Source organism: Gulosibacter sediminis (assembly GCF_030011715.1).
GTDB classification, from domain to species: domain Bacteria; phylum Actinomycetota; class Actinomycetes; order Actinomycetales; family Microbacteriaceae; genus Gulosibacter; species Gulosibacter sediminis.
In genome coordinates, this window is record NZ_JASCYH010000012.1 from 1 (window position 1) to 57671 (window position 57671).

Annotated in this window: 51 protein-coding genes and 3 tRNA genes (1 of these 54 running past the window's edge); 36 read left to right on the forward strand and 18 right to left on the reverse strand. The window is 66.2% G+C overall.

Annotated features, from left to right (window positions below; translation table 11 throughout):
- Positions 1–2256 precede the first annotated feature (2256 nt).
- The 5 genes from QM019_RS05730 to rpmH all read right to left on the reverse strand — a co-directional run bounded on the left by QM019_RS05730 (position 2257) and on the right by rpmH (position 4820).
- Positions 2257–2841, reverse strand: a complete 585-nt coding sequence (locus tag QM019_RS05730; protein WP_282852231.1) for a Jag family protein — start codon at positions 2839–2841, stop codon at positions 2257–2259.
- A gap of 113 nt (positions 2842–2954) precedes the next feature.
- Complete coding sequence (yidC, locus tag QM019_RS05735) at positions 2955–3932, reverse strand: membrane protein insertase YidC (protein WP_282825070.1); 978 nt, start codon at positions 3930–3932, stop codon at positions 2955–2957.
- Positions 3929–4351, reverse strand: a complete 423-nt coding sequence (gene yidD / locus QM019_RS05740; RefSeq protein WP_345957143.1) for a membrane protein insertion efficiency factor YidD — start codon at positions 4349–4351, stop codon at positions 3929–3931. The genes yidC and yidD overlap by 4 nt, the downstream gene beginning before the upstream one ends.
- The gene (locus QM019_RS05745) at positions 4269–4676 is read right to left on the reverse strand and encodes a ribonuclease P protein component (RefSeq protein WP_282825073.1); all 408 of its coding nucleotides are present in this window, start codon (positions 4674–4676) and stop codon (positions 4269–4271) included. Before QM019_RS05745 ends, yidD begins: the two co-directional genes overlap by 83 nt.
- A gap of 6 nt (positions 4677–4682) precedes the next feature.
- Positions 4683–4820 (reverse strand): 50S ribosomal protein L34, encoded by a 138-nt coding sequence (gene rpmH / locus QM019_RS05750; RefSeq protein ID WP_125106538.1) that lies wholly within the window; start codon positions 4818–4820, stop codon positions 4683–4685.
- Between the two features lie 415 nt (positions 4821–5235).
- Between rpmH and dnaA the strand changes: the two genes are divergently transcribed.
- The 9 genes from dnaA to QM019_RS05795 all read left to right on the forward strand — a co-directional run bounded on the left by dnaA (position 5236) and on the right by QM019_RS05795 (position 15628).
- Positions 5236–6774, forward strand: coding sequence for a chromosomal replication initiator protein DnaA (gene dnaA / locus QM019_RS05755; protein ID WP_428831903.1), 1539 nt, complete (start codon positions 5236–5238; stop codon positions 6772–6774).
- Positions 6775–7258: 484 nt separating this feature from the next.
- A complete protein-coding gene (dnaN, locus tag QM019_RS05760; protein WP_193128474.1) occupies positions 7259–8401 on the forward strand; it encodes a DNA polymerase III subunit beta in 1143 nt (380 codons plus the stop codon).
- A 9-nt stretch (positions 8402–8410) separates the two neighbouring features.
- Positions 8411–9586, forward strand: a complete 1176-nt coding sequence (gene recF / locus QM019_RS05765; protein WP_282852232.1) for a DNA replication/repair protein RecF — start codon at positions 8411–8413, stop codon at positions 9584–9586.
- A complete protein-coding gene (locus tag QM019_RS05770; RefSeq protein ID WP_282852233.1) occupies positions 9579–10085 on the forward strand; it encodes a DciA family protein in 507 nt (168 codons plus the stop codon). Before recF ends, QM019_RS05770 begins: the two co-directional genes overlap by 8 nt.
- A 107-nt stretch (positions 10086–10192) precedes the next feature.
- Positions 10193–12316: a DNA topoisomerase (ATP-hydrolyzing) subunit B gene (gene gyrB / locus QM019_RS05775; RefSeq protein WP_282852234.1), complete on the forward strand. Its 2124-nt coding sequence runs from the start codon at positions 10193–10195 to the stop codon at positions 12314–12316.
- A gap of 44 nt (positions 12317–12360) precedes the next feature.
- The gene (gene gyrA, locus QM019_RS05780) at positions 12361–14976 is read left to right on the forward strand and encodes a DNA gyrase subunit A (RefSeq protein ID WP_282852235.1); all 2616 of its coding nucleotides are present in this window, start codon (positions 12361–12363) and stop codon (positions 14974–14976) included.
- An 11-nt stretch (positions 14977–14987) separates the two neighbouring features.
- Entirely contained in the window at positions 14988–15395 is a 408-nt protein-coding gene (locus QM019_RS05785) for a DUF3566 domain-containing protein (protein WP_193128472.1), read from the forward strand.
- Positions 15396–15452: 57 nt separating this feature from the next.
- Positions 15453–15526, forward strand: a tRNA-Ile gene (locus QM019_RS05790).
- 29 nt (positions 15527–15555) lie between these two features.
- Positions 15556–15628: transfer RNA gene (locus tag QM019_RS05795), tRNA-Ala, on the forward strand.
- Positions 15629–16100: 472 nt separating this feature from the next.
- On the opposite strand, the gene QM019_RS05800 is transcribed toward QM019_RS05795, so the two are convergent.
- On the reverse strand, positions 16101–16643 hold the full coding sequence (locus QM019_RS05800) for a DUF937 domain-containing protein (protein WP_282852236.1): 543 nt from the start codon (positions 16641–16643) through the stop codon (positions 16101–16103).
- Positions 16644–16765: 122 nt separating this feature from the next.
- Here QM019_RS05800 and QM019_RS05805 point away from each other — a divergent pair, with 122 nt between their 5' ends.
- From QM019_RS05805 to QM019_RS05850, 10 genes are all read left to right on the forward strand, one after another.
- Complete coding sequence (locus QM019_RS05805) at positions 16766–18493, forward strand: glycerol-3-phosphate dehydrogenase/oxidase (RefSeq protein ID WP_282852237.1); 1728 nt, start codon at positions 16766–16768, stop codon at positions 18491–18493.
- A gap of 246 nt (positions 18494–18739) precedes the next feature.
- Entirely contained in the window at positions 18740–19648 is a 909-nt protein-coding gene (locus QM019_RS05810) for a MetQ/NlpA family ABC transporter substrate-binding protein (protein WP_282825125.1), read from the forward strand.
- A 92-nt stretch (positions 19649–19740) separates the two neighbouring features.
- Entirely contained in the window at positions 19741–20802 is a 1062-nt protein-coding gene (locus tag QM019_RS05815) for a methionine ABC transporter ATP-binding protein (protein ID WP_282852238.1), read from the forward strand.
- A 2-nt stretch (positions 20803–20804) separates the two neighbouring features.
- A complete protein-coding gene (locus QM019_RS05820; RefSeq protein ID WP_282852239.1) occupies positions 20805–21485 on the forward strand; it encodes a methionine ABC transporter permease in 681 nt (226 codons plus the stop codon).
- A gap of 22 nt (positions 21486–21507) precedes the next feature.
- Complete coding sequence (locus QM019_RS05825) at positions 21508–22395, forward strand: aldo/keto reductase (protein ID WP_282852240.1); 888 nt, start codon at positions 21508–21510, stop codon at positions 22393–22395.
- A gap of 154 nt (positions 22396–22549) precedes the next feature.
- Positions 22550–23626, forward strand: a complete 1077-nt coding sequence (locus QM019_RS05830; RefSeq protein ID WP_282852241.1) for a C45 family autoproteolytic acyltransferase/hydrolase — start codon at positions 22550–22552, stop codon at positions 23624–23626.
- A gap of 121 nt (positions 23627–23747) precedes the next feature.
- Positions 23748–24989, forward strand: coding sequence for a styrene monooxygenase/indole monooxygenase family protein (locus QM019_RS05835; RefSeq protein ID WP_282852243.1), 1242 nt, complete (start codon positions 23748–23750; stop codon positions 24987–24989).
- A gap of 11 nt (positions 24990–25000) precedes the next feature.
- Positions 25001–25321, forward strand: a complete 321-nt coding sequence (locus QM019_RS05840; RefSeq protein ID WP_282852244.1) for an EthD family reductase — start codon at positions 25001–25003, stop codon at positions 25319–25321.
- Positions 25318–25818: a flavin reductase gene (locus tag QM019_RS05845; RefSeq protein ID WP_282852245.1), complete on the forward strand. Its 501-nt coding sequence runs from the start codon at positions 25318–25320 to the stop codon at positions 25816–25818. Before QM019_RS05840 ends, QM019_RS05845 begins: the two co-directional genes overlap by 4 nt.
- A 12-nt stretch (positions 25819–25830) precedes the next feature.
- Complete coding sequence (locus tag QM019_RS05850; RefSeq protein ID WP_282852246.1) at positions 25831–26814, forward strand: AraC family transcriptional regulator; 984 nt, start codon at positions 25831–25833, stop codon at positions 26812–26814.
- Here QM019_RS05850 and QM019_RS05855 read toward each other — a convergent pair.
- Positions 26811–27650 (reverse strand): SDR family oxidoreductase, encoded by an 840-nt coding sequence (locus tag QM019_RS05855; RefSeq protein WP_282852247.1) that lies wholly within the window; start codon positions 27648–27650, stop codon positions 26811–26813. The genes QM019_RS05850 and QM019_RS05855 overlap by 4 nt on opposite strands.
- Positions 27651–27834: 184 nt before the next feature.
- Here QM019_RS05855 and QM019_RS05860 point away from each other — a divergent pair, with 184 nt between their 5' ends.
- Positions 27835–28362 (forward strand): NUDIX domain-containing protein, encoded by a 528-nt coding sequence (locus tag QM019_RS05860; protein ID WP_125106518.1) that lies wholly within the window; start codon positions 27835–27837, stop codon positions 28360–28362.
- 61 nt (positions 28363–28423) lie between these two features.
- On the opposite strand, the gene QM019_RS05865 is transcribed toward QM019_RS05860, so the two are convergent.
- Entirely contained in the window at positions 28424–29047 is a 624-nt protein-coding gene (locus tag QM019_RS05865) for a hypothetical protein (RefSeq protein ID WP_282852248.1), read from the reverse strand.
- A gap of 139 nt (positions 29048–29186) precedes the next feature.
- Between QM019_RS05865 and QM019_RS05870 the strand changes: the two genes are divergently transcribed.
- Positions 29187–29726: a peptidylprolyl isomerase gene (locus tag QM019_RS05870; protein WP_125106516.1), complete on the forward strand. Its 540-nt coding sequence runs from the start codon at positions 29187–29189 to the stop codon at positions 29724–29726.
- 32 nt (positions 29727–29758) lie between these two features.
- Complete coding sequence (locus tag QM019_RS05875; RefSeq protein ID WP_428831960.1) at positions 29759–30721, forward strand: rhomboid family intramembrane serine protease; 963 nt, start codon at positions 29759–29761, stop codon at positions 30719–30721.
- 124 nt (positions 30722–30845) lie between these two features.
- Here QM019_RS05875 and QM019_RS05880 read toward each other — a convergent pair whose 3' ends face one another.
- On the reverse strand, positions 30846–31451 hold the full coding sequence (locus tag QM019_RS05880; protein WP_282852251.1) for a cell division protein CrgA: 606 nt from the start codon (positions 31449–31451) through the stop codon (positions 30846–30848).
- 31 nt (positions 31452–31482) lie between these two features.
- Here QM019_RS05880 and QM019_RS05885 point away from each other — a divergent pair, with 31 nt between their 5' ends.
- Positions 31483–32283, forward strand: coding sequence for a class E sortase (locus QM019_RS05885; protein WP_282852252.1), 801 nt, complete (start codon positions 31483–31485; stop codon positions 32281–32283).
- Positions 32284–32349: 66 nt separating this feature from the next.
- A complete protein-coding gene (locus QM019_RS05890; RefSeq protein ID WP_345961017.1) occupies positions 32350–32472 on the forward strand; it encodes a hypothetical protein in 123 nt (40 codons plus the stop codon).
- A gap of 7 nt (positions 32473–32479) precedes the next feature.
- Here QM019_RS05890 and pknB read toward each other — a convergent pair whose 3' ends face one another.
- From pknB to QM019_RS05925, 7 genes are all read right to left on the reverse strand, one after another.
- Positions 32480–34312 carry a Stk1 family PASTA domain-containing Ser/Thr kinase gene (gene pknB, locus QM019_RS05895; RefSeq protein ID WP_282852254.1) on the reverse strand — a complete coding sequence of 611 codons (1833 nt, stop codon included), beginning with the start codon at positions 34310–34312 and terminating at the stop codon, positions 32480–32482.
- 123 nt (positions 34313–34435) lie between these two features.
- Positions 34436–36271 carry a serine/threonine protein kinase gene (locus QM019_RS05900; protein WP_282852255.1) on the reverse strand — a complete coding sequence of 612 codons (1836 nt, stop codon included), beginning with the start codon at positions 36269–36271 and terminating at the stop codon, positions 34436–34438.
- A complete protein-coding gene (locus tag QM019_RS05905; protein WP_282826005.1) occupies positions 36268–37728 on the reverse strand; it encodes a peptidoglycan D,D-transpeptidase FtsI family protein in 1461 nt (486 codons plus the stop codon). The genes QM019_RS05900 and QM019_RS05905 overlap by 4 nt, the downstream gene beginning before the upstream one ends.
- Entirely contained in the window at positions 37725–39137 is a 1413-nt protein-coding gene (locus QM019_RS05910; protein WP_282852256.1) for an FtsW/RodA/SpoVE family cell cycle protein, read from the reverse strand. Before QM019_RS05910 ends, QM019_RS05905 begins: the two co-directional genes overlap by 4 nt.
- A 2-nt stretch (positions 39138–39139) precedes the next feature.
- On the reverse strand, positions 39140–40486 hold the full coding sequence (locus QM019_RS05915) for a PP2C family protein-serine/threonine phosphatase (RefSeq protein WP_282852257.1): 1347 nt from the start codon (positions 40484–40486) through the stop codon (positions 39140–39142).
- The gene (locus QM019_RS05920) at positions 40486–41055 is read right to left on the reverse strand and encodes an FHA domain-containing protein FhaB/FipA (protein ID WP_282852258.1); all 570 of its coding nucleotides are present in this window, start codon (positions 41053–41055) and stop codon (positions 40486–40488) included. Before QM019_RS05920 ends, QM019_RS05915 begins: the two co-directional genes overlap by 1 nt.
- Positions 41052–41765: an FHA domain-containing protein gene (locus tag QM019_RS05925; RefSeq protein ID WP_282852259.1), complete on the reverse strand. Its 714-nt coding sequence runs from the start codon at positions 41763–41765 to the stop codon at positions 41052–41054. Before QM019_RS05925 ends, QM019_RS05920 begins: the two co-directional genes overlap by 4 nt.
- A gap of 118 nt (positions 41766–41883) precedes the next feature.
- Between QM019_RS05925 and QM019_RS05930 the strand changes: the two genes are divergently transcribed.
- A tRNA-Leu gene (locus tag QM019_RS05930) sits at positions 41884–41970 on the forward strand.
- 152 nt (positions 41971–42122) lie between these two features.
- Here the strand turns inward: QM019_RS05930 and QM019_RS05935 are convergent.
- A complete protein-coding gene (locus QM019_RS05935; RefSeq protein WP_282826015.1) occupies positions 42123–43595 on the reverse strand; it encodes an HNH endonuclease signature motif containing protein in 1473 nt (490 codons plus the stop codon).
- A 764-nt stretch (positions 43596–44359) separates the two neighbouring features.
- On the opposite strand from QM019_RS05935, the gene QM019_RS05940 reads away from it, so the two are divergent.
- From QM019_RS05940 to QM019_RS05970, 7 genes are all read left to right on the forward strand, one after another.
- Complete coding sequence (locus tag QM019_RS05940) at positions 44360–45628, forward strand: aspartate aminotransferase family protein (protein WP_282852260.1); 1269 nt, start codon at positions 44360–44362, stop codon at positions 45626–45628.
- Between the two features lie 8 nt (positions 45629–45636).
- Positions 45637–48570, forward strand: a complete 2934-nt coding sequence (locus QM019_RS05945; RefSeq protein WP_282852261.1) for an FAD-binding and (Fe-S)-binding domain-containing protein — start codon at positions 45637–45639, stop codon at positions 48568–48570.
- Positions 48571–48641: 71 nt separating this feature from the next.
- On the forward strand, positions 48642–49310 hold the full coding sequence (locus QM019_RS05950; RefSeq protein WP_282852263.1) for a GntR family transcriptional regulator: 669 nt from the start codon (positions 48642–48644) through the stop codon (positions 49308–49310).
- Positions 49311–49411: 101 nt separating this feature from the next.
- Positions 49412–50143, forward strand: a complete 732-nt coding sequence (locus tag QM019_RS05955; RefSeq protein ID WP_282852264.1) for a haloacid dehalogenase type II — start codon at positions 49412–49414, stop codon at positions 50141–50143.
- 4 nt (positions 50144–50147) lie between these two features.
- Complete coding sequence (locus tag QM019_RS05960; RefSeq protein WP_282852265.1) at positions 50148–51602, forward strand: NAD-dependent succinate-semialdehyde dehydrogenase; 1455 nt, start codon at positions 50148–50150, stop codon at positions 51600–51602.
- A 41-nt stretch (positions 51603–51643) separates the two neighbouring features.
- Positions 51644–52447 carry an AzlC family ABC transporter permease gene (locus tag QM019_RS05965; RefSeq protein ID WP_282852266.1) on the forward strand — a complete coding sequence of 268 codons (804 nt, stop codon included), beginning with the start codon at positions 51644–51646 and terminating at the stop codon, positions 52445–52447.
- The gene (locus QM019_RS05970) at positions 52444–52764 is read left to right on the forward strand and encodes a branched-chain amino acid transporter permease (protein WP_125107487.1); all 321 of its coding nucleotides are present in this window, start codon (positions 52444–52446) and stop codon (positions 52762–52764) included. The genes QM019_RS05965 and QM019_RS05970 overlap by 4 nt, the downstream gene beginning before the upstream one ends.
- 24 nt (positions 52765–52788) lie before the next feature.
- Here QM019_RS05970 and QM019_RS05975 read toward each other — a convergent pair whose 3' ends face one another.
- Positions 52789–54207, reverse strand: a complete 1419-nt coding sequence (locus tag QM019_RS05975) for a glutamyl-tRNA reductase (RefSeq protein WP_345961018.1) — start codon at positions 54205–54207, stop codon at positions 52789–52791.
- Between QM019_RS05975 and hemE the strand changes: the two genes are divergently transcribed.
- The 4 genes in view from hemE to QM019_RS05995 are tightly spaced (at most 5 nt apart) and all read left to right on the forward strand, a layout consistent with a single transcriptional unit that may run on beyond the window.
- The gene (gene hemE / locus QM019_RS05980) at positions 54181–55314 is read left to right on the forward strand and encodes a uroporphyrinogen decarboxylase (RefSeq protein ID WP_282852268.1); all 1134 of its coding nucleotides are present in this window, start codon (positions 54181–54183) and stop codon (positions 55312–55314) included. The genes QM019_RS05975 and hemE overlap by 27 nt on opposite strands.
- 2 nt (positions 55315–55316) lie before the next feature.
- Positions 55317–56621, forward strand: coding sequence for a protoporphyrinogen/coproporphyrinogen oxidase (locus QM019_RS05985; RefSeq protein WP_282852269.1), 1305 nt, complete (start codon positions 55317–55319; stop codon positions 56619–56621).
- Between the two features lie 5 nt (positions 56622–56626).
- On the forward strand, positions 56627–57343 hold the full coding sequence (gene hemQ, locus QM019_RS05990) for a hydrogen peroxide-dependent heme synthase (RefSeq protein WP_125107491.1): 717 nt from the start codon (positions 56627–56629) through the stop codon (positions 57341–57343).
- On the forward strand, positions 57340–57671 hold the 5' end (the start) of the coding sequence (locus QM019_RS05995; protein ID WP_282826048.1) for a ferrochelatase. It continues 925 nt past the right edge of the window; only the first 332 of its 1257 coding nucleotides appear in the window; the start codon lies at positions 57340–57342; the stop codon falls past the right edge of the window. Before hemQ ends, QM019_RS05995 begins: the two co-directional genes overlap by 4 nt.

Sequence of the window (57671 nt, forward strand, 5' to 3'; positions counted from 1 at the left end):
AGAGCCGCCTCACCCTTCTCACCGACGCAGGAAGCGAGGTGAACACCGACATCGTCCTCGAACTCAGCGCCTAACCATCAACAAATCGAAGGAACCCGAGCTACACCACTTCCGGGGACTTGACCCGTTGTCGAGGAGGCGTGCGTTATCCGCGAGGACACATTGGAGTTACGAATGCGGCCCATAGAAGTCTGAGGCTCATGCAATGCGAATCACGCGTTTCACGTGAAACCAACAACACTTCAAACAATGCAATCGATCCATCGCGAATCGGCTCGACAACCCAGCCGCCTCGATCAAGCTGGTGACCCAGGGAGCTATCGCGGAGCCACTCAGAATCCAGTCCTCGCCCGCGCAGGGCAGTATTCACGACCCCACCGACGCCGGGCCCGGGGTAGTGGATTGGCGTTTCACGTGAAACCACGCCCATCCGCGATGAATCAACCCCCGCCGAGCAATCAAAACACGCAGGACGCGGCATATGTGCGCCCTCCCTCCAGATTGGCGAGTCAAGGAGCACGGAACATGGCCGTCCTCTCACCACCACCTCATACCGACTCCATGATTCCAGCACTCCTCGGCGGAGCCCGTTTCACGTGAAACCCAGGACTTTCACGACATAGGACAGCAACAGCGCCACGAATCGCCGACGTTTTGGTCTCCGGTGGGGGACCGAATCATGGCTCACGAGCAACACACTCCGTAGGCACACCAGTTGCCTTGCCAATCAACGATCAGCCCGACGAAGCGCAGTTCTATCGAACAGATGATGGCCCCGTTTACGTGAAACTAGCCACCCTCCTCAAGTTGAATCCAGCTTGCCGTTCCAACGCCCGCTCCCACCGCCACTGCCCCTGATGCATGTAATCAGAACGACGCCTTCCTCCCGCCGCGAGCTTCGGCGCACGATGAGGGTTCTCTATCAACGGAGTCAGCCACCACGAAGCGCACATCCCGATGGGTCCACGCCTCGCGGCGCGTGAGATTGCCTGCGTTCCACACGAAACTGAGAGAATGTTTCGCAGAATGACCAATCCCACACCCGCCACTCCACGTTCAAACTGCCTAGTCAGTTCCCAACCCACCCTCGATAACGCGTCTGCCACGATTTCGACGCTGCCCAACTCGCTGCAGCGTGTATCAACCGGGCAGCTGAGCGCAGTCTCACGTGAAACGCAGCACGAACTTTGAGATGGACATCAGTCACCTGCCTTACTCCCGCGGCTTCTGCAGGCTACTTCAGTGCTCACACGGCTCTCGCAGAACCTTGACCCCACAGTTTCGACCCAGCCTCACTCACTGAGAGTGCGATCGCCCACGCGGATCGACCCCGTTTCACGTGAAACCAAGCACGCGCTTCGTATCAGCATCAATGGCCACCCCCAGCACCGCAGCTGCTCGCCGGCTGCGATGCCTAGTGTTCAACACGTTGCCTGTTCAAATGTGCGAACCTCCGTTTGCGCAGCGCTCCCGAGACCGAGATCCAACACTCGTAAAACTCGCGAGCACGGGGAATGCAGCACGTCGTCTGTGCACTCGCGTGCGGGCCGCAGCACCATGTGGCTCAGTCGAGCTGTGCTTGGTGCTCCTGATCACCCACGCCTTCGCACTGCCGCACCCGCCTCACTCGAGCTCGACGCGCGAACACGCGGCCGCCGCCAGCCGTTTCACGTGGAACCGAACTCCCGGCCAAGGCGGGGAAGCGAGTCAGACCCGCTGACGAACGGGCCACGACCTTCAGCCTCCCCTAGAGTGGTGTGCGAGTCCACGAACACGGACGCTTCGCGAGACTGAGCCACTTCGCCCGCACCAGTGTCCTCGTTTCACGTGAAACCAGGGCCAGCTCCGATAGCGAGGTGCCGGAAGTTCGATCGTCTCCCTGGGGGCGGGCAGACCGACACACGCACTATCAGTTCCGCGTATTCAAGCGCCCCACGCCGGCCAAATCGACCTAGAACCGGCATCGTCAGAATCGCATCAGCGTAATTTCATGGATGTCACCCCGACTCGAATTGCGACTGTCCACCACTACTTGGGCATGCAGCGACCAACTTCCGCGCCAGCACGCCCATGTCGGAGCATTCCCACCCCATCCCAGACTGACAGCAATGCGGAACGCATCACAATCTGAGCGCTCCTGGGTGACGCAGCAAATCGACATCGATGCTCATCTATGCAGCGCAAGAATTGCACGGAAAACAAGTACGCGGGCCGCCGAGCAACGTCGACGACCCGCGTCTGAAAAACTCGAACAGCCTAGTTCGCGCGCAACACCGTGTGACGCTTGCGACCTTCGCCCTCGCTCTCGGAGTTGTAGCCGCGCTCCGATGCGATGTCATGCACGATCTTGCGCTCGTACGACGACATCGGCGGAAGGGCTGCCGAAGCGGCACCATCCTCGATTCGCTCGATCGCGCGCGAGACCAGGCTCTGCAGCTCGTTGCGACGCGCATCCCGCGAGCCGCCCACATCCAGAATCAACCGTGAGAACACACCGGTCTCTGCCTGCACGGCGAGGCGGGTGAGCTGCTGCAGCGCATCCACCACCTCGGGGGATGCGAGGCGGTCGAGATTGCTCTCACCGTCGGCGGTCACCGAAATGTAGGTGCGGCCTCCGGTCACGTCGATGTCGAGGTCGCCGTCGATGTCAGCGATGTCGAGGAGCTCTTCGATAAAGTCCGCAGCGATGTCGCCCTCGTCGCGATCACCCTCGTCGGTGGCGTCGTCATCGGTGACGGCCTCGTCGGTGACGTCGTCGTCAATCACGTCTTCGTCAACCGTGACGGATTCGACACGCTCGTCTTCGACGACGTCGTGGTCAGTCATGTCATTGGCGCTCATTGCATTCCTTCTCTCAGCACCCCAGATTACCGGTAATCGCGCATCCGCCCGTACATGTGCAAACGGGCACCGAACCTCGCTGGCTCGATGCCCGTGCACCGTATCGCTACTACCTACTTCTTCTTTTTCTTCTTGCGATTCTTCGACACCGGCTGCTGTCGCTGCCCGCCGTTTTCCTGCGCCTCGAGCTCGAGCTGACGCTGCGTCTTACCGTCGCGCACGATGCGGTTGGCGGGGTTGTCGGGGTGGTCGTCCCACTTGCCCTTTTCCTTGAGACGCTCGACGCGCTTCTTGTACGCGTCCGAACCAGGAGTCGGCATGTTGCGGATGGTCCACCACTGCTGACCGGTGGTCCAGATGTTCGTAAGCAGCCAGTAAACCATGAGGCCGATCGGGAACATGAAGCCCGAAACCGCCATGACGAGCGGCAGCAAGTACATGAGCATCTGCTGCTGACGGAACATCGGCGAAGCCTTCGCGGCCTCCGAGATGTTCTGCGAGGTGATCTGGCGCTGTGTGAAGAACTGCGTACCGACCATGAGCACGATGAGCACGATCGCGACGACGATGATGTTCGTGTTGCCGTTGGCCTGCGACAGAATCGAGCTCAGCGGTGCCCCGAAAATTTCGGAGTTCGCGAGCAGCACGGCGTGGTCCTGGCTCATAAGGCCAACGCCGGCCTCACTGTGGTTCGCGGTGTTCAGCACGCGATACAGCGAGAAGAAGATCGGCATCTGGATGAGCATCGGCCAGCAGCTCGAGAGCGGGCTCGAGCCGTGCTTCTTGTAGAGCGCCATGGTCTCTTGCTGCATGGCCTGCTGCGAGAACTGGTCGCGCTTGCCCTTGTACTTGTCCTGAATCTTCTTGAGTTCAGGCTGCAGCTCCATCATGCCGCGCATCGACTTGATCTGCCGGACCATGAGCGGGATCATCGCCGAGCGGACGACAAGCACGATGATCATGATCGACAGCACCCATGTCCAGCCGCTGTCCTCTGGCAGGCCGAGAGCTGTCCACGCGGTGTGCGCACCGACGAGGATGAGCTCAATCACCCACCGCAACGGCCAGATAATAATGTCGAAGATGTTCATCGAGCGTCTTCGCCTTTCATTTGCAAATCAGACACGACGAACCCAAACTTGGTGCGTCGAATCGGGAAGGGTCGTTTGGGCTCCGGGACGTAATCAAAGTCCGGCTTCGCCCAGGGGTGGCATCGCATGATCCGACGAGCCGCCATCCAGCTCCCTCGCACCAGGCCATACACCTGCACTGCCTCTAAACCATACGCGGAACAGGTTGGGTAGTACCGGCAGACATCCCCGTAGATCGGCGAGATGAAGCGGCGATAGAGCAGGAGCAGCACGATCCCGAGATTGCGTGGGATGAGTGCAATGTTGTGCAGGACTCGTCGCATCATTGACGGTCGATCAGTCGGCGCCATCGGCGCAACTGCAGAATTCGGCGTCGTCAGTAACGTCTGCCGCAACAAGGCCAAGCTTGTCGGCCGCATGCAACACCGCGCGCCGTGTTTCAGCGCGCAGCTGCTCGTAGCTGAAGCTCGAGGCCTCGGGAAAAACGCGAATCACGAACGAAGCCCCGGTGGGGACCAGGGTGAGGAGCTCGAGCGCAATGCCCTTGAGCCGGCGACGCGTGTGATTGCGTACAACAGCGACACCCACCCGCTTGGTGATGATGAAACCAAAGCGGGTGGGTGAGGCTGCGTCGCGGTTGGCTTCGCCAATCGCGATAAGTCCGGATGCGGCAGCTCGACGGCCACGGCGGGAGATGCGACGGTAGTCGGCTCCGCTAGTGACTTTGTTCTGCCGAGCAAGCACCGGGGACTACGCCGAGAGGACCTTGCGGCCCTTCGAGCGGCGTGCCGCGACAATGGCACGGCCGGCGCGGGTGCGCATGCGGGCGCGGAAGCCGTGCTTCTTGGCGCGGCGGCGGTTGTTGGGCTGGAAAGTACGCTTCGACATAAAAAATCTCCTGATCGAGGCCCTAGGCTGTGGGGCAGCGAAACAAGGCCCGGATGCGGGCATAACTGGATCAGATTACGCCACGTTCAAGCCTCAGGTCAAGGTTGATCTCGCCGCGTATGTAGGCGAGCTACCACGATGACCGGGTTTGCCTGGGGCGACTCGCCGGAAATGACAATATCCTGGTAGCGCTGGTTCGCCTCGGTGTCCATTCGTGGTTTAGAGTGGCGTATCTGTCGCGCACGATTGCGCACCGGCCTCATAACTCACAGTTTTCCACACAGCCTGTGGATAACTTTGCAAATGCGGGTCCCGTGCGAGACGATCGAGGTGCAGGGTGGCACGGCGCGCACAGAAGGTGCGGTCGTGCGGCAGCATGCCCGCTGTTCTGTGAGCCATGAAGTAGTCGAGATCTATCACCGGAAGGAAGTCACACGTGACGCAAGCTGTGACGGAAGTCTGGACAGACCTCTTCACGACGCTTCGAGGCAACCTCGACATGCCCCAATCCATGCGCGGCTACTTCGGCCTGGTGCAGGCAAAAGGCGTGATGGACGGCACAATTTACCTCGAGGTGCCGAACGATCTCACTCGCTCGCAGATCGAACAGCGCGGTCGCGCCTACCTGCTCGAAGCCATCGCCGCCACTCCGGCAGCCGAGGGGGTTCGCAACTTTGCGATCGTGGTCAATCCGAACTCGGAGCCGACCCCTCCGGCCGACACGACGGTCTATGAAACCCCGCTCCCCGCCGAGGCGCCTATGGAGCAGGCCGCAACGATGCAACGAACGGCGCCGTATGAGGACCGATTCTCGAGTTTCTCCACCGGTTATCCACAGGCTGAGGCGACGCCCGCGATCAGCCACGGGATCGAAGCCGCTGCCCCGTATCACGACCCTAACGCGACCCAGCCCGACGGCGACTCGCGCCTCAACCCGAAGTACATCTTCGAAAACTTCATCATCGGCGGATCAAACCGATTCGCCCACGCGGCGGCCGTGGCAGTCGCCGAGACTCCGGCTCGGGCATACAACCCCCTCTTTATCTACGGTGATTCCGGGCTGGGCAAGACCCACCTGCTCCACGCCATCGGCCACTATGCCCAGGACATGTACCCCGGCATCAAGGTTCGCTACGTGTCGAGCGAGGAATTCACGAACGACTTCATCAACTCGATTTCGATGAACCGCTCGGCAGAGTTCCACCAGCGCTACCGCAACAACGACATCCTGCTCATCGACGACATCCAGTTCTTGCAGGGCAAGGACTCGACGATGGAGACCTTCTTTCACACGTTCAACACGCTGCACGAGCACAACAAGCAGGTGGTCATCACCTCCGACGTGCCGCCGAAGCAGCTGACAGGCTTTGAAGATCGGATGCGCTCCCGCTTCGAGTGGGGCCTCATCACCGACGTGCAGTCGCCGGATCTCGAGACGCGCATTGCGATTCTGCGCAAGAAGGCCGAAGCCGACCAGCTCGAGCTGTCGAATGAGGTGCTCGAGTTCATCGCAGTGCACGTCACGAGCTCCATCCGCGAACTCGAGGGCACGCTCATCCGCGTCACGGCCTTCGCGAACCTGAACCAGCAGGCGATCGACCTGAATCTCGTGACGACAGTGCTCAAGGACCTGATCACGAACCGAGAGCCGAATGTCATCTCGCCACAGGACATCATTCGAGAGACTGCGGATTACTTCCACCTCACCGTGGAGGACCTCTATGGCTCGAGTCGCTCGCAGGCCATCGCCACGAGCCGGCAGATCGCTATGTACCTCTGTCGCGAGATGACGAACCTCTCGCTTCCGAAGATCGGTCAACTCTTCGGCGGCCGAGACCACACCACCGTCATGTATGCCCACCGCAAGATCACGAAGCTCATGACCGAAGACCGTTCGATCTTCAACCAGGTCACCGAACTCACCTCGAGGATTCGCCAACCCAGCGCACGGTAACTCCACGCTCAATGCGCTCGATGGCGGCCACCGCAGATCGAGCGCATCGTCGTTTCCATAGCCTGTGGATAACTCTGTGGAAAAGCCCGTGAATAGTGCGTGGATAAGCCGTGGACAATGCAATTTCCACGATCTGTGGATAACTTGTGGAATTCGCCATCGTGGCAGTGGACAAACTGTGCACGCAGCGGACGGGCCTGTGGAGATCCGCGTCAGTACGCGACAATCTGGGGATGCCGTCCACTTTCCATCCACTCGAGAATCACAAGTTTCAGCGATGTAGTTCCCTACGGAAATCAGTTGACCACAGAGTTATCCACATTCTCCACAACTGTTAAGAGTGAGAAGACAGATCTCTCTACCTAGAAAAATCCGCTCGTGACATTTTGTCGTTCGGGCCCTCGAACCCGAAGAGCCGCCGAGAGGAAGATGCCACCGCAACCCGCTAGCATTGAATCCCCGCCGAGCCATGGAGGAATCGCCAGTGAAGTTTGAAGTCAATCGCGACATGTTTAGCGACGCCGTGTCGTTTGTCGTCAAGCTCCTCCCTCAGCGCCCCACTTTGCCGATCCTCAGCGGTGTCGTGCTCGAGACCAGCGGCAGCACGCTGCAGCTTTCGACGTTTGACTACGAAGTTTCGAGCCGCACCTCGATCGACGCGACCGTCGACGAGTCGGGCGCAGTACTCGTGCAGGGTCGCCTTCTCGCCGATATCGCCAGCCGACTGCCGGATGCCCCGGTGCAGGTCGAGCGCGACGACCGCGGCATCACGATCACCTGTGGTCGCACAAACTTCACATTGCCGACGATGCCGATCGAGGAGTTCCCAGCACTTCCGACGATCGAGGGCACCTCGGGTGTCGTCTCGGGCGCCGACTTCTCGGAGGCCATCAGCCAGGTCGTCGTCGCCGCATCCCGCGAAGATGTCGCCCCGGTCATCACCGGTGTGCACCTCACGTTCTCGCCGACGCAGCTGCAGCTCGTCGCGACCGACCGCTACCGCGTCGCGGTACGGGAAATCGAATGGCAGAGCAACTTTGCTGAGGGCGACCAGGCACTTGTTCCCTCGCGCACCCTCGGCGAGGTCGGCAAGTCATTCGCGCACGCCGACGAGGTGGTCATCACGCTCGTGAGCGAAGGCGACCGCCAGCTCATCGCATTCACCGCCGATGGCCGCACCGTCACGTCGCTGCTCATCAAGGGCAACTTCCCCGCCGTATCGCGACTCTTCCCCGCCGAAACCCCGCACTTCGCGGTGTTGCAGGGCAGCGATGTCATCGACGCGGTTCGTCGCATGCAGCTCGTGCTCGAGCGTGAGCAGGCCCTGCGCTTCAGCTTCTCGGACGAGGGCCTCAAGCTTGACGCGGTTGGCGCCGAGCAGGCTGCCGGCGCCGAAGAGCTCAGCATCAACCTGCAGGGCGAGGGAATTGTCGTTTCACTCAAACCGCAGTTCCTGCTTGAGGGCGTCGGCGCGATCCACTCGGCGTTTGTGAAGATTGCCTTCACGAACAACGACAACCCGAACAAGCCTGGCCCCGTGCTGCTCACCGGCCAGACCTCGCTCGACGAGGCCGCCGCCACCGACACCTTCCGCTACCTGCTGCAGCCGAACCTGCTTATGCGCTAACGGCGCATCGTGCACGTCACCCACCTGAGCCTGCGGAATTTTCGGAATTACCGCACCGCCGAACTCGAGCTGCACCCGGGTATCCAGGTGTTCGAGGGCGCGAACGGCCAGGGCAAGACGAATCTGGTCGAGGCCATTGCCTACCTCGGCACGCTGAAGTCGCACCGGGTCTCGTCGGATGCGGCGCTCGTGCGTTTCGGAGAGGACGGCAGCATCGTCCGCGCCGAATTGCGTCACGGTGAGCGCGAGCTCAGCATCGATGTCGAGATCGCGAAGTCGGGCAGCAACAAGCCACGAGTGCGCGGACATGCGGTGAAGACCCGTGAGCTCGCACGATTCTTTACCACCGTTGTGTTCGCGCCCGAGGACTTATCGCTCGTGCGCGGCGACCCGGGTCAGCGCCGGGAGCTGCTTGACCAGCTCCTCATAACGCACTCCCCGCGGTTCGGCGAAACGATCTCGAAGTACGAGCGGGTGCTGCGCCAGCGCAATTCGCTGCTGAAATCGGGCCGGCAACAGCGGCTCGGCACCGAGCAGCTCACGACGCTCGACATCTGGGACGACCAGCTCATCGAGCTCGGCACAAAAATTGTCGCGCAACGGCTCGCCCTCGTTGACCGTCTACGCCCCCACCTCGCGCGCGCCTACGCGACCCTCGTCGAGGCCGACCACGGCGCGAGCATCTCGATGCGGGTCAGCGCGCTCGCCGACACCGGCCGGCACATGGATGGCGACGGCGAGGGCGAAGAGATCGGCGCGGTGCTCACCGTCGACGACATCGCCGAACGATTCCGCACCCGGCTGACGGATGCGCGCTCGCGCGAGCTCGAGCGCGGCGTCACGCTCGTCGGCCCGCACCGCGACGACGCGACGTTCTGGCTCAACGGGCTGCCGGCGCGCATCACCGCAAGCCACGGCGAATCGTGGTCGTTCGCCCTCGCGCTCAAGCTCGCGGCGGCCCAGCTCATCCGCGAGGAATCGAAGACCGGCGACCCCGTGCTCATTCTTGACGACGTGTTTGCCGAGCTCGACGGCGCCCGCCGCTCCCGCCTCGCGAACGCGGTGCACGACTTCGAGCAGGTGCTCATCACCTGCGCCGTCGTCACCGACCTGCCCGAGGCGCTGCGGCACGACACGATTCGCATCGAGGCCGGCACGATCGCGAACGGCGAAACCGATGGCTGAGTTCAGCGAATCGACGCTCGTCTGGCTGCGTTGCAAGGAGGTCTTCGGAGGCCACAAGATTCCCCGCCGTCTGCTGCGCGGCCGGGGCGCGTCGACGCCCGAGTCGAAGGATGCGCAGGCCGAGCAACTCCCCTTCGGCCCGAAGCGCGACCCGCAGTCGACCGGCGCGGTGCTGAGCCAGCTCTTCGCGCAATTTGATTGGCAGACGCCCCTCGCTCAGGCTCGGCTCATCGACGAGTGGGAGAATTTTGCCGGTCAGCGCACAGCCGCGCACACCAAACCGCTGTTCGTCGAGGAGGGCGTGCTGCTCGTGCAGTGCGATTCGACGGCCTGGGCCACGCAGTTGCGATCGATTCGTGGCGAACTGCTCGGGCGCATCCGAGCTGCCGTGCCCGAGGTCGAGCTCACCGATATCAAGTTTTTGAACCCCGGGGCGCCGTCTTGGCGACACGGAAATCGTTCTGTGCCGGGTCGAGGGCCTCGAGACACCTATGGGTAGGTAACCACGAGCGTGGGGGGAAAAGCCCGCAGATCGCCAAATAACGGCGAATCCGGCAATCCCTTGCTAGAATGGAACGTCTGCGAAGTAAAAACTGAGGAGTCCGAATGACGGATACTGGGGCAAACCCGCACGGATCCACGACCGGCCGCGTCGAACACGACTATGGAGCTGGTCAGATCCAGGTTCTCGAGGGTCTCGAGGCGGTGCGGAAGCGTCCGGGTATGTACATCGGCTCGACGGGCCCCGACGGCCTGCACCACCTGGTGTACGAGATCGTCGACAACTCCGTTGATGAGTCGCTTGCGGGCTACTGCGACGACATTCAGGTCACGCTTCGCGCCGACGGCGGTGTCACCGTTGTCGACAACGGCCGCGGTATTCCGGTGGAAACGCACCCCGTCGAGGGCGTTTCGACGCTCGAGGTCGTGCTCACGAAGCTCCACGCCGGCGGCAAGTTCGGTGGCGGCGGTTACGCCGTTTCGGGCGGTCTGCACGGCGTCGGCTCGTCGGTCGTGAACGCGCTTTCGACGCGCTTTCTCGCCGATGTGTCGCGCGATGGCCACGAGTGGCACATGGAATTCGCAAACGGTGTGCCGCAGGGCGCCATTCAAGAGGGCGCCGAGACCGACGTCACCGGCACCCGCATCACGTTCTACCCGAACGGTGAGATTTTCGAGACGACCGAGTTCGACTGGGAGACGCTGCGCACGCGCTTCCAGCAGATGGCGTTCCTCAACCGCGGCCTCAGCATCACGCTCACCGATGAGCGCGACCCGGCCACGCTGACCGAGGGAATGACGCAGGTGCACGAGGTGCTTGAGCCGAGCGACTCGGATGGCGCCGAAGAAGCTGTCGTGCAGGCTCCCGACGAGCAGGTCGGCGAGCCCGACGCTGAGACGACGCCGGTGGAGACTGAGCACAAGCACCGCAAGCAGGTCTTCAAGTACGACCGCGGCCTCGTCGACTACGTCGAGCACCTTGTGAAGCGCAAGAAGGTCGAGGCGGTGCACCCCGAGATCATCGACATGGTCGAGGAAGACACCGAGGCGACCATCTCGGTTGAGATCGCGATGCAGTGGACCGAGGCGTACAGCGAGTCGGTGCACTCGTTCGCGAACACGATCAATACCCGCGAGGGCGGCACGCACCTCGAGGGCTTCCGCGCCGCGCTCACCACGGCGATGAACCGCTACGCCCGCGACAAGGGCCTGCTCAAGGAGAAGGACGAGAACCTCTCCGGTGAGGATGTCCGCGAGGGCCTCGCCGCGATCATCTCGGTGAAGCTCGGCGAACCGCAGTTCGAGGGCCAGACGAAGATGAAGCTCGGCAACACCGAGGCGAAGTCGTATGTGCAGCGCGTCATGAACCAGGGGCTGCAGGAGTGGCTCGATCGCAACCCGCAACAGGCCCGCGAGGTCATTCGCAAGGCGACTCAGGCATCCGCTGCACGTCTCGCCGCCCGCCGCGCGCGCGAGCAGACCCGCCGCAAGGGCCTGCTCGAGTCGAGTGGCATGCCAGGCAAGCTTCGTGACTGCACCTCACGCAACCCCAACGAGTCCGAGATCTTCATGGTCGAGGGTGATTCGGCAGGTGGCTCGGCGGTGCAGGGTCGTAACCCGCGCACGCAGGCGATTTTGCCGCTGCGCGGCAAGGTGCTCAATGTCGAAAAGGCGCGTCTCGACCGCGCGCTGCAGAACACCGAGATTCAGTCGATGATCACGGCGTTTGGTACCGGCATCGGCGACGACTTTGACGTCGAGAAGGCCCGGTATCACAAGGTGATTCTCATGGCCGACGCCGATGTCGACGGCCAGCACATCACGACGCTGCTGCTCACGGTGTTGTTCCGGTTCATGCAGCCGCTCATCGATGCCGGCTTCGTCTACCTCGCCTCGCCGCCGCTCTACCGCCTCAAGTGGACGAACGCGGCGCACGAGTACGCGTACTCCGACGAAGAGCGGGATGCGCTCATTTCGCAGGGCCGCGCCGGCGGCCGCCGCCTGCCGAAGGACAACGCGATTCAGCGCTACAAGGGCCTCGGCGAGATGAACTACAACGAGCTCTGGGACACGACGATGAACCCTGAGACGCGCACCCTGCGCCAGGTCACGATGGCCGACGCGGAGGCTGCTGACGAGGTGTTCTCGACGCTCATGGGCGAGGACGTCGAGTCGCGACGCACGTTCATCCAGCGCAACGCGCACGACGTGCGCTTCCTCGACATCTAAGCGCCTCGCGCTCTTCACATATTTAGGCAGCGAAGTAAGAACGAATGGCTGACGAAACCAATACCACCAACGAGACTCCGACCACCGGCGGCCACGTCGAGAAGGTCGATCTCCAGCTCGAAATGCAGCGCTCGTACCTCGACTACGCGATGAGCGTGATCGTGGGCCGCGCGCTGCCCGAGGTGCGTGACGGCCTCAAGCCGGTGCACCGTCGTGTGATTTACGGCATGTACGACGGCGGCTACCGCCCCGACAAGTCGTTCTCGAAGTGCGCTCGCGTTGTCGGCGACGTCATGGGTCAGTACCACCCGCACGGCGACTCGGCGATCTACGACACCCTCGTGCGCCTCGTGCAGCCGTGGTCGCTGCGCTACCCGCTCGCGCAGGGTCAGGGCAACTTCGGTTCGGCCGGTAACGACGGCGCCGCAGCGCCCCGGTACACCGAGACGAAGATGGCGCCGCTCGCGCTCGAGATGGTGCGCGACATTGAAGAAGACACCGTCGACTTCATGGACAACTACGACGGGCAGACGCAGGAGCCGACCGTGCTCCCCGCGCGCTTCCCGAACCTCCTCGTCAACGGCTCCGAGGGTATTGCCGTCGGAATGGCGACGAAGATTCCGCCGCACAACCTCCGCGAGGTCGCCGACGGCGCGCTCTGGGCGCTCGAGCATCCCGACGCCACGCGCGAGGAGCTGCTCGAGGCGCTCATGGAGCGCATCCAGGGCCCCGACTTCCCGACCGGCGCCCAGATTCTGGGCACCAAGGGCATCCAGGAGGCGTACCGCACCGGCCGTGGCTCGATCACGATGCGTGCGGTCGTCAACGTCGAGGAGATCGGTAACCGCACCTGCCTCGTCGTCACCGAGCTGCCCTACCAGGTGAACCCCGACAATCTCGCGAACCGCATGGCCGAGATGGTGCGCGAGGGCAAGCTGCAGGGCATCGCCGACATCCGCGACGAAACCTCGGGCCACACCGGTCAGCGCCTCGTCATCGTGCTCAAGCGCGATGCCGTCGCGAAGGTTGTGCTCAACAACCTCTACAAGCACACGCAGTTGCAGGACACCTTCGGCGCGAACATGCTCGCGATCGTCGATGGCGCGCCCCGCACGCTCTCGCTCGACGGGTTCATCCACCACTGGGTGGCGCACCAGGTCGAGGTTATCGTGCGCCGCACCGAGTACCGCCTGCGCAAGGCCGAAGAAGAAGTGCACGTGCTGCGTGGTTACCTCACGGCGCTCGATGCGCTCGACGAGGTCATCGCGCTCATCCGCCGCTCGGCTACCGTTGAGGTCGCGCGCACCGGCCTCATGGAGCTGCTCGACGTCGACGAGATTCAGGCGTCGGCGATCCTCAACCTCCAGCTGCGCCGCCTCGCCGCGCTCGAGCGCCAGAAGATCACCGACGAGGCCGAGCGCCTCGAGAAGATGATCCTCGAGTACAAGGCCATTCTTGCTTCGCCCGAGCAGCAGCGCCAGATCATCTCTGACGAGCTCGGCGAGATCGTGCGCCGCTACGGCGACGACCGCCGCACCGAGATCATCCGTGGCTTCAACGGCGACGTGACCGATGAAGACCTGATCCCGGTTGAGGAAATGGTCGTCACCGTCACGCGCGACGGCTACATCAAGCGCACGCGCAGCGACAACTACCGCTCGCAGCGCCGTGGCGGCAAGGGCGTGCGCGGCGCGCAGCTCAAGGCCGATGACATCGTCGAGCACTTCTTTGTCACGACGACGCACCACTGGCTGCTGTTCTTCACGACGTTCGGTCGTGTGTACCGCACGAAGTGCTACGAGCTGCTCGAGGCCGGCCGCGACTCAAAGGGCCAGCACATCGCGAACCTGCTGCCGCTTCAGCCCGACGAGCAGGTCGCGCAGATCCTCGACCTGAGCAACTACGAGGAAGACGACTACCTCGTGCTCGCGACGCGCAACGGTCTCATTAAGAAGAGCGACCTCTCGCTCTACGACACGAACCGCCAGGCTGGCATCATCGCGATCAAGCTGCGCGACGGCGACGAGCTTGTGTCGGCCATGACGATCAAGCATGGCGACCACATCTTCCTGTTCTCGCACGAGGGCCAGTCGCTGCACTTCATCGCCGATGACGAGCAGCTGCGCCCGATGGGCCGTGACACCTCGGGCGTGAAGGGTATGTCGTTCCGCGGCAGCGACTACCTCATCAACGCGGCGGTCGCCGCCGACGAGGATCTCTTCGTGTTCACGATCACCGAGGGCGGCTACGCGAAGCGCACCGCGGTGAACGACTATCGCATCCAGGGCCGTGGCGGCCTCGGCATCAAGGTGATGAAGCAGTCGGACGATCGCGGTCACCTCGCCGGCGCCATGCTCGTGCACGAGAACGACGAGGTGCTCGTCATTCTCAACTCGGGCAAGGTCGTGCGCTCGAACGTGTCGGAGGTGCCCGCGAAGGGTCGCGACACTATGGGGGTCGTGTTCGCCCGCCACGGAGCCGGCGACCACATCCTCGGCATGGCGCGCAACTCCGAGCGCGACCTCGGGCTCGACGCCGACGCTGAGGACGCTGAGGGCGAGAACGACGAGGCACAGGCGGATGTTGTGGCTGAGTCGGATGCCGTAGTTGCATCGGAGGACTCAGACACCAATGCGGCGCCTGAATCCGACGAGCAGTAGGATCGGACATCATGACCTCAGTCGCAGACAAGCTGGCCAAGAAGTCCGAACGCCGCACCTCGAAGAAGCAGGTCCGCCTGCGTCTGATGCAGGTCGATGTTTGGTCGGTCGTTAAGCTCACCTTCCTGCTGACCCTCTGCCTCGGCATTGTCACCATCGTCGCCGCCGTGCTCGCGTGGACCGTGCTCGCGAACACCGGCGTGATGGAGTCGATCAACAACCTGCTCAACGACGTGACCGGCAGCGAAAAGGTCACCGTTGAGACCTTCGTCAACTTCGGTGGCGTGCTCGGGTTCTCAGTCGTGATCGCCGTGCTGCAGGTGGTCGTCTTGACGGCCCTCGCGGCGGTCGGCACCCTGTTGCTCAACCTCGCGTGTCGCCTTACCGGTGGCATCGTGATGGGTTTCACGAACAACTAGGTTTGTGGTAATGTCGTTGTTCGTGCCGAGAACCCGTTGAGGGTTCTACGAGCAAACGGGGCTATAGCTCAGGCGGTTAGAGCGCTTCGCTGATAACGAAGAGGTCCAAGGTTCAAGTCCTTGTAGCCCCACCGGTGTTGTTGATCAACTCAACGCATCCGGGGCCTTAGCTCAGTTGGTAGAGCGCCTGCTTTGCAAGCAGGATGTCAGGAGTTCGAATCTCCTAGGCTCCACCCGCGGAAGTCCGCTTCAGTTTTCTGAAGCGGACTTCTTCTTTCACCAGCCAAGCCGTGAGACGCGGTGTGGCGCCGTGTTCGCAACCCCCAGAGAGGACACGAATAGCCCGGACAACATCGCGGGGCCGGAGCTCGCGCGAGGTTGCCTGACGGAAGTCATTGGCTGGGCATGTGCTCGGGTTGAACATGGTTGCCCACGACGATTCCACCTCGGTTCGTAACGTGATCGGGCAGAGTTCGATGGGCCTGCAAAAGGGTCAGCCCGACCCCAAAACGCGTTCATGATCACGTCGATACCCGCATCCCAGGACCGCATGGTCTCGCCGGGAGCCTCGATACGTGGAGATAGCAATTAAGTACGTCGTGCCAGGCGTCGAAATCGCTCCGGAACACTCGCTCTCAGGGGGACCCACCGGGTGAGCTACACCTCGACCGCGTCAACCCACTCACTCGCACGTGGGCCGGCGCCCTACTTCCGCCCGCCCCCGAGCAGCCCACCGAGCGAGTCGAGGATGCCGCCGAGCCCTCCGCCCGACGAGCCCGAGCCGCCGCCAAGCACCTGGCCGAGGATGTCGCCGAGGCCGCCACCCGACGACTCGGTCGAGGCCTCCTTCTTCGCCTCGTTGGCCTTCGTGAAGCGGCTCGCGATCCACGCCATCACGAGGGGCGCGACGAGCGGCAGCAGCTTCTGAATGAGACCCTTGTCGTTACCGGAGTGCTCGGCGACCTTGGCCACCACCGCATCCTGCTCGCCGCCGAAGACGTGCGCGGCAATCTTCTCGCCGTCGGCTTCGTCGACGTCGTCGACCGCCTGGGCGCCGTCGACGTGCTGCTCGAGGGCCGAGGCGAGGGATGCGGCGCCCGTGGGCGCCTGCGCGTTTGCCTGCATGCCGCCGACGAGTGAGGGCAGCAGGTCGCCGAGGGCGCGCTGCACGTCGTCGGGCGATGCGCCTACCCGTTGGGCGAGGTCGTTGACGGGAAGATCGTTGAGGATCGCGGAGATATCGGCCATGATCATGCTTTCTCTCGAGGGTTTCCCAGAGTCTGCACCGCGCGGCTGAGAACAGCTCGCGCTTGCACCGAGCACCACATCCGTCGTTTGATGAATAGCAAGACGGCGAAGGAGACACGTTCATGACCGGCTTGCGCATGGACCCGGCCTCGCGGCGCGATGCCATCGAGGCGCTCAGCGAATCGGGCGCCGGCGGCGACGAGCTCGACATCCTCGTGATCGGCGGGGGCGTGACCGGCGCTGGCATTGCCATGGATGCGGCGAGCCGCGGCCTCACGACCGGCATCGTCGAGGCACAGGACTGGGCCTCGGGCACGTCGAGTCGCTCAAGCAAGCTCCTCCACGGCGGCCTGCGCTACCTGCAGATGCTCGACTTCAAGCTCGTGCACGAGGCCCTCACCGAACGCGACCTGCTGCTCACCAAGCTCGTCCCACACCTCGTGCGGCCGGTGCCCTTCCTCTACCCGCTCAAGACGCCCGTGCTCGAGCGCGCCTACGTTGGCGCGGGCATCATGCTCTACGACCTGCTCGCGATGCTCGGCCCGGGCCGCCGGCGCCTGCCGTGGCACCGGCACTTCAGCCGAAAGGGCCTGCGCAAGCGCTTCCCCTCGTTGCGCCGCGATGCGCTGGCTGGGGCGATTCAGTATTGGGATGCGTCGGTCGACGACGCGCGTTTGGTCACGACGCTGATGCGCAGCGCCGCCGGGCACGGCGCGCACGCGGCGTCGCGCGTGCAGGTGACCGAGCTCGTGCAGAACGAGGCCGGCGCGGTTGTCGGCGCCAACTTGATTGACCTCGAGTCGGGGCGGCACTTCACGGCGCGCGCGAAGAAGGTCATCAGCGCGACCGGCGTCTGGACCGAAGAAACGCAACAGCTCGCGGGCGCAGGCGGGCTGCGCGTGCTCGCCTCAAAGGGCATCCACATCGTCGTGCCGCGCGATCGTCTCAGCGGCAAGTCGGGGCTGATTCTGCAAACCGAGAAGAGCGTGCTGTTCGTGATTCCCTGGTCGCGTTATTGGCTGATCGGCACAACCGACACGCCCTGGAACGAGGACCGCCGTCTGCCCGTGCCGACGAGCACCGACATCGACTACGTCATCGCCGAGGCAAACAAGGTGCTCGAGCAGCCGATCAGCCGCGCGGATGTGGTGGGCACGTGGGCGGGCCTGCGGCCGCTGCTGCAGCCAGGCACGAAGGTCGGCACCGCATCCGCAAAGGTATCGCGCGAGCACACTGTCGCGTCGCCGACCCCGGGGCTCGTGTCGATCGCGGGGGGCAAGCTCACGACCTATCGCGTCATGGCCGAGGATGCGGTCGACTTCGCCCTCGGCTCAGCGGCGAAGACGACCCCGAGCGTCACGGCGACGACGCCGCTCGTTGGCGCGGTCGGCAGCCGAGTCGCGATCGAAACCGCGCGGGCGCTCGCCCGCAAGCACGGCCTCGCTCCGGCGGTCGCGAAGCACCTGGTGCACCGCTACGGCGCCGAGATCAATGTCATCGCCGCGATCTGCGACGAGGTACCCGGCGCCGCCGTGCTGGTCGCGGGCGCGCCCGCCTATATTCGCGCCGAGATCATCTTCGCGGCCCGCTATGAGGGGGCGCTGCACCTCGACGACGTCATGGAGCGTCGCACGCGCATGAGCTACGAGTTCGCCGAGCACGCTGGCCGCGCCGCGGAGGAGGTCGCCGAGATCGTCGGATCCGAGCTCGGCTGGTCACCCGACCAGATGGCGCAGGAACTCGGGGCCTACCGTGCAAACGCGGCGGCCTACGACCTCGCGACGCACGAGGCGACGGATGCGGCGGCCGTGGCGCGCTATGCCGATGCAGTACCGCTCGCCCAACCCTGAGAATCGTGACACCCGTGGTTCGCCACTTGCTCGGGAGGTTGTCGAAGTGGTCACCGTCCTGTACCGGCGGGGCGGGCAGAACCCGAACGTCGCTCATGACGTCCTTTCGCTGCCACCCTGGCGCGCAATCAACTTAGGTAAACCTAACTTCACGCGCGCAAATATTACGGCGCGTGAACCGAGCCTCATTCAGCGAACACTCAGCCAGTAGGCTCGTGCGCAGACCTCCCGAAAGGACTTCTCCTCATGGCACGACTTCGTAACTGGCTTGCCGCCGCCGGTGCGCTCGCACTCGCCGCTAGCCTCAGCGCTTGCGCGGGTGGCAGCGACAGCCCCGCTGCGTCGGGTGATGACCCCTACGCAGGCCAGACCGTCAAGATCGGCGTCGTCGGCGCCTCCGACGAGTACTGGCAGACCTACGTCGATGCCGCCTCGGCCGAGGGCATCGAGGTTGAGCTCGTCGACTTCACCGACTACAACCAGCCGAACCCCGCCCTCTCGGCGGGCGAGGTTGACCTCAACCAGTTCCAGCACATCCTCTACCTCGCGAACTACAACGTCGAGGCCGGCGACGACCTCGCCGCCATCGGCGCAACCGCGATCTACCCGCTCGGTCTCTACTCGGACAAGTACGACTCGGTCGACGCGATTCCCGAGGGTGGCACCGTCGGTGTGCCGAACGACGAAACGAACCGCGCACGCGCGCTGCTCGTGCTGCAGTCGGCCGGCCTGATCGAGCTCAAGGACGGCGGCAACGCCTTCTCGACCCTCGACGACATCGTCACCGAGAACTCGAAGGTGTCGGTGAAGGAGCTCGAGGCCTCGCTGCTCGCGAACTCGCTGCAGGACTTCGACGCCGCCATCATCAACAACGACTTCATCGCTGACGCCGGCCTCAACGCCGACGACGCGATCGCGCAGGACGACCCGAGCGACCCCGCCGCCCTCGCCTACGCGAACATCTTCGCGTCGCGCGCCGACGACGTCGACAACCCCACGCTCAACAAGCTCGTTGAGATCTACCAGACCAACGAAGACGTGCAGCAGGGCGTGCTCGACAACTCGGGCGGAACCGCCGAGATGCTCACCACCTCGAAGGAAGACCTGCAGACGCAGCTCGACCAGGTCGAGGAAGACATTAAGGCCGAAGGCTAGCCACAGGCTTGCGACCGTGAGCGCGTACCTCTAAATTTCAGGGGTGCGCGCTCACGCGCGTTTCGGCCTGTCGGCCACGGAAAGGACGAAGCATGTCGATGATTCGCTTGCGTGACGTCGTCAAGGAATACCCCGCGGCCTCGCGAAAGGATGCGCCGGTGCGCGCCGTCGACGGCGTCAGCCTCGATATCGAGCGCGGCAGCATTTACGGCGTCATCGGCTACTCGGGCGCCGGTAAGTCGACGCTCGTGCGCCTGATCAACGCCCTCGAGCCGACGAGCTCGGGCTCGATCGAGATCGACGGCGACGAGATCGTCGGGCTCTCCGAGAGCAAGCTGCAGAAGGTGCGCACCGAGATCGGCATGATCTTTCAGCAGTTCAACCTCTTCAACTCGCGCAACGTGGCGGGCAACGTCGCGTTCCCGATGAAAATTGCGGGCATCGAGAAGGAGGCGCGCGACAAGCGCGTCGCCGAGCTGCTCGACTTCGTCGGTCTCGGGGCCCGCGCGAAGGCCTACCCCGACCAACTCTCGGGCGGACAGAAGCAGCGCGTCGGCATCGCCCGTGCCCTGTCGACCTCGCCGAAGATCCTGCTCGCCGACGAGTCGACGAGCGCCCTCGACCCGCAGACCACCTCCGATGTGCTCGATCTGCTCGAGCGCGTGAATCGCGAGCTTGGCATCACCATCGTCGTGATTACTCACGAGATGGACGTCATCAAACGCTTGGCTACCCACGTCGCGGTGATGGAGCACGGCAAGGTCGTCGAGCACGGCGAGCTCTACCGGGTGTTCTCGAACCCGGAGCATGCCGCCACGAAGAACTTTGTTTCGTCGGTCGTGCCGCAGGTGCCCGAGGGGAAGGAGCTCGATGCGATTCGGGCCCGTCACCAGGGCAAGCTCATCACCATCTCGGTGACCGACGAGCGCGCCTCGCAGCACGAGGTGCTTGGGCGGCTGGTGCGCGCGGGCGTCGAGGCCGAGCTGGTGTTCGGCGGGATGCACGAGATCACGGGCCGCCTGTTCGGTCACCTCACCTTCGCCCTGCACGGCACGGATGCGCAGATCGCCGCGGCGATCGCGGGCGTACGCGAACTCGCCGAGGTGACGGAGATTCCCGACGCCCCGGCCTCGAACGAACGGGTGGGTGAGTAGACATGCTGCATCAAGATGCCGACTTCGATCGCCTCATTGAGCTATTGCCGGATCTGCCGGAGCAGCTCGCGCTCACGCTTTTCCTCGTTGCCGTCGCGATGGTCGTCGGTGGCATTTTTGGCCTGATCATCGGCGTGTTCCTCTACGCGACGCGACCGGGTAACATCCTCGCCCAGCGGACCGTGTTCAACGTGCTGAATCTGCTCGTGAACTTCTTCCGGCCCATCCCCTTCATCATCTTGCTCGCGGCGCTGCAGCCGCTCGCTCGCCTCACCATTGGTGTCGGCATCGGTGAGCCGATGGCGATGTTTGCGATGGCCTTCGCCGCGACCTTCGGCATCGCCCGACTCGTCGAGCAGAGCCTCGTGACGGTGCCACCGGGCGTCGTCGAGGCCGCGCGCGCCTCCGGTGCGAGCCGCATGCGCACGCTACTCACGGTCGTGATTCCCGAGGGCCTCGGTCCGATGATTCTCGGCTACACCTTCGCCTTCGTCGCCGTGATCGATATGTCAGCGATGGCCGGCGTCGTCGGCGGTAGCGGTCTCGGTAACTTCGCACTGCAGTACGGCTATCGTCAGTTCAACCCGCTCGTGACGTGGGCAGCGGTGATCGTCATCGTGATTGTCGTGCAGATCGTCCAGATGCTCGGCAACTGGCTCGCCCGCCGCGTCATGCGCCGTTAGTGACCTACTCGGAAGGAGCGATATGACTTCGCAACCCACCATCACCCTGAACAACGGCATCGAAATGCCAGCCCTCGGTTTCGGCGTGTTCCGCTCGAAGCCGGAGGAGACGCAGGAGGCCGTCGAGACGGCGCTGCGCACCGGCTACCGCCTGCTCGACACCGCCGCGATCTACGGCAACGAGCGCGAGGTCGGCGCGGGTCTCGCGGCCGCGGGCCTGCCCCGCGACCACGTCTTCGTCACGACGAAGCTCTGGATCAGCGACTACGAGGATGCCCAGACCGCTTTCGACGCGAGCCTGCGCCGCCTCGGCACCGACTACGTCGACCTCTATCTGCTGCACTGGCCCGGGCCCGACGAGTTCGACCGCGCCATCAAGGCCTGGCAGACCCTCGAGGGCATCCTCGAGTCGGGTCGAGCCCGCGCCATCGGTGTCTGCAACTTCAACGGAGAGCTGCTCGACCGCCTCGGCGAGCACGCCCAGGTGACGCCGGCCCTGAACCAGGTCGAGCTGCACCCCTACTTCTCGCAGCCCGAGGTGCGTCAGTACGACGCGCAGCACGGCATCGTCACGCAGGCCTGGTCGCCGCTCGGTGGGGCCGACCGCTACGGCGAGAAGAACTCGACCGGTCGCGACATCTTCACCGACCCCGCCATCACCGCGGCCGCCGAGGCCCACGGCAAGACGGCGGCGCAGGTCGTGCTTCGCTGGCACCTGCAGGTCGGCAACGCCGCGATTCCGAAGTCGGTGACCGCGAGCCGCATTGTCGAGAACTTCAACGTGTTCGACTTCGAGCTCTCCGCCGACGAGGTTGAGTCGATCAACGCCCTCGACACCGGCGAGCGCGGCGGCGCCGACCCGGCCACGTTCGACACGACGACGGTCACGGCGACGATCGACAACTCGTAGCTCGGGCTTAGCGGCCCAAGGTCGAGGCTCGATACTCGACCGAAATAGGCAGGGGGACGCTGGCGCCATCACGGGGCCGGCGTCCCCCTACTAGTTCGACGAGCAGGTTGACGCACTCGGAGCCCGAGAACCACACGAACGAAGCAGCTAACTGATGCACATCCACGAACTGCGGTTGCTTGCGACCGAACCATTCGCCCGCGGCGAGGAGTATGGCCGCGCGCTCGCCGAACAGATTCGTGCGAACACGGCTCGATACCTGTGGGCATTCGGCGAGCTTGGCGTCGACGCCGAGACGGTGACCCGCGTCGCTCAGGAGTCGTTTGAGGCACTCGACGCATGGGCGCCGACGCAGGCCGACGAACTGCGCGGCCTTGCCGCCGGCTCGGGCGCGAGCCTCACCGATCTCGCGGCGCTGACGGCACGCACCGAAGTGCTCGCGTACGCGCCGAACGACGCGCTCGAATGCTCGACCCTCGTGCGGCTCGCAGCGACCGGCCCGTCGGGAGTGCAGACGTGGGACTGGCATGCCGAGCTGGTGCCCGACACGGTGCTGCTCTCGGCAACGGTGAACGACCGACAGGTACGCACCTTCACCGAGACGGGGATGCTCGGCAAGATCGGCGCGGCGGGGAACCTCGCGCTGTTCTTCAACATCCTCAGCCACGAGTCGGATGCCCGCGGAAGAGGCGTGCCGGTGCACGCGGTCGCCCGGCGCATCCTCGAGGAGGCCGACACCGTCGAGCAGGCCCTCGCCATCGCCGAGAGCGCGCCGCTCAGCGCCTCGACCGTGCTGACGGTGCTCGAGGCGCCGAGCGCGGCGAAGGCCGAGGGAGACGCCGCGAGCATCGAGCTCTCACCCGCCGGCGTCGCGCTCGTGCGGGGCGAGGGCGGGCTGCTCGCCCACACGAATCACTTCCTCCACCCGGCCCTCGCCGCCGGCGACGCGGCCTCCACGCAGTCAACGACGGATGTTCGACTCGCCCACCTGCGTTCCGTCGCCCCGGGCGTCGCGGCCGCGCGCGACGCCGCCGAACTCGCCCGCGCGATGTGCGGCGACGCGGGAGCCGCCGCGCCAGTGTGCATGCGCCCGGCCGACTCCCCGCACCTCGCCGACCGCTGGGAAACCCTGATCACGATCGCCATGGTGCCGGGAACCGGCGAGCTGCACTGGCAGACGGGGCTGCCTGCGGGGGTGACGGAGGGCACGTTGCGGGTGTTCGGTGGGTAGGTCGACTATCCAAAAAACGAATCCCGCCGCAAACCGCCTCCGCGGCAAATAGCTTGAGAGCACGTCGACCCGCGCACCGCAGCGCGGCCGACACCGCACACGTTCTCAAGGGAGTGAACTCATGTCGCACATCGCAATCGTCGGCGCCGGGGTGGCCGGCCTGCACCCCGGGCTGCACCTGCTGCAGCAGGGCAAAGAGGTGACGATCTTCACGAATCGCACAGCGCAGGACGTCTTTGACGGCCGCATCATGAACAGCGTCTCGCACATGCACGTGACGCAGGCGATCGAGAATCAGCTCGGCATCGGCGACTGGCCCGACGTGGACGGCTACTACTACCGCCACTATCACTACAACGGTTGGGGCGAAGACCGCGAGTTCTACGGCGACTTCACGATGCCCTCGCGCGTCATCGACTACCGGATCTACCTGCCCCGCCTCATGCGCGAGTTCGAGAAGCGTGGGGGAGAGCTCATTATCCGCGAGCTCGACCGCCCCGACATCGAAGCCCTGACCGAGCAGTACGACCTCGTCGTCGTCTCGACTGGCAAGGGCGAGATCGGCGCCATGTTCCCGAAGCGCGAAGACAAGTCGCCGTTCGGCAAGCCTCAGCGCCATCTCACGCTGAGCCTGTGGCGTGGCGTGCGCGAGCTCGATCCGGCTGGCGTCGCGGTCAACATCGTCCCTGGCGTCGGCGAGCTCCTCGTCATTCCGATCTGGAGCCACGCGGGTCGCGTGAGCGCGCTACTTTTTGAGAGCGTGCCGGGTGGCCCGCAAGACGTGCTCAACTCAAAGAAGCAGCACGAAGACCCGGAGGGGTTCCGCGAGCGCATCCTCGACGTGCTCGAGACCCACTACCCGCCCGTCTTCGACCGGGTCGACCACGACAAGTTCGAGCTCACAAGCGACAAGGATGTGCTGCAAGGCGCGTTCGCGCCGTCGCTGCGCGAGGACTACATTCAGCTCCCGAACGGTAAGTTCCTCCTCGCCCTCGGCGACGTGCACCTCACCGTCGACCCGGTCACCGCGCAGGGCGGCAACGCCGCGGCCAACTCGGCAAAGGACACGGCGGCGGTGTTCGCCGAAGACGACGTCTACGACGAGCATTTCCTACGCAAGGTGGCGCGCCGTCGTGCCGAGCGCGTCGAAGGCGTGAACGACTGGGTGAACATGATGATCGCGACTCCCGGCCACGAGCGCATCGGCCAGTTTTTTACGGCGATGGCCCACGACAAGGCGCTCGCCGACGAGTTCACCGAAAACTTCAACTACCCGACCCGACAGCTTGATCTGCTTTCGTCGCAGGAGCGAGTGAATGCTCGCACTGCAGCGATCCTGCAAGCCGCGTCCCAGCCCGCGTAAAGGACACCATCATGTACAAGCTTCTCGTGCTCTATCCCGAACCCGCCGACCGGGCCGGGTTTATTCAGTACTACGAGTCAACCCACCTACCGCTCGCCCGCAAGCTGCCTGGCCTCCGTTCGTGGCGTTACACGACCGAGGTTGCACCCCAGGCAGACGGTAGCGCCGCCCCCTACTTCGCGCTGTTCGAGGCCGAGTTCGATGACGTTGACGCGTTCCGGGCCGCCATGTCGTCGCCCGAGGGTCGCGCCGTCGGCGCTGACGTGCCGAACTACGCCACGGGAGGCGCGGTCGTGCTTGATTATTCCGCGAGCGAGGGGGAAGTCTCATGACCGCGACCGACCCGATCCGCGAATTCAAGCGCGCGATGTCGAACCTCACATCGGCGGTGAACATCATCTCGACCGACGGTCCGGCCGGCAAGCTTGGCCTCACGGTGAGTGCAGTATGTCGAGGCTCGGATGACCCCGCCACGGTCATCGTCTGCATCAATCGAACGAGCCGCGCTCGCGATGCGTTCGTCGACAACGGGCGCCTCGCAGTCAACGTGCTGACCGGCAACCAGGAGTTGCTCGCGATGCACTTCGCGGGCCTGACGAGCGCATCCATGGACGAGCGTTTGACCTGGGATATCTGGAGCGAGCTCGACGGCCTGCCAACCCTGCGCGACGCTCGCGTCGCGATCGCCGGCACCATCGTGGATCGCGTCGAGCACGGCACTCACTCGGTGCTGTTCGTCGCCGTCGACGAGCTCCGCACGCGTTCGGGCAGCGGTGGCCTCGTATACGATTCACGCAACTTTCACCAGGTCGGTGCGAGCGCGTTCTAGAGGAGGTCGCAGATGACCGGGTCGACCTCGCTGCCGCTCGAGGTGCGCAATACCGCATCAGACGTCGATCACGCCCGGGCGATCGGCGAACAGATTTGGTACCCGCACACCCTCACGCCGCTGCGTGGCGGGCAGCAGTTCACGATGAACTACAAGTCGATGCTACTGCCCGGCACCACGGTGGGCACGCTGCGCTACTCGACTGGAATCGTGATCGAGACACGGGCCGAGCACCAGAACGACTATCAGGTCAACGCGTCACTGCTCGGTAACCTTCGCATCGCCGTTGGCGGTGACGACCGGGTGCCGGTCACCTCGGCGCGGGCACAGGTGAACGGCCTGCATGTGCCCGTCGCGATTCACGGGTGGGATCGACCGAGCGTCATGCTCGGAGTGAAGATGCGTCGCGACATCGTTGAGCGCGCCGTGGTGCGGTACTGGGGCGACGTGCCCTTCGACCCCGAGGGCGTGCCAACCTCGCTCGACGTTGGTGATGGTCCGGGCCGCAGATGGCTCGAATTCGTGCGCGGCGTAATGCGCCTTCCGACGACGGGGCACGAGGTGGATGCTGGGCTCGCCCGATACTATTCCGAGCGCACGATCGGGGGGTTTATCGCGCTCATGGTGCGCGACACCTGCGACGACGCCGAGTCGCGATTCCCCATCCCCGCCGATATCGTCGACCAAGCGCGCGAGGCTATCGCTTCGATGGTTGGCGCGCCCCTCTCGCTCGACGCGCTCGCGGCCATCACTGGTGTGACAGGCCGGGCGTTGCAGCTCGCGTTTCGGCGCCGCCTCGGTGTCACTCCGCTCGAGTACCAGCGCATCGATCGGATGCACCGGGTGCGTCGTGAACTCGAGGCGGGATCGAGCGCCACGGTACGTGACGTCGCCATCGCGAACGGCTTCGTGCATCTTGGGAGGTTTGCGCAGCGGTACCGGGAAATCTTTGCCGAGGCGCCCTCTGAGACTCTCGCGCGGGCCGCCCGCACTTAGTCGACGAAGGCGTCGGGGTGCAGTTCGACCTCGTCGGTGCCGGGCGAGTACTGCGAGAAGTCGGTAACGCCAGCGGCCTCGAGCACGTCCTCGCAAAGTAGCGCCTGGCCAGCCACCGTGTCGCCGGGTGCCGTGAGCACCGCGTGCGCCGCGTCTGAGTAGAGCTCGACGGTTCGCGAGCGGCGGTAGACCTCTTCGCCGCCGAGAATGTTCAGCACCGCGGCGGTCTGAATCGTCGTGCGCGGCCACAGGGCGGTGGCGGGGATGTGCGTCTCGGCGCCGATGCCGAGCGTCGCGAGGGTCATGCCGTACTTCGCGAGCATGTAGGCGGGGTAGGCGCCGAGCCACTTCTCGGAGAGATTGAGGGGCGGCGACAGGGTGAGGATGCGCGGGTCCTCGGAGGTGCGCAGATACTGCAGCGCGGTGCGCGTGAACAGGAACGTGCCGCGCGTGTTGATGTCGTGCATGAGGTCGAAGCGCTTCATGTCGATTTGTGCCGAACCACCAAGATTGATCGCCGAGGCGTTGTTCACAACGATGTCGATGCCACCGAATTCCGCGACGGTCGCGCTCACCGCATCCTGCACCGACGCCTCGTCGCGCACGTCGCCGACGATGGCGAGGGCCTTCGCCCCGGCCTCGGCGCCGGACGCGCGAATCTCGTCGGCGGCCGTGTGCACGGTGCCCTCGAGCTTCGGATGCGCCTGGTCGGTCTTCGCGATGATGGCAACGTTCGCGCCGTCCTGGGCGGCGCGCTTCGCGATCGCGAGGCCGATGCCGCGGCTGCCGCCGGACATGAGGATGGTTTTGCCTGCGAGGGTCGTCGTCGTGGTCATTGCGTCTTTGCCTCCATGAACTCGTGCTCGTCGGTGAGCTGCTGCGGGGAGTCTAACTTTGCGTGCGAGTTCGAGTCTTGCACCCTGTAGAGTCCCTCAGGTCGTGGTTGCTGCGCGCCACGTAAACTTGCAAGTTGTACCGCAGAGGGCTGCGGGTGCCATGTTCGCGTCGAAAGGAGTCCAGGTGCGATTCCGAGTCGGCGCATACGGCGTGATTGTGCGTGACGGGCAGATTCTGCTCGCCCACTGGAATTCTCGCGGTCGTTCGGGCTGGACGCTGCCCGGCGGAGGCATCGAAGCGGGTGAGGATCCGCACGACGCCGCGGTGCGCGAGATCTGGGAGGAAACGGGCTACCACGCCTCGATCGACCAGCTGCTCGGCGTCGACTCGATCATCGTCAACGGCCGCAACAAGCGCCGCAAGGGACGCCCGACCGAGACGCCGCTGCAGAACGTGCGCATCGTCTACCTCGCGACCGTCATCGGCGGCGAGCTGCGCGCCGAAGAGAACGGCACGACTGACGAGGCCCGCTGGTTCGACCTGCGCGAGGTGAAGTCGCTGCAGACGGTGTCGCTCGTGCGCGTCGCGATGCGGCTTTATCACGAGCGCCCCCGCAACGGGCACCTCGAGGGCCTCGGCGGTCCGAAGCGCAAGGCGGCGACGCCGATCGAGGTCGACGACGACGCGGTCGAGCAGTCCGAAGAAGACTAGGCCTCAACAGCAACGCGGCCGCCCACTGTGAAGTGGGCGGCCGCGTTGCTGTGTTGAGCGACTAGTCGTTCGAGACCGTCTTCACGGGAGCGTCGAGCTCCTCGTCGGCGATCCAGAGGTCGTCGTCAGCGCGGAAGGTCTGCCAAAGCGCGTAGCCCACCGCGGCAACGGCGGCGACGCCGGCGCCGATGAGGAACCAGCCGCCAACACCGGGGCCCGACTTCGCATCCTTCTTCGCCTGCTTCTCGAGCTTCTTCTGTTCCTTGGCCACGCGTGCCTGCACCTTTTCGACGTTGGCCGCGGCGTTCTTGCCGAAGTCCTGGGCCTTCGCCTGCACGGTCTGCAGGGTCTGGTTGTTGTCGACGAACTCGCGCACGGCGCCCGTCACGTTGCCGCCCACCTGGGCGACGGCGGGGAGCACGCGGTGTTGGAACTGCTCGTTCGCACCCGACAGTGCCTGGCGGCCCTGCTTCACGCCGCGGTCAAATGCCGGGCGGAGGTCCTTGTCGACCTTCTTGCGAATGACGGGAGCGATCTCTTTGTCGGCATAGACGCGGGCTTCGTCACCCGCGCGACCAGCCAGGTCGCGCACCTTGGCAAATACTGCCTGCTGCTCCGACCAGAGGCGGTCGGCGTCCTTACGCAGTCGGTTGACCTTGCGCTTGTTCTTGCGAGAAAGTGCCATTTTTATCCTCCGGCGTTCACGATTACGCGTTCGCACGCATCCTGTGCGTTCCTACGTATCTTGTCATGCGTTGGTCGCTGTTTCCTGAGTCGGCCCGACCACACACCCAGGCCAAAGGCCGCTATGAAAAGATGAACGCATGACGAACGCAACCGCAGTCATGACGCTGCACACCACCCTCGGCGACATCAAGCTGAACCTCTTCGGCAACCACGCGCCGAACACGGTCAAGATCATCACCTCACTCGCCACCGGCGAGCTCGAGTGGACCGACCCGGTCACCGGCGAAACCAAGGAAGAGCCCTTCTACGACGGCGTGGCCTTCCACCGCATCATCAAGCAGTTCATGCTGCAGGGCGGCGACCGCACCGGCACCGGCAGCGGCGGCCCCGGCTTCAACTTCGACGACGAGATTCACCCCGAGCTCGACTTCACGAAGCCCTACATCCTCGCCATGGCGAACGCCGGCAAGATCGCGGGCCGCGGCACGAACGGCTCGCAGTTCTTTATCACCACGGTGCCCACCACCTGGCTACAGGGCAAGCACACCATCTTCGGTGAGGTCGCCGACGATGCCTCGAAGCAGGTTGTCGACGCCATCGAGGCCGTGCAGACCGACGGCCGCGACAAGCCGCTCGAAGATGTCGTGATCAACTCGGTCGACATCGAGAGCCTCTAGGCTCCCGAGTCGCCTCCCTCCCCAGGCATTTCATGACCTCAACGCCGGCCGGCGCACCTGAATCCGGCTCCGACAACTGCTGCTACCGCCATCCCGATCGGCAGAGCTTCGTGCTCTGTCAGCGATGTGGCCGCACGATTTGCCCGGAATGCCAGACTCAGGCGCCGGTCGGCGTCATTTGTCCCGAGTGCCTCGCCGAGCAGCATGGTCGCGTGCGCGAACAGCAGCGGATGCACTCGAAGCAGCGGGTGCGAGCGGCCGGCGGCCGCTTCGGCCAGCTCCGCAGCCGCCTCATTGGCAGCGGCAGCCCTGTCACATACACGCTCATGGGCCTCATCGTCGTGGTCGGCGTGTTGCAGTGGCTGACGCGCCAGTTCGGCACCGACTTCATTGACACATACGGCTCGTACTCGCCGCAGTTCACCGACGCGCGGCACTACTACCCGAACGGCCAGCTCGCCTTCGAGCCCTGGCGGATGCTCACCTCGGCATTCCTGCACGGCTCGTTCCTCCACCTCGCGATGAACACGCTGACGCTGTGGATCTTCGGCCGCGCCCTCGAGCCGCTTATCGGCTCGCTGCGGTTCGCGACGCTGTATGTGGTGTCCGCCCTCGGCGGCTCGCTCGCCGTTGCACTGCTGGCCCCGAGCAGCTGGGTGATTGGCGCATCCGGTGCCGTCTTCGGCCTGTTTGCGGCGTGGTTCCTCGTGCTGCGCAAGACGGGCCAGGACGTCACGTCGATGCTCGTGCTCATCGGCATCAACGTCGCGATCTCGTTCATTAACCCGGGCATCTCTTGGCAGGCGCACGTCGGCGGGCTCGTGGTTGGCCTCATCTGCGGCTCGCTCACGCTGCTCGACATCGATCGCGGCCGGAAGAAACCCGGCAAGATTAAGAACGGTCGGCGCCAATGGCCGACGCTCGGCCTCTGGTTGCAGCTCGTCGTGGGCGTGCTCTGCCTCGCGATTCCGCCGCTCGTCGGCATGCTGCTCTAGCGACTTATCCCCAGATCAATCCACATCTTGGGGATAACTACAGTCATGTAGTTACAACCGTGTAATTCTCCACACCGGTGCATAAGCTGTGGATAACTTCACAGGTATGGATGCGCCCGGGCAGCTATTTCCAGTTCGACATCATCAAGAAGCCCACAAGCGCGATGCCGAAGCCGATGAGAATGTTCCAGTCGCCGAGCGCGCCGACGGGGGCGCGGCCCGAAGACATGTAGTACACGAGGATCCAGATAAAGCCGAGCAGTAGGAAGCCGAACATGATCGGCTTGAACCAGACGGGGTTGCCCTCGGCGGCACGGCTCTGGGCCGCGGCGGCGGTGCGCTCCTGCTCCTTCGTGAGTGGCTTGCCGTCGGTGGGCTTCTTCTTGGCGGAACCTTTCGGCTCGTACTTCTTGCCGCGGGCCTCGGCCGCGATCTGCTTCGAGCGCTCGATGCGCTCGCGCTCGGCGCGCTTCTTGCGCTTCTCTTCGGCGCGCAGCTCGTCCTTCGTCAGCGGCTTCTTCGCGGCCTTCTTGCGCTTGGTCGCACCCGCCGCCGTTGCAGCGTCGTCGTCGTCTTCGTCGTCGTCTTCAGCTTCGTCGTCCTCAGGCTCATCTGCCTCGTCGCTGCCAGCGTCGTCGTCGACCTCGTCCTCGAGGTCTTCGTCGTGAACCTCGATGATGTCGTCGGTCAGCTCGTCGTCGTGACCGGCCTTGGGAGTCTCGTTGGGCATGATGGCATTCTAGCCGTCTAGAATTGCGCGCATGACTTCGCCCGCCCCTGACGCCACGAGACGTTCACGCAAGGAGCAGCGGCGAAAGCGAGCGCAGCGCATCACCGTCACCGGAGTGCTTGGTGAGCTCTTGCTCACGGCCGGCCTCGGCACGCTCGCGTTCATGGGCTGGAAGTACTGGCTCAACGACGTCATTCAGGGCAACGAGCAGAACTCGGCCGGTAGCGAGCTCAGCCAGGAGTTCGAGAAGAACTACACCGACGCGCCGGCGCCCGACGACGACCAGGGTATTCCGGTGCGCACCACGCCGACCGACTCCGCCGAGCCGTTCGCGGTGCTCTACGTGCCGGCCTTCGGTGCCGACTACTCGCGCACGGTCGCGACCGACATCACGCAGTACGGTGTGCTCGACCACTACGTCGGGTACTACATGAACTCGGATGCGCCGGGCGCGATTGGCACCTTCGCCGTCGCCGGTCATCGGCTCGCCTACGGCGCCCCGATGCAGAACATCCCGAACCTGCAGGTCGGCGACCACGCCTATGTCGAGACGGTCGACGGCTGGTACGAGTACGAGTACCGCTCGGGAGAGTACGTCGACCCGTACGAGGTCTCGATCCTGTCGGATGTGCCGCGCTACCCCGACGAGCAGGGCGACGACCGCATCCTGCTCATGATGACCTGCAACCCGATCTACTCGGTCGCGGAGCGCGTCGTCTCGTACTCGGTGTTCGTCGAATTCACGCCGCGCGCCGACGGTGCGCCCGACGAGATCGCCGACGTCGTGAACGAGCGAAACCAGAACGACGGCCAAGACACCGGCCGCGAATAGGAGACGGAATTGTACGGAGCGCTCTGGCGAGCATTTCCCGGCCCGTGGCCGGTGAAACTGCTGTTCATGCTGGTCGTTATCGCCGCGGTGCTCGCGGCGTGCGTGCTGTGGCTGTTCCCGTGGATCGACCAGACCTTCCTGACGCCGCAGGACGTCACGGTCGGCCTCGGGGCGCTAACCGGCAGTTAACGGCGACCTAGCGGTTGCCGATGCCGTTATTGTCGTTTCCGTTATTGCCGTTCCCGTTGTTGCCACTGTCGTCGGTCGTGTCACCCGAGTCCCCGGTGTCGCCGCTGTCGTCGCTCGGTTCGGGTTCGGGCGCAGGGGCGCTTCCGGTGCAGTAGCTGAGGCTGACTTCGCTGCCCTGGGCGACGGGGCCCGGAGCTACCGACATGTTCACGACGGGGCTGCCGTCCTGCGCCTCGCAGGTCGGGAGTTCCTGGCGCACCGGGGTGAGGCCGAGGTCGGTGAGCTGCGTCTCGGCGTCGGCGAGCGACTGCCCGCGCACGTCGGGCAGGCTCACGTTGCCACTCGAGACGTAGACGTTCACCTTCGAGCCGGGCTCGACCTCGGTGTTCGCGCTCGGTTCGCTGCGGATCACCTGGTCAGCGGGCACGGCGGGGGAGTCTTCGTTAATTATCGTGCCGAGGGTGAGCCCGACATCCTCGAGGGCCGTCTTCGCCTCGGACTCGGACATGCCGTCGAGGGAGGGCACTCCGATGGCGTCGGGGCCGGACGAGATCGTGATGGTGACGGTCGTGTCGAGCGCGACGCTCGAGCCCTCGGGCGGCGACTGCGAGATGACCTCGCCCGCGGGCACGTCATCGCTCGCGGCATGCTCCACCCGGGCGGTGAGTCCCACGTCTTCGATCGAGGCGGTGGCCTCCTCCTCGGTCATGCCGACGACGTTCGGCACGGATGCGCTCGTCTCGGGCAGCGTCATGGGCTGCAGCAGCAGCACCCAGAGCAGCACGCCGATGAGGACGGCCGCCACGAGGGTGACGGCGCCCCAGATCCACATGGCCGGGGGACGGCGCTGCACCTGCGGGGCGCGGTCGTCGTCCTCGTTCATCGAGTTGAGGGCCGACTCGGTCGCGTCGATCGCGGTCGGGCCGGCACCGAACAGCTGCGTGGTGGCCGACTCTTCGGCGGCCGAGCGCGTGTACGCGGGGGCGATGCCCTTGAACGCGTTCTGCAGGTCGGTGCGGAACTCGGCGGCGGTCTGGTAGCGGTCGTCGGCGCGCTTCGCGAGCGCCTTGGTGACCACCGCATCCAGCGCCGGGGTCACGCGCGAGCTTAGCTCGCTCGCGCGGCGAGGCGGCTCGGTGACGTGCTGGTAGGCGACGGCCACAGCCGAATCGCCCTGAAAGGGCACGCGTCCCGTGAGCATCTCGTAGAGCACGATGCCGGCCGAGTAGAGGTCGCTGCGACCGTCGACGGTCTCGCCGCGAGCCTGCTCGGGCGAAAAGTAGGATGCGGTGCCGAGAATCGCGGTCGTCTGCGCGATCGTTCCCGCGGTGTCGGAGATGGCCCGGGCGATACCGAAGTCGGTGACCTTGACCTCGTCGGCCGTCGTGACCATGACGTTCGCCGGCTTGATGTCGCGATGCACGACGCCGGCGCGGTGGGAGTACTCGAGCGATGTGAGCAGCCCCGACATGTACTTCTCGACCTTTTCGTCGCTGAGGGGCTCCTCGGCCATGATGTCGCCGAGCTGCTTGCCGTCGATGTACTCCATGACGATGTACGGCACGACGATCTCGAAGCCGTCGGTGCGCACGAAGGTGTCCTCGCCCGCGTCGAACACGCGCACGATGGTCGGGTGCGTCATGCGCGCCGCGGCCTGCGCCTCCTGGCGAAAGCGGCTCCGGAACGAGGATTCGCCCGCGAGGTTCGTGTGGAGGAGTTTGACCGCGACGTGCCGACCGAGGCGTTCATCAGTCGCTGCGTAGACCTCGGCCATTCCGCCGCGGCCAATGCGCCGTCCGATCTGGTAGCGGCCAGCGAGAGTGCGTTCTCCCTGGATCACTTGCTGAACTCCTCAGTATTGGTGGCACCGGGTTTCCGGTGGAACGGCTGCCGCCGATCACTACAGACTGCCCAGTGTATCGACCGCGCGCATCCGCTGGTGGTTCGCAGCGCGGCCGGGGCGTTATTCGCCGCCGTTGGTATTGGCTTCGGCGTCGTTCTCGTTTCCGGTACCGGGCGTCGGGTTGGTGGTCGGCAGCTGCTGCTGCGAGTCATCTTCCTGGTCGAGGTCGAGCGACGTCTCGGGCGAGGTCGGCACGTCCGACGACGAGCACTCGGGCTGGTACGTGGCCGTGACCGACGTCGCTCCGCTCGGGATGGTCGTGGTCATCGAGGTCGACGAGGCGCCTTGCGTGTACGGCGTGGTGCCGCCGTCACCGCCGGTCCAGGTGAGGGTCACGGTGTAGCCCGAGACCGACTGGCCGGGAGGGCATTGACCGTCGAACGAGCTCCACTCGACGACGAGGTCGGTGCCGTTCTGCGTGAGGGTGGGGCCGTTCGAGGGGCCGCTGTCGACCGCCGCGACGTCGGTGTAGACCGTGACCTGCACTTCGTCGCCGACGGTGAGGTTGCCGGTCGGGTTAACGCTGATGACGGTGTCGACATCGCTCTGGCTCTGGGCAGACTGACCGTCGACCTTCACAGGGTTGAGGCCGAGGCTGGTCAGTTCGGCGGCTGCGTCGTCATAGCTCATACCGACGAACTGGCTCGACGAGATCGAGACTGTCTCGGCCTCGGCCTGGGTTTCGGTCGGAGTCGGCTCTGGCGTCTCACTCTGCGTCGCCGTGGACGTCGGCGTGGTCTCGTCGCCGTTGTTCTGCAGCAGCGCGAAGCCGAGCAGGCCGAGCGCGAGGGCGAGCAGCACGAGGGCGGCGATGAGGATCCAACGCCAGTTGCCCGGCTTCTTCTCCTTCTCCTCCTTGTTCTCGTCCTCATCAGAATCGGTCGTCGCGACCTGCGAGCCCTGAGCGTTCTGGCCCATGAGCTCGTCGAAAGGGCTGTACTGCTGCGTCGACTGTTGCGGCGCGCCAAGCACCGTCGTCGACTGCTGGTCGTTGCCGAGCAGCTGGGTCTGGTCGAGCGGCGCGGTCGCGGTGCCGACGCCGAGCACGGCGGGAACGGCCTGGGCTGCGCGCTGCACGTCGCCGTCGCGGAGCGCGGCTGAGGCACGCGCGAATGCGGCCGCCGACTCGGGGCGATCCTTCGGATCCTTTGAGATCGCCGAGATGACGAGGTTGCGCACCGGCTCGGGCACCGTCACCGGCAGGGGCGGCGGCGCGTCGTTGATGTGCGACATCGCGATCGCGACCTGCGATTCACCCGTGAACGGGCGGCGGCCGGCGAGCGACTCGTACGCGACGATGCCGAGCGAGTAGATGTCGGTCGACGGCGTCGCCGCGTGGCCGGAGGCCTGCTCTGGCGAGAGGTACTGCACCGTGCCCATGACCTGGCCGGTCGCGGTGAGCGGCACCTGGTCGGCGATGCGCGCGATGCCGAAGTCGGTGATCTTCACGCGGTGGTCAGGCGTGATGAGCAGGTTGCCGGGCTTGATGTCGCGGTGCACGAGGCCGGCGCGGTGCGCGGCACCCAGGGCGGCCGCGGTCTGCGAGACGATGTCCATCACCTGGTCGGGCGGCAGCACGCGCTCCCGCTCGAGGATCGTCGAGAGCGCCTCGCCGGGCACAAGCTCCATGACGAGGTAGGCCGAGCCGTTCTCCTCGCCGTAGTCGTAGACGTTCGCGATGCCCTCGTGGTTCACGAGCGCAGCGTGCCGCGCCTCGGCGCGGAAGCGCTCGAGGAAGCCGGGGTCGCCCATGTACTCGTCCTTGAGGATCTTGATGGCGACTTGGCGACCGATGACGAGGTCGGTGGCTTCCCACACCTCGCCCATACCGCCGATGGCAATGCGGTTACCGAGTTGGTACCGATTACCGAAGGTGACTCCGTGTGCAGGCCTCATACCCCAAGCACCGCCTTAATCACTGCTGCTCCAATTGATGCCGCCAGTCCGTTTCCGGTCCCGCTTTGTCCCATGCCGCCGCCGTCTTCGAGAACGACCGCGACCGCTACCTGCTGCCCATTCGATTCGGCGAAGCCGGTGAACCAGAGCGAGTAGGCCTCGCCCTCACCGTTCTGCGCCGTACCCGTCTTGCCTGCCACGTCGATGCCGGCGATCGCCGCGTTGGTCGCGGCGCCTTCGCTGACGCTACCCTGCATCATGTCGGTGAGCTTGTCGGCCGTCTCCTGCGAGATCGGCGTGCCGTAGCTGCTCACCTGCGGGCCCTGAATCTCGTCGAGGTTCGGCGTGAGCACGCTGTCGACGACCGTCGGGTTCATGAGCTCGCCGCCGTTCGAGATGGCGGCCGAGACCATGGCCATCTGCAGCGGCGTCGCGCGCACGTTGAACTGGCCGAAGCCGGTGAGTGCGGTCTGCGCGTCGTCGAGGTCGTCGGTCGGGTACTGCGACGGCGTCGATTCCATCGGAATCTCGAAGCTGTCGTTGAAGCCGAACGACTCCGCCATCTCGCGGATCTTCTCGTCGCCGAGCTCGACCGCGAGCTGCGCGAACGGAATGTTGCACGACAGCTCGAGGGCGGTCTTCAGGTTGGTCTTCTCGCCGCTGCCGCACTTGGCGCCGTGCGAGGGGTTGTAGATGACCGAGCTTGAACCGGGCAGCTCCCACTCGGTGGGGTTGTCGAGCTCGGTGTCGGGCTCGACGATGCCCGCCTCGAGGGCCGCCGCCGCGACGACGATCTTGAAGACCGAGCCGGGCGGGTTCAGGTTGCCGGCGATTGCGCGGTTGAAGAGCGGGTTCGAGGGGTCGTTGAGCAGCTCGTTATAGGCGTCGATGACCTCTTGGTCGTCGTGCATCGCGAGCGAGTTCGGGTCATACGTCGGCTTCGAGACCATCGCGAGGATCGCGCCCGTTTCGGGGTCGATCGCGATGACCGCGCCCTGCATGTCGCCGAGCGCATCCCAGGCCGCCTGCTGCGCATCCGGGTCGATCGTTACCTCGACCGCCGCGCCGGCGGGCGAGCTGCCCGTGAACATCGCCTGCAGGCTCGTGAAGAACTGCGAATCGGAGCGGCCCGAGAGCTCGGCGTTCATCGCCGACTCGAGGCCGGTCGCGCCCTGGTTGGCCGAGTAGTAGCCGGTGATCGGCGCGTAGAGGGCGCCGTTCTCGTAGACGCGCTGGTACTTGTACTGCGTGCCGTCGGCCTCCGACTGCACGATCGGCGTGCCGTCGATGAGGATCGGCCCGCGCTGGGTTTCGTAGCTCGCAAGCAGCACGCGCGTGTTGCGGCCGTCGGCGGCGAGCTGCGGGGCCTGGAACACCTGGATGTACGTCGACGAGCCGAAGAGCGCGAGGAACATCGCGAGCAGGAGGATGCCGATGGCGCGAATGTTCTTACTCATGCTGATGCCCCCTCTCGGTTCGGTGTCGGATTACTGGCGTACATCTCGGTGGCGGTCGCGCCCGCCTGGCTGCTGCGGATCGTGTCGCTCAGCCGTAGCAGGATCGCAATGATGATCCAGTTGGCCACGAGACTCGAACCACCCGCCGCGAGGAAGGGCGCGGTGAGGCCCGTGAGCGGAATCACACGCGTCACACCACCAATAACGATAAACACCTGTAACCCGATGACGAACGAAAGGCCCGTCGCGAGTAGGCGACCGAAGTCGTCGCCGCCGAGGTGGCCGATGCGCAGGCCGCGGGCGACGATGATCAGGTACATCGCGAGAATCGCGAAGAGGCCCGCGAGGCCGAGCTCCTCGCCGAGCGCCGAGATGATGAAGTCGCTCTCGGCGAGCGGCGTGAGGTCGGGGCGGCCCTGGCCGAGGCCGGTGCCGATGATGCCGCCGTTGCCGAGACCGAACAGGCCTTGCACGAGCTGGTAGCTGCCGCCGTCGGCCTGGTAGAGCGCCTCATCGAAGGGGTGCAGCCACGCGTAGATGCGGTTGCCGACGTAGCTTATGTTCATGGCCGCGACCGTGCCGCCGCCGAGGAAGAGCAGCAGGCCGATGATGACCCACGAGATGCGGCCGGTCGAGACGAAGATCATCACGAGGAACAGGCCGAAGTAGAGCAGCGAGGTGCCGAGGTCGCGCTGGAACACGAGCACGCCCATGCAGAAGGCCCAGACGATGAGGATCGGGCCGAGGTCGCGCATCCGCGGCAGGCGCAGGCCGAGGAACTTGCGGCTCACCATCGAGAGCGAGTCGCGCGCAGTCACGAGGTAGCCGGCGAAGAAGATCGCGAGGGTGATCTTCGCGATTTCGCCGGGCTGGAAGTTGAAGGGGCCGACCGAGATCCAGACGCGGGCGTTCGCACCGGTCGCCGCGAGGCCCGGGATGAGCGGCAGCACGAGCAAGATCAGCGATACCGCGCCGAAGAGGTAGGTGTAGCGCTGCAGCACGCGGTGGTTGCGCAGCGCGATGAGCACGGCGATAGCGATCGCGATGGCGAGGCCGGTGTAGACGATCTGCGAGATTGCCTGGGTGCCCGGCTGCTCGGGGTTGTCGGCGAGGTCGAGCCGGTAGATCATCGTGATGCCGAGGCCGTTGATCGTCGTTGCAAGCGGTAACAGGAACGGGTCGGCGCGGGGTGCCCGGAAGCGCAGCACGATGTGCACGCCGAGCGTGAGCACGAGCAGCGCGCCGAACAGTGTGACGACGTGCCAATCGAACGTGCCGTTGACGCCGAGCTGCACCTGCAGCAGCGCGCCGAGCACGATGATGTAGGCCACAACGAGGAAGCCGAGCTCCATGTTGCGCAAGCCCTGGCGTCGTTCGCGGCGGCCGGTGGTCTGGGTCGGTGCGGTCATCGCTACTCACCTCCCGACGTGGCGGATGCGGTTGCGGAGGAGGTCGGGCTTGGCGGAGGCGTGCTCGTCGGAACCGGCGTCGCCTCCTCGTCGGGCTGGGTGGGCGCCGTGCCGTTGGTGAGCCGTTCGACGAGGTCCTGTGCCTCGGCGAGCGTGGCGAAGGCGATCGTGCCGGTAACCTGCGAACGCTGGTAGGGGTTCAGGTCGTCGACCGAGAGGTCGGTTTCGTCGATGACCTCGGAGAGTTCGAACGAGCCGATGTTCGCGTTGACCCCCTGGTAGATCGCGACGTTGCCGTTGTATTCGCCGACGTAGTACCGCGTTTGCGTCCAGCTATACACGAGGGCGCTCGCGCCGACCATGACCGCGATGAGCATCACCACCGCCGCCGACCAGGTGATGCGCCGCATGAGGCGGAAGCGCTTTTCCTCGGCGAGGATGCGGTTGAACATCTCGTCGGTCGGGGCCGCGAACTCTTCGTTCTCGGGCCGGGCCGCGAGCTTGCGCCGCGACTGCAACACGTCGGGCAGCAGTCGCTTGACGCGCTTCGGCGCGTTCGAGGCGTAGCGCATCGGGTTGACGGCGGCGCCGACGACCTTGGGCTTGATGCTCTCAAGCGGCTTCTCGCCGATCTCGAGCACGACGACGGTGACGTTGTCGGGGGCGCCGTTGTCGAGCGCGAGCTGCACGAGGTCGTCGCCCACCTCGCGGGACGATTCGACCTTGCGCGCGAGCACCTCGGCGATCTGGGTTTCGTCGACGTAGCTCGAGAGGCCGTCGGAGCAGAGTAACCAGCGGTCGCCGTCGACGGCCGGAACGACGTAGGTGTCGACGTCGGGCGCCGTCTCGACGTCGCCGAGCACACGCATGAGCACCGAGCGGCGCGGGTGCACGAGCGCCTCTTCGGGCGTGATGCGGCCGGCGTCGACGAGGCGCTGCACGAAGGTGTGGTCGACCGTCACCTGTTTGAGCTCGCCCGAGTGGTAGCGGTAGACGCGCGAGTCGCCGATGTGGCCGATGACCATTTCGTCGCCGATGCGCGTGATGACGTCGGCGGTTGTGCCCATGCCCTTGAGTTCGGAGTGGGTGCGTGCGGCGTCGACGATGAGCTCGTTCGCCTCGTGGAGGAGTGCCGTCAGGCCCTCCTGTGCCTCCGAGACCGAGGTGAACTGCACGTCGTGCTCGGCGAGGAACTTGACCGCGATGGAGGACGCGACGTCACCGCCCGCGTGGCCGCCCATCCCGTCGGCAACGGCGTGAATGTGCTTGCCGACGAGGCCAGAGTCCTGGTTGTTTGACCGGACTCGGCCCACGTGCGACACCGCGCCGGCGCGTACGATCTGCGGCATTAGCGAAGCTCGAAGGTGGTCGTGCCGATTCGCACAACGGTGCCCCGGCGAATTTCTACGGGCTGCGAAACGCGCTCGTCGTTGACGTACGTGCCGTTGGTCGAATCGAGGTCCTGCACCATCCACGTGTCGTTCCACTTGAGCAGGCGCGCGTGGCGGGTCGACGTGTAGTCGTCCTGGATGCGTAGGTCGGCATCGGGGGAGCGTCCGATGAGCAGCGGCTGGTCGCTGAGCTTGATCTCGGTGCCGCGGCGCGGGCCGGAGGTCAGCACGACCTTCTCGAACGAATTCGGGCCCTGCGGTTGGGATTGCTGGGCCTGCTGAGGACGTGACGGCGCAGACTGCTGCTGAGCCGAGGGCGCCGGTGTTGGTGCGGGCGCGGTGGCGGGAACGGGTTGCGGCTGCGGGGCTGTGCCCTGCTGCCGCGACTGCTCCATCGCGCGCTGGTAGTCGCGCGAGCGCGAGCCGAAGAGGTCGCTGCGGAGGGCGTAGATGATCGAGAAGATGAAGATCCACATGATCGCCAGGAAGACCAGGCGCAGCACCAGCAGTGTCAGTTCGCCGCTCATTGCATGCCTCCTGGTCGTTGTAGATAGCCCGTGTCATCGCTCGGCGAGGCCTGCGGCACCACCTGGAAGAAGAGCTGAGTGCGACCGATCTCGATGAGCGAGCCGGTCTCGATTGCCGATTGCGAGACACGTCGGCCATTGAGCTTGGTGCCGTTGGTTGAGCCGAGGTCGCGCACGCCGGCGCGCCGACCATCCCACACCACTTCGGCGTGACGGCGCGATGCCCCGCCGTCGTCGATCGTGATGTCGGCGTCGCTGCCGCGGCCGATGACGTTGCTGCCCTGGTGCAGGGTGTAGCGCTGGCCGTTGACGTCGAGCACCGGGGTCCAGTCGACGCGGCCTTCGACGCTGCGCGACTCGATCTTCAGCTGGCCTTCGCTGAGCGAGTCGTCCTGCAGCAGCTTCACCGAGAGGCCGCCCGCGAACTGGTAGTGCTGTCGGCTCGCGTGCTGCTCAATCTCTTGCACCAGGGTGCCCGTGAGCGAGTCGCCGAGGCCGGCGAGCCGGTCGTAGTCGGCGGGCGAAACGATGACGTGAAAGCGGTTGGGCACAAGGATGCGTTCGCGCGACACGATCGAGGCGCGCGTGTCGCATTCGCGCTTGAGCGCGGCGACGATTTCGACAGGCTGTAGGCCAGATTTGAACGTCTTGGCAAACGCGCCATTGAAGGCGCGCTCCAGCCCCCGTTCAAATTTGTCAAGAATTCCCACACTGTCTCCTACGTACGAGGTCTACCGTTGGCATAGTAGTGGCCGAGTATGAGTTGCGTGTGCCGTCTTCGCCCACTCGCGATGATTGCGCCCGGATTATGGTAGGGTCGTTCCTTGCGCGCGAGTGGCGGAATTGGTAGACGCGCACGGTTCAGGTCCGTGTGCTCGTGAGGGCGTGGGGGTTCAAGTCCCCCCTCGCGCACCAGGTGAAAGTCGCAAGGCATCGTTGATTCGGTGGCTTGCGACTTTCTGGTTTTCCTCCTGGATGCGCGCCCATGCCCCGTTCTCGCCCCGCGCTCGACGACAGCCTGCGTGCCCGTCAGCGGGCTACAAGTTAGGCGCGATGGCATGGGGCCGCTAGAACGGAGCGGGATCGTTGACCGCGTCATAGCCCTGGTCTTCGACTGGTTTGAAGATGGGCCCGACTCGTGCGGGTTCGACCGTCACCCATTCACCGCGCGGGGTGCGCCACCGGACCCAGCCGTTGCCGAGTTGTTCGCACTCCCACGGGCGTTGATGTTTCAGGGTGTGGTGTTTTGGGCAGAGGTGTCCCAGGTTTTCGACGTCGGTTTTGCCGCCCGCGGCCCACGGTTTCGTGTGATCGAGTTCGCTTTGGTGCGCGGGTCTGCGACACCCCGGGAATAGACACACTTGGTCCCTCGCTTGCAGGAACCGTCTCATCGATGGAGTCGGGTTGCGGGAATCGACGGTCAACACGTGCCCGGTGATCGGGTCGGTCAAGATGCGTTGGAAGCACTTCGCCGTGGAGGCCATTCCGCGGGCCTCGGTCATGCTGACTGGCGTCATCCCGTTGATCGTGGCGACGTCGCGCGGTGCGTCCGGGTTGAGGAGATTCATCACCGGGATCACGATGCTCACCATCGCGGTCACGCGCGACCGCCCCTTCGCCTCGTATTCGTGCATGCTCTGCGGCGTGGTGGTGAGGAAGGTCTCGACGAACAGGTCGGCCATCAACTGGCGCACCGTGCGCGGGTCCTCAATGAACTCGGCGTCTTCAGGGGAGAGCTCTTCCCCACGCGACTGTGCCTCGCGGACGCGGCGTCGATGTTCGTCGGCCTCGTTCACATTCTCCTCACGCAGCGCCTTGGCTTGCTGGTTCATGAGGTCGTACATTGCGCGCGCCTGCATGGTCGGGACGTCGGCGGTGATGCGCGACATGCCAAACTCGCGGTCCTCGATCGTGACGTGGCGTGCCTGGTACTCGTGCTCGAACGCCGCCTCAAACTCCTCGGCCCCAAGTTCCGCGGCGAGTTTGCGGGCGAATGCGTCGGTCGCGGCAACGGTCGCACCCTTCGCAAACTCCAACACCTTCGACGCGTACTCGTCCAACCGCGCGTCCGGCACGATCCCCGCATGCCGCAACAGTGCGCGGGCGTGCCGCATCGTCACCGCCGCTTCACGGAGCGGGTCGAGCCACACGACAAAGTCGGTGCCGAGGCGGTGCGCGTCATACGCCCGGTTCAAGAGTGCGGTGTCGGATTCGTTCGTGTGAATCCCGAACTCCGCGACGATCGATCGCAGGTTCAGCCGCAGCAGGTCATCAGGACTCGCCACCGACGAGCGTTCCTGCAACTGTGCGTAGGTGCGGTGCTCCGCGACGGCGTAGGCCTGCGCGAGGCCCATCATCTTCAGGTACGCGCCGGTCTGCTCGAGCTTCGCCCCATTGAGCACCATCTCTTCGATCGCCCCGAGCGCGTCATTCAGTCCGTCGGTTTCCGGTGGAGGGGTGGTGCCGTCTGGCCGGTGCTTCGGTGCACGACGAATCGGCTTATCAGCATCAGAGCCTGGGGGAGGAGTCGTTGCGGTCATCGGGCGTCACCTCCTCGAAGGTGCGGCAATGGGGGAACCGTTGTAGCAAGCATATGCGCATGCACGCCTAAATGCAATAGAAATAATGTTCTATTCAAGTCGGGCCGAATGTTCGAGGTTTCGAGCATTGGCGGGAGGGTTTCCGGCCTGTGTTCACTCTTGCATGAGCCTCCGACATGCCCTCGGCGGTTCAGTTTCGTGGCGGATTGCCGACTGGTTTCACTTCGGACGAGCCTCCGGCATCACGGCATCACGGCTTCACGGCTTCACGGCTTCACGGCTTCGTGCTCGTGCTCGCGCCGGTGCCCGTGCTCTTGGCTATGTCGCTGTCGCTGTCGCTGCCCTTGCTCGTGCCCTTGGTCCTGTCTCTACTTCCGTCCATCCTCTGTCTCTGTCTCTATCTCTGTCTCTGTCTCTGTGCTGGCCCTGCCCTGCCCCTGCCCTTGCCCTTGCCGTCACTGCCCTGCCACTACCCCCGCTCATCCGCAGCCCTGCCCTGCCACTGTCCCTGCTCATCCCCGGCCCTGCCCTACTCATCCCTTGTCCTTGTCCATTTCTTGCCGCTCGGCTGTCCCTGTCGCCACCTTGGGGCCTGCCCCAGGCGCCAAGCCCCGACTCCCCGCGTTCCTGGCGCGCGCCCGACTGTCCGACCGGCACCACCGCATCCAACCAATTGCCCGTAAAGTCTTACTGTTATACAGTTACTCAGAATTCGATAGGATCCTCGATACGCGCAAGTACCGGGGCGACACATAGGAGTAGGAATGGCTCAGATCAGCCCCATCGTGAAGCAGGCCACCCCCGTGGTCGTAGAGAAGGCCGAGGGCAACTGGATCGTCGGCACCGACGGCGTGCGCTACCTCGACTTCACTTCCGGTATCGGCGTGACCTCGACCGGCCACTGCCACCCGCGCGTCGTCGCGGCCGCCCGCGAGCAGGTCGGCAAAGTCATCCACGCGCAGGCCACGACCGTGATGCACAAGCCGCTGCTCGAGCTCACCGAAAAGCTCAGCGATTACCTGCCCGAGAACCTCGACTCCGTCTTCTACGCGAACTCCGGCGCCGAGGCCGTCGAGGGCGCGTTGCGCCTCGCCCGCCAGGCGACGAACCGCCCCAACATCATCGCCTTTCAGGGCGGCTTCCACGGCCGCACCTCGGGCGCCTCGAGCATCACGACCGCGGGCACGAAGTTCCGCAGCAGCACCGTGCCGCTGATGGGCGGCGTCGTGATCGCGCCGTTCCCCTACGCCTACCGTCTCGGCATGAGCGAGGCGGATGCGGTGCGCTTCGCCCTGCGCGAGCTCGACTACCTCTTCGCCACCACCACGAGCCCGAGCGAGGTGGCCGCCTTCATAATCGAGCCCGTGCTCGGCGATGGCGGCTACATTCCGGTGCCCGTCGAGTTCCTGCGCGGCATCGAGCAGCGCGCCCGCGAGCACGGCATCGTGCTCATCGTCGACGAGATTCAGTCGGGCGTCGGCCGCACCGGCGCCTTCTGGGCGCACACGCGCTCGGGCATCTCGCCCGACATCCTGATCACCGCGAAGGGCATCGCCTCGGGCTTCCCGATCTCGGCCATCGCGGCGAGCAAGGAGCTCATGGCGAAGGGTCTGCCCGGCTCGCAGGGCGGCACCTACGGCGGCAACGCCGTCGCGGCCGCCGCCGCCATCGAGACACTCGATGTCATTGACGACGAGCAGCTCGTGCATAACTCGGCCGAGCGCGGTGAGCAGCTGCAGGCCGGGCTCAAGAAGCTGCAGGAGCAATTCCCGGTCATCGGCGACGTGCGCGGGCTCGGCCTCATGCAGGCGATCGAGTTCACGACGCCCGAGGGCGAGGCCGACGCCACCACCGCCGCGGCCGTCCAGCAGGGCGCCGTCGCCGAAGAGCTCCTGCTGCTGCCGTGCGGGCCACTCGGTAATGTGATCCGCATCGTCCCGGCGCTCACGGTGAGCGCCGAGGAGGTCGACCTTGCGCTCGAGCGCCTTGAGCGCACCCTCGCGAAGGTCGTCACGCCCGCCTACGCGAACTAGGACCAACCATGCCCGTCATCGAGGAGCGCGCGACCCGCGCCGCCGAACTCCAGCACCGGCTCGGGGCCGCAGGAATCGAGGTCGACGCATCCGAGCATCGTCGCCAGGCCTATTCCTACGACGCCTCGAACTACCGCGTGCGCCCAACCCTCGTCGCGTTCCCTCGAACCATCGACGAGCTGCGCGAGCTGCTGCAGGCGGCGGCCGAAACCGGGCACCCCGTCACCACGCGCGGCGGGGGCACCTCGATGGCGGGCAACGCCGTGGGCGAGGGCATCGTCGTCGACTTCTCGCGGCGCATGACCGCGGTCGACGAGATCGACTTCGACTCGAACACCGTCTGGGTCGACGCCGGGGTCATCCTCGGCGAGCTGCGCGCGCAGGTGGAGCGCGCATCCGCCGGCAAGCTCACGTTCGCGCCCGACCCCTCGTCGCTCACGCGGGCCACGATCGGCGGCGCGATCGGCAACGACGCCTGCGGCAACCACTCGGTCGAGTACGGCCGCATGTCGCACCACGTCGTCGAGGTCGAGCTGCTCACCGCCGACGGCGCCCACCTGCTCGCCTCGGAGGGCGGCGTGCGCAGCGCCGACCCGACACACCGACCCTCGATCGCCCGCGCGGTCGAACTCAACGAAACCCTGAGCACCCTCGCGACCTCAAACCTCGCGGCCCTGCGGCTCGAGCTGCAGACCACCCCGCGGCAGGTCTCGGGCTACCACATCGGCAACCTGCTGCCCGAGAACGGCCTCAACATCGCCCGCGCGCTCGCGGGCAGCGAGGGCACCTGCGCGATCATCCTGCGGGCCCGAGTCGGACTCGTGCCGAAGCCCGGCCCGACGGCGCTGCTCTGCGTCGGCTACGCAAACACCGTCGACTCGGCGCGCGACGTCATGATGATGCTCGAGCACAAGCCGAGCGCGATCGAGGGCCTGAACAGCGCGATCGTCGACATCATGCGCCACCGCCGCGGCGAAGCCAGCGTGAGTTCGCTGCCGGAGGGCGACGCCTACGTCATGATCGAGTTCTCGGCCGACACGATCGAGGCCGCCGCCGAGAAATGCACCGCGCTGCTCGAGCACCTGCGCGAGCGTGGCCTCGTGCACGACCATGTCATCGCCACCGAGCCGGCCGAGCGAGCGAAGCTCTGGCGCGTGCGTGAAGACGGCGCCGGGCTCTCGTCGAAGCGCCTCGACGACGTGCAGACCTGGCCGGGCTGGGAAGACTCGGCTGTCGCACCCGAGAACCTCGCCGACTACCTCGCCGAACTCCTCCCCGTCATCGATGAGCACGGTTACACGGCCTCGATGTATGGCCACTTCGGCGCGGGCTGTGTGCACATGCGCCTCGACTTTGAGCTGCGCACCGAGGCCGGTCGCGCGAACTTCGACTCGTTCATGCGCCACGCGGCCGAGATCGTCGTGCGCCACGGCGGCTCGCTCTCGGGCGAGCACGGCGACGGCCGGGCCCGCAGCGCGCTGCTCGACGTCATGTATTCGCCCGAGATTATGCGGCTCTTCGCCGAGTTCAAGCGGGCGTGGGACCCAACGAACCTGCTCAACCCGGGCATCATCGTCGACCCGGTGCCCTACACCGACGCCCTCGTGCTCGACGGCCTGCCCGACCCGACGCTGCTGCCGATTCCGCGCATCCGCACCGCCGGTGAGCCGGATACGCGCGAGGGCCATGCGCACGAGCTCGGCACGTTCGTCGGCAACGCCCACGCCTGCATCGGCGTCGGCCGGTGCCGCTCGAGCACGGGCGGCTTCATGTGCCCGAGTTACCGGGCCACGAAGGACGAGAAGGACTCGACCCGCGGCCGCGCCCGCGTGCTGCAGGAGCTCGCGCGCGGCCAGGGCAGCAGCACCGGCGGCTGGGCGAAGCCCGAGGTACGCGAGGCGCTCGACCTCTGCCTATCGTGCAAGGCATGCTCGACCGACTGCCCGACCGGCGTCGACATGGCCGAGGCGAAGTCTGAGCTCATGCAGGACCACTACCGCGGCAAGCTGCGGCCGTTCACGCACTATTCGATCGGCTGGCTGCCTCGCTGGCTGCCGCTCATCACGCGCGTGAGCGCGCTCGCGAACGTGGGCGCGAAACTGAAGCCGCTGCGCTGGCTCGGCGAACGGCTTGGCATCAGCGCGCGCCGTCGCTTGCCCGCGTTTGCCCGGCACCGCGACCTCACGCGTCGGGTCGCCGAGGCGCAATTCAGCAAGAATGCCGACGTGCTCGTGTTTGCCGACAGCTTTACGAAGGCGTTCCGGCCCGAGGTGATTCCTGCCGCGGCGCGCGTGCTGCGCTCGACCGGTGCCAAGGTCGGCTGCACGGCCGACGCCTGTTGCGGCCTCACCTGGGTGTCGACCGGCCAACGCGACGGGGCGACACGCAGGCTCGCGAACCTCGTCGACAAGCTCGACGACGGCACCGAGCGCGACATCGTCGTGCTTGAGCCGAGCTGCGCGGCGACGATCCGCGACGAGGCGCCGAAGCTCGTCGGCGGGGATGCGGCCGAGCGGGTCGCGCGCCGGGTGCGGTCGTTCTCGGTGGCGGTCGACGAGGCGATGTCCGAGGGATGGGCGCCCGAGGCGACGCCGCCCGAGCGCGCGGTCGTGCAGACGCACTGCCACGAGCATGCGGTGTTCGGCTCGCAGTCGCAGCGCCGGGTGCTCGGCAAGTGGGGCGTCGCCGACGTGTCGGAGTCGTCGTCGTGCTGTGGCGTCGCCGGCAACTTCGGCTTCGAGGCCGAACACTTCGACGTGTCGATGCAGGTCGCCGAGCACTCGATCATCCCGGCGCTCGAGCGGGGCGGCAAGGACGCGCTCGTGCTCACCGACGGCTTCAGCTGCACCATGCAGGTGTCGCAGATCGACCCCGAGCGCGAGACCGAGCACCTCGCCATCGCGCTGGATCCCGAGGGAGCCCGCCGGGCGCATCCTGCCTGATTGACAGGAATACCGCCATACAGTGGGGCATTTGTCACTAGGGTCGAGTATTGAGCCCCGAGGAGTCAGCTATGCCCACGCACCAATCTCTCGAGACGGTGTCGGTCGCCGATGCCGCGACGAATCGCCTGCGCGACAGCCTGTTCGCCGGCGAGTTCAAGGCCGGCGAAGAGATCAAGGACACCCAGGTCGCGGCCGCCTACGGCATCGCCCGGCCGACGGCGCGCGTCGTGGTGCAGCAGCTGATCAACGAGGGGATGCTCGTGCGGCCTCCCGGGTACAGTGCCCGGGTGCGGTCGTTCGACCCGGGTGAGGTTGCGGACATCTATCGGGTGCGCAGGCTCATCGAGCTCGACGCCGTGCGCGAGATCAAGCTGAACGGGCCCTCGCTCGACCGCGTCGCCCGGGCCCTCGAGGGATTCGCGGGGCTGCAGGGCAGCGAAGACGACTGGTCGCGCATCGCCGAGGCCGACGTCGCGTTCCACGCGGCGGTCGTGAACTCGGCGGGCTCGCACCGCCTGCAGTCGTACTTCGCGGCGATCACGAGTGAGATTCGCCTCCTCATCGCGCTGCTCAAGGAGCAGTACACGGGCGGCGACGCGCTCTACGCCGAGCACGAGGAGCTCTACCGCAGCCTCCTCGACGACACCCCGCTCGATGAGGTCGAGCGCGACTGGCTCGCGCACCTCTCGTCGGCTGAGCACTTCCTGGCGCAGCACCTGTCGCCGAGCGACGACTGAGCCTTCGAAGGTTGAGTTGCGCGGGTTCTTCCGCACGCTGAAAAACTGTTATACAGTAATGCAGGGACGGAGGTGCCGCCCACGTTACGACAGGAGTGATCATGGTCGATCTGACTTCCTTCTCCGCCTTGAGCTTCGACGTGTACGGCACGCTCATCGACTGGGAGGCCGGCATCGCGACGGTGCTCAAGCAGTGGGCCGAGGCACACGGCTCCGACCTCGACGACGAGGCGCTGCTGCTGGCCTACGCCGAGAACGAGGCGGCCGTCGAGCGCGAATACCCGTCGCTCGCCTACGCGGAGGTGCTGCAGGCCGCGTTCCGTCGCACCGCATCCGACCTCGGCCTGCCCGTCACCGACGAAGAGGTGCAGGTGCTCGGCCGCTCGGTGCCCGAGTGGCCCGCGTTCGACGACACGCACGAGGCGCTGACGCGACTCAAGCAGCACTACAAGCTCATCATCCTCTCGAACGTGCACCAGCAGGGCGTCGACGGCTCGATCAAGCGCATGGACGTCGAGTTCGACCAGGTGAACACCGCCGAGAAGATCGGCTCGTACAAGCCGAACCCCCGCAACTTTGAGGTGCTCATCGAGAACCTCGGCGAGCTCGGCCTCGAAAAGTCGCAGCTGCTCCACGTCGCTCAGTCGCTGTTCCACGACCACGTGCCCGGCAAGAACGCCGGGCTCGACTCGATCTGGATCAACCGCCGCCACGACCGTCCGGGTTGGGGCGCGACCCCGGACCCCAAGGTCGGCGTGACGCCAGACGGCGAGTACAAGTCGCTCGCCGATTTCGCCGACGCGGTTGACGCCGCCTTCGCCGCAAAGGCCTAAACGCATGGCAACGCTCAAGCTCGACAACGTGCCCACCCAGCTCTTCATCGGCGGCGAGTGGGTCGACGCATCCACCGACTCGCTCATCGACGTCACCAACCCGGCCACCGGCGAGGTCATCGCCCGGGTCGCCGACGCGAGCCCCGAGGACGGGCGGCGCGCGGCCGAGGCGGCGAACGCGGCGCAGGAGTCCTTCGCAGCGCTGACCGCGCAGCAGCGCTCGCAGATTCTGTTCAAGGCCCACGTCCTGCTGCTCGAGAGCAAGGACGAGCTCGCGGCGATCATGACCGCCGAGATGGGCAAGCCCTTCGCCGAGGCCAAGGGCGAGATCGACTACTCGGCCGGCTACCTGCAGTGGTACGCGCAGGAGGGTCTGCGCGTGCAGGGCTCGCACGGTCAGTCGCCGAGCGGGCGCGGGCAGATCGTGCTCAGCCGCGAGCCCGTCGGGGTCTCGCTGCTGATCACGCCGTGGAACTTCCCCCTCGCCATGGGTGCCCGCAAGATCGCGCCGGCCATCGCCACCGGCTGCGCGGTCATCGTGAAGCCGGCCGAGAAGACGCCGCTCACCACGCTGTTCCTGGCGCGGCTGTTCGAGCTGGCGGGGTTGCCCGCCGGCGCGCTCAACGTCGTGACGACATCGACCTCGGGCAAGCTCACCGAGCCGATTCTCGCGGATGGCCTGGTTCGCCACCTCTCGTTCACGGGCTCGACGAAGGTCGGCAGCCTGCTGCACAACCAATGCTCGGCGCACATGATTCGCACCTCGCTCGAGCTCGGCGGCAACGCGCCGTTCATCGTGTTCGAGGATGCCGACCTCGACAAGGCCGTCGTCGAGGTGACCGCGGCGAAGATGCGCAACATGGGCGAGGCCTGCACGGCCGCCAACCGCATCCTCGTGCACGAGAGCGTGGCCGAGGAGTTCGGCCAGCGCCTCACCGAGCGGTTCGCGCAGTTCACCGTCGGTAACGGTCTCGAGGACGGCGTTGACGTCGGCCCGATGATCGACCAGGCGAGCAGCGACCGCCTGCAGGGCCTCGTCGACAACGCGGTCGCCGGCGGCGCGCGCGTGCTCATCGGCGGCGAGCTGCCCGAGGGCCCGGGGTCGTTCTACGCGCCGACCGTGCTCGCCGACGTGCCGCGCGATGCCGAGCTCACCTGCACCGAGTTGTTCGGGCCGGTCGCGCCGATCATCACGTTCACCGACGAGGACGACGCCATCGCGATCGCGAACGACACCGAGTACGGCCTCGCGGGCTACCTCATGACGAACGACCTCGCCCGCGCGATGCGCGTCTCGCGCAAGCTCGAGATCGGCATGGTCGGCATCAACTCGGGTATCATCTCAGACGTCGCCGCGCCTCTCGGCGGGGTCAAGGCCTCGGGCCTCGGCCGCGAGGGTGGCATCCTCGGCATCGACGAGTTCCTCGAGTACAAGTACACGTTCATCCCGAACGAGTAACTGCTCGCTTGCCGGACGAGCCGGTCGGGCAGAATGGGTGGATGCGCGCATCCGAGGACTTTCGAGCTGGGCTGCGTGACGCACTCCCGGTCGCCCTCGGCTACGTTCCGCTCGGCATTTCATACGGCATGTTCGCCCACTCGGTCGGCCTGCCGTGGTGGCTCGCGACGATCACGGCGCTCGTCATCTACGCGGGCTCGATGGAGTTCGTCGCGGCCGGGATGCTCGTGGGCGGCGCGCCGCTCGCCACGGCCGCCACGACGGCGCTGTTCGTCAACTCGCGCCACCTCGTCTACGGCCTGAGCGTGCCGCTCGAGCGGGTGCGTAACCCGCTGCTGCGCGCCTACGCGATCCACGCGCTCACCGACGAGATGTACGCGGTCTGCATCTCGTTGCCGCGCGAAGCGCTCACGGGCCCGCGGCTGGTGGCGATTGCCGCATCCGCCCAGTTTTACTGGGTGCTCGGTACGACTGTCGGAGCCGTGTTCGCGACGCTCGTGCCGTTCGACCTCTCGTTCATGGGCTTCGCCATCGTCGCGCTGTTCGTGATTCTCGCGATCAACGCGGCGAAGGCGTCGGGGGAGTGGGCGCTGCTCGGCGTCGGCCTCGCGCTCGCGGTCGTCGCGGCGTTCGTGGCGCCCGAGGCGATGATGTTCGTCGGCCTCATCGCCTACTGCGTCGTGGCGGTCGGCGTCGTGATCGTGCGCCGCCGGCGGGGCATCCACGCGACGACGCAGCCGAACCGCACGATGCCCGGCACGACGATCCCGGCGCGCACCCGCGAGATCCCGATCGTCGGCGACGACGCCCCAGGCAATGCCCAGGGCGAGGAGGACGACCGATGAACCCGTGGCACACCGCGGCCCTGCTCGCCGTCATCTGGGCCGTCACCTTCGCCCTGCGCGCCGCGCCGTTCGCGGCGTCTCGCTGGCTGCGCGAGAACGACTTCGTGCGCGACCTCGGCCTGCTGCTGCCCGTTGGCGTCATGGCCGTGCTCGTCGTCGGCATGCTGCAAGACACCCCGTGGGAAGGCTGGGGCTGGGTGCCGTCGATCGCTGGCGTCGCGGTCACCGCGGCGCTGCACCTCTGGCGCGACAGCGTGCTGCTCAGCCTCGTCGGCGGCATCGCCGCCTACGGCGTGCTGCTGCTCGTCGTGCCCTAGCGGCCCGCCAGCAACGGCCCCGCGCTACTGCTCGTCGAGCCCGACGGGGCAGCCGTTGCGCTCATCGCCGGTTGCCGGCACACGATCGGGCAGCTGTGCAATCACCGAGATCGCGCCGGTCGCAGGCGCCGCGGGCGCATCGATGTCAAACAGTACGCGCATCGCGTCGACGGCCTCGTCGCTGCGGCGTTCGCGGGCGAGCTCCTTGATGCGCACGGTCGGCTCGTGGAGCAGCGAGTTGCCGAGCTTGCGCATCGCGATGGCGGTCGTCTCGTCGACGCCGAGGCGCGAGATCTCATGCTCGACGCGGCCCTGAATGGTCTCGCGGAACGAGGCGATGAGGGCGGATGCGCGCTGCACCCGGCGCTCGTCCTCAAAGTCGCGCGCGGCGCGGGCCACGATGCAGCGGGCGAGGTCGGTCGTGTCGAGGTCATCGAGGGGCGCGTGCAGGCGGATCGTCTCGAGGTCGAGCACATCGACTCCCTGCAGCTTGCCGACGAGCGGGTCGACGTTGCGCGGCATGCCCATGTCGATGATGAGTTGGCGCTGGGAGTGCCCGGCGGCGAGGCGCGTGTTGCGCACGAAGCCGTGCTCGAGCACGTACTTGTCGGAGGTCGAGCAGGTGATGATCACGTCGGCGCTCGAGACCTCTTCGGCAATCTCGCCGCTCGTCACCTCGGTGACGTCGTAGCGCTCGCCGAGCGTGTGCTGGCGGCCCGAGGGTGAGTAAACGCCGACGGTGCCGGCGCCGCGGGCCTCGAGGGCCTTGAGCGAAGCGCCTGCGTAGGCGCCGGTGCCGATGAGCAGGATGCGCGCGGTGGCCCAGTCGCGCACCTGCGAGCCGGCGAGGTCGAGCGCGAGGCTCACGAGCGAACGGCCCGTGCCGGCGAGGTCGGTGTTCGCCTTGACGCCCTTCGACGTCTCGGCGGCGATGCGGAACACGCCCTCGAGGGCGCCCGTCGTCAGCTGCTGCTGGCGTGCACGCTGCAGTGAGCGGCGCACCTGGCCCGAGATTTCACCCTCGCCGACGGCGACGGACTCGAGGCCTGACGAGACCGAGAAGAGGTACTCGGGCACGTGCGTGTCGCCGAGCACGCGCATGTGGGCGCGTAGCTGGTCTTCGTTGACGCCCGAGAGCGTCGCGAGGCGCACGAACATCGCGTCGATCGCGCCCGCGGAGGCGACGTCGAGGTAGAGCTCGACCCGGTTGCAGGTCGAGAGCACGACGGCGCCGTTGAGACCGGGCACCTCACGGGTGCTGTCCTCGACGGCCTGCACGGGAACTTGCGAGAGCCGTTCAAGCAACGCAAAGCCCGCGCTGCGGTGACTCGCAGAAAGGCAAACAAGCATGATGCTCTCATCATAGCTTCGGGCACGAAAGTTCGGGAGCGGCGCCGAGATGCCAGACTTGGAGCCATGGTTACGCAGTTGCCCGCATCCCATCCCCTTGTCGACGGCCGCACCGGGGGTTCCCCGCTCGTCCGCGCCTCCCGGGGGCTGCGCTCGCAGACGCTCCCTGTCTGGTTCATGCGCCAGGCCGGCCGTTCGCTGCCCGAATACCTCGAGCTGCGCAAGGGCGTCGACATGCTCGACAGCTGCGTTCGCCCCGAGCTCGCGAGCGAGATCACGCTGCAGCCGGTGCGCCGCCACGGCGTCGATGCCGCCGTCTTCTTCAGCGACATTGTCGTGCCGCTCAAGCTCGTCGGCATCGATGTCGACATCGTGCCAGGCCGTGGGCCCGTGTTTGCCGAGCCGGTGCGTGACGCGGATGCGGTGGCCCGCTTCGTCGCGAAGGTGCGCGACGCGCTTGCCGATGACGACGCGAAGGCGCAGCTGTTTGCGCCGATCCGCGACGCCGTCGAATTGACCATCGCCGAGCTGGGCTCGACCCCGCTCATCGGCTTCGCGGGCGCGCCGTTTACGCTCGCGGCCTACCTCGTCGAGGGCGCCCCCTCGAAGGATCACCTGCGCGCCCGCGCCCTCATGCGCGGCGAGCCCGCGCTGTGGAGCGAGCTCGCCGGCGCGATCGCCGAACTCTCGTCGGCGTTCCTCGAGACGCAGATTCTCGCGGGCGCCTCGGTCGTGCAGCTGTTCGACTCGTGGGCCGGCTCGCTCTCGCGCGAGCTGTACGGCCAGGCCGTCGCTCCCTCGAGCGCCGTGCCGCTCGCCCGCGCCGCGCAGTTCGAGACGCCCGAGGGCGAACGCGTGCGCAGCATCCACTTCGGCGTCGGCACCTCGCACCTGCTCACCGACATGCACGCGGCTGGCGGCGACGTGCAGGGCATCGATGACCGCACGCGCCTCGACGAGGCGATCGAGCGCCTCGGCGGTGACGTGCCGGTGCAGGGCAACATCGACCCGGCGACCCTGTTCGCGGGCACCGAGGTGCTGCACGCGCACGCCCGCGACGTCGTCGCGCAGGGCGCCGCGGCGCCCGGCCACATCGTGAACCTCGGCCACGGCGTGCCGCCGGAGACCGACGCGACCGTGCTCACCGAGCTCGTCGAGTTCATCCACACTTTGCCGGGCGACGGCCGACTCGAGGCCTAGCCGTGCGCGTCGCCATCGTCGGCGCCGGCGTCGCGGGGCTCGTCGCCGCGCGGCGGCTCGCGCAGCTTGGCCATGAGGTGCTGGTGCTCGAGGCCGCGGATGCGCCGGGCGGCATGATTCAGCCTGCCAACCTCGGCAACCTGCAGATTGACATCGGTGCCGAGGCCTTCGCGGTGCGCGGCGGCGCGGTCGCCGAGCTCGTCGACGAGCTCGGCCTCACCGGCGAGCTCGTTGAGCCCCGTGCGCTTGGCTCGTGGGGGTACCAGGACGGCGAGGCCTACGCGCAGCCGAAAGGCGGCCTCCTCGGCCTCCCTCCCGGCCCGGAGGCTGCGGGCCTCGAGGCCGCGGTCGGGCCGGAGGGCGTCGCGGCCGTCGCCCACGAAGCACTGCTTGACCCGCGTATCGGCGCCGACGCGGCCAACCTCGCCGACCTCGTGCGCGCCCGCTACGGCGAGCGCATCCTGCACCGCCTCGTCGCGCCCGTGACCCGCGGCGTCTACTCGCTCGACCCCGAACTCGTGCGTGTCGACGCCCTGCTGCCGGGCGTGCTCGAGCAGCTGCGCGAGCACGGCTCGCTCGGCGCCGTCGTGCGCGACCGTCGAGCGGCGGCCTCGCCCGGTGCCCTCGTGCGCTCGGTGCGCGGCGGCATGCACCGCCTCGTGGCGGCCCTCGTCGCCGACTGCGAGCGCCTCGGCGTCGCGTTCGAATACGGCACCCGGCTGCGGCGGCTCGACGAACTGCCCGAGCACGACGCGGCCGTCATCACGGTGCCACCGAGCGACGGCTTTCCCTACCTTGGCGACGTGCGCGCGGGCCGGTCTGTGCAGAGCGAGGTCGTCGCGCTGCTGCTCGACGCACCGGTGCTCGACGCGCATCCGCGTGGCACGGGCCTCCTCGTCGCCCCGAGCGCGAGCGGCACCGACCCCGTGCGCGCGAAGGCGCTCACCCACGTCACCGCGAAGTGGCCGTGGCTCGACGAGTCCACCGGCCCCGGCCGGCACGTCGTGCGGCTCTCGTACGCCAACCCCGACGATGCGAGCCTGCAGCGGGCGCTCGCTGACGCATCCGCCCTGCTCGGCAGCCCGCTCGCGGCCGAGCAGCTCGTCGACCATGCGCGGCAGCTGTGGCATATGCCCCCGCCGCCGGCCCGCATTGGCGCCGCGAATGCCCGCGCCAAGCTGCAGGATGCGGTGGCCGATCTGCCCCCGAATATCCGCTGCATCGGCACCTGGATCGCGGGCACCGGCCTCGCGAGTGTCGTCCCCGACGCGAACCGGATCGTGCAGCAACTACAGAACGTAGACTAGGGAGCATGCCAACTCCACAGGATGGGGCCCACGGCCCGCTGACGCAGTACGCGAACTATTCGGTCTTTCGTCGTCCCGCTGGTACCTCGGCTCCGGGTGATCTCGCCGGCGCGGTGAGCCAGCTCGAAGCGGCAGTACAGCGCTCGGCCGACGCCGAGGTGACGCTCCGCGGCTTCTACGACATCTCGGGTTTCCGCTATGACGGCGACGTGCTCGTCTGGCTGCATGGCGAAGACCCCGAAGCGCTCCAGGCCGCCGTGCGCCGCATCCGCGCGACGCCGCTGTTTGCCGACCTCGAACTCACCTGGCAGGTGACCGGTGTGCACCGCGCCGCCGAGTTCAACGAGCGCCACGCGCCCGCCTACATGCTCGGCAAGGAGCCGGCGAAGTGGATCACAATCTATCCGTTCGTGCGCTCGCACGAGTGGTATCTGCTGCCCGACGAGGAGCGCAGCGTGATGCTGCGCGACCACGGCATCCGCGGCGCGGCGTTCAAGAACGTGCTCGCGAACACCATCGCCTCGTTTGCGATCAGCGACTACGAGTGGATGCTCTCGTTCGAGGCTGACGAGCTCACCGACCTCGTCGACATGATGCGCGACCTGCGCTACACCGAGGCGCGCCGCCACGTGCGCGAAGAGGTGCCGTTCTACGCCGGCCGCCGCGTGCCCGCGAGCGAGCTGCCGCTCGTGCTGCGCTTCGAGAGCGAGGCTGGCGCATGACCGCAGAGAACATCGGCCGCACGCTCGGCAAGGCTGCCCCGGCGAAGGATGCGCCGCTCGCGCCCGGCGCGGTCGTGTCGGCCGCGACCCCCGCGGCCTGCGGCGGCGCCCCCTGGGTCGAGACGCCGACCGAGTACGACGGCATCCTGCTCGCCTCCTTCGGCGGGCCGGAGTCGCAGGACGACGTCATTCCGTTCCTCCGCAACGTCACCTCGGGCCGGGGAATCCCGGACGAGCGCCTCGAAGAGGTCGCCGTGCACTACCGCCACCACGGTGGCGTGAGCCCGATCAACGAACAGAACCGCCAGCTCAAGGTGGCGCTCGAGGC

Excerpts from the sequence above, each read along its gene's own strand:
- QM019_RS05730 (WP_282852231.1), bottom strand. The coding sequence starts at position 2,841 with ATGAGCGCCAATGACATGACTGACCACGACGTCGTCGAAGACGAGCGT.
- yidC (WP_282825070.1), bottom strand. The coding sequence starts at position 3,932 with ATGAACATCTTCGACATTATTATCTGGCCGTTGCGGTGGGTGATTGAG.
- yidD (WP_345957143.1), bottom strand. The coding sequence starts at position 4,351 with ATGCGGCCGACAAGCTTGGCCTTGTTGCGGCAGACGTTACTGACGACG.
- rpmH (WP_125106538.1), bottom strand. The coding sequence starts at position 4,820 with ATGTCGAAGCGTACTTTCCAGCCCAACAACCGCCGCCGCGCCAAGAAG.
- QM019_RS05770 (WP_282852233.1), top strand. The coding sequence starts at position 9,579 with ATGGCTGAGTTCAGCGAATCGACGCTCGTCTGGCTGCGTTGCAAGGAG.
- gyrB (WP_282852234.1), top strand. The coding sequence starts at position 10,193 with ATGACGGATACTGGGGCAAACCCGCACGGATCCACGACCGGCCGCGTC.
- gyrA (WP_282852235.1), top strand. The coding sequence starts at position 12,361 with ATGGCTGACGAAACCAATACCACCAACGAGACTCCGACCACCGGCGGC.
- QM019_RS05785 (WP_193128472.1), top strand. The coding sequence starts at position 14,988 with ATGACCTCAGTCGCAGACAAGCTGGCCAAGAAGTCCGAACGCCGCACC.
- QM019_RS05800 (WP_282852236.1), bottom strand. The coding sequence starts at position 16,643 with ATGGCCGATATCTCCGCGATCCTCAACGATCTTCCCGTCAACGACCTC.
- QM019_RS05805 (WP_282852237.1), top strand. The coding sequence starts at position 16,766 with ATGACCGGCTTGCGCATGGACCCGGCCTCGCGGCGCGATGCCATCGAG.
- QM019_RS05810 (WP_282825125.1), top strand. The coding sequence starts at position 18,740 with ATGGCACGACTTCGTAACTGGCTTGCCGCCGCCGGTGCGCTCGCACTC.
- QM019_RS05815 (WP_282852238.1), top strand. The coding sequence starts at position 19,741 with ATGTCGATGATTCGCTTGCGTGACGTCGTCAAGGAATACCCCGCGGCC.
- QM019_RS05820 (WP_282852239.1), top strand. The coding sequence starts at position 20,805 with ATGCTGCATCAAGATGCCGACTTCGATCGCCTCATTGAGCTATTGCCG.
- QM019_RS05825 (WP_282852240.1), top strand. The coding sequence starts at position 21,508 with ATGACTTCGCAACCCACCATCACCCTGAACAACGGCATCGAAATGCCA.
- QM019_RS05830 (WP_282852241.1), top strand. The coding sequence starts at position 22,550 with ATGCACATCCACGAACTGCGGTTGCTTGCGACCGAACCATTCGCCCGC.
- QM019_RS05835 (WP_282852243.1), top strand. The coding sequence starts at position 23,748 with ATGTCGCACATCGCAATCGTCGGCGCCGGGGTGGCCGGCCTGCACCCC.
- QM019_RS05840 (WP_282852244.1), top strand. The coding sequence starts at position 25,001 with ATGTACAAGCTTCTCGTGCTCTATCCCGAACCCGCCGACCGGGCCGGG.
- QM019_RS05845 (WP_282852245.1), top strand. The coding sequence starts at position 25,318 with ATGACCGCGACCGACCCGATCCGCGAATTCAAGCGCGCGATGTCGAAC.
- QM019_RS05850 (WP_282852246.1), top strand. The coding sequence starts at position 25,831 with ATGACCGGGTCGACCTCGCTGCCGCTCGAGGTGCGCAATACCGCATCA.
- QM019_RS05855 (WP_282852247.1), bottom strand. The coding sequence starts at position 27,650 with ATGACCACGACGACGACCCTCGCAGGCAAAACCATCCTCATGTCCGGC.
- QM019_RS05865 (WP_282852248.1), bottom strand. The coding sequence starts at position 29,047 with ATGGCACTTTCTCGCAAGAACAAGCGCAAGGTCAACCGACTGCGTAAG.
- QM019_RS05870 (WP_125106516.1), top strand. The coding sequence starts at position 29,187 with ATGACGAACGCAACCGCAGTCATGACGCTGCACACCACCCTCGGCGAC.
- QM019_RS05875 (WP_428831960.1), top strand. The coding sequence starts at position 29,759 with ATGACCTCAACGCCGGCCGGCGCACCTGAATCCGGCTCCGACAACTGC.
- QM019_RS05880 (WP_282852251.1), bottom strand. The coding sequence starts at position 31,451 with ATGCCCAACGAGACTCCCAAGGCCGGTCACGACGACGAGCTGACCGAC.
- QM019_RS05885 (WP_282852252.1), top strand. The coding sequence starts at position 31,483 with ATGACTTCGCCCGCCCCTGACGCCACGAGACGTTCACGCAAGGAGCAG.
- QM019_RS05890 (WP_345961017.1), top strand. The coding sequence starts at position 32,350 with ATGCTGGTCGTTATCGCCGCGGTGCTCGCGGCGTGCGTGCTGTGGCTG.
- QM019_RS05900 (WP_282852255.1), bottom strand. The coding sequence starts at position 36,271 with ATGAGGCCTGCACACGGAGTCACCTTCGGTAATCGGTACCAACTCGGT.
- QM019_RS05905 (WP_282826005.1), bottom strand. The coding sequence starts at position 37,728 with ATGAGTAAGAACATTCGCGCCATCGGCATCCTCCTGCTCGCGATGTTC.
- QM019_RS05910 (WP_282852256.1), bottom strand. The coding sequence starts at position 39,137 with ATGACCGCACCGACCCAGACCACCGGCCGCCGCGAACGACGCCAGGGC.
- QM019_RS05915 (WP_282852257.1), bottom strand. The coding sequence starts at position 40,486 with ATGCCGCAGATCGTACGCGCCGGCGCGGTGTCGCACGTGGGCCGAGTC.
- QM019_RS05920 (WP_282852258.1), bottom strand. The coding sequence starts at position 41,055 with ATGAGCGGCGAACTGACACTGCTGGTGCTGCGCCTGGTCTTCCTGGCG.
- QM019_RS05935 (WP_282826015.1), bottom strand. The coding sequence starts at position 43,595 with ATGACCGCAACGACTCCTCCCCCAGGCTCTGATGCTGATAAGCCGATT.
- QM019_RS05940 (WP_282852260.1), top strand. The coding sequence starts at position 44,360 with ATGGCTCAGATCAGCCCCATCGTGAAGCAGGCCACCCCCGTGGTCGTA.
- QM019_RS05945 (WP_282852261.1), top strand. The coding sequence starts at position 45,637 with ATGCCCGTCATCGAGGAGCGCGCGACCCGCGCCGCCGAACTCCAGCAC.
- QM019_RS05950 (WP_282852263.1), top strand. The coding sequence starts at position 48,642 with ATGCCCACGCACCAATCTCTCGAGACGGTGTCGGTCGCCGATGCCGCG.
- QM019_RS05955 (WP_282852264.1), top strand. The coding sequence starts at position 49,412 with ATGGTCGATCTGACTTCCTTCTCCGCCTTGAGCTTCGACGTGTACGGC.
- QM019_RS05960 (WP_282852265.1), top strand. The coding sequence starts at position 50,148 with ATGGCAACGCTCAAGCTCGACAACGTGCCCACCCAGCTCTTCATCGGC.
- QM019_RS05965 (WP_282852266.1), top strand. The coding sequence starts at position 51,644 with ATGCGCGCATCCGAGGACTTTCGAGCTGGGCTGCGTGACGCACTCCCG.
- QM019_RS05970 (WP_125107487.1), top strand. The coding sequence starts at position 52,444 with ATGAACCCGTGGCACACCGCGGCCCTGCTCGCCGTCATCTGGGCCGTC.
- hemE (WP_282852268.1), top strand. The coding sequence starts at position 54,181 with ATGGTTACGCAGTTGCCCGCATCCCATCCCCTTGTCGACGGCCGCACC.
- QM019_RS05975 (WP_345961018.1), bottom strand. The coding sequence starts at position 54,207 with ATGGGATGCGGGCAACTGCGTAACCATGGCTCCAAGTCTGGCATCTCG.
- hemQ (WP_125107491.1), top strand. The coding sequence starts at position 56,627 with ATGCCAACTCCACAGGATGGGGCCCACGGCCCGCTGACGCAGTACGCG.